This window comes from Vibrio sp. V12_P9A6T4 (assembly GCF_963874835.1).
Classification (GTDB): domain Bacteria; phylum Pseudomonadota; class Gammaproteobacteria; order Enterobacterales; family Vibrionaceae; genus Vibrio; species Vibrio anguillarum.
Genome location: NZ_CAWNJO010000037.1, coordinates 1 through 57,671, shown reverse-complemented (window position 1 = coordinate 57,671; position 57,671 = coordinate 1). Strand labels below are relative to the sequence as shown.

56 protein-coding genes, 1 tRNA gene and 1 riboswitch (1 of these 58 running past the window's edge) are annotated in these 57,671 nt (G+C 46.2%); of the genes, 24 read left to right on the top strand and 33 right to left on the bottom strand.

The genetic code is table 11. The annotated features are described in order from the left end of the window. From AACQ42_RS04130 to msrA, 6 genes are all read right to left on the bottom strand, one after another. Positions 1 to 298, bottom strand: the start of a protein-coding gene (locus AACQ42_RS04130; RefSeq protein ID WP_019282537.1) for an ABC transporter permease. It extends 962 nt beyond the left edge of the window; only the first 298 of its 1,260 coding nucleotides appear in the window; the start codon lies at positions 296 to 298; the stop codon falls past the left edge of the window. Beyond that, complete coding sequence (locus AACQ42_RS04125) at positions 295 to 1,011, bottom strand: ABC transporter ATP-binding protein (protein WP_064625924.1); 717 nt, start codon at positions 1,009 to 1,011, stop codon at positions 295 to 297. Before AACQ42_RS04125 ends, AACQ42_RS04130 begins: the two co-directional genes overlap by 4 nt. A 69-nt stretch (positions 1,012 to 1,080) precedes the next feature. After that, positions 1,081 to 1,746, bottom strand: a complete 666-nt coding sequence (gene zrgA, locus AACQ42_RS04120; RefSeq protein ID WP_176429630.1) for a zinc uptake protein ZrgA — start codon at positions 1,744 to 1,746, stop codon at positions 1,081 to 1,083. 81 nt (positions 1,747 to 1,827) lie between these two features. Beyond that, entirely contained in the window at positions 1,828 to 2,121 is a 294-nt protein-coding gene (locus AACQ42_RS04115) for a DUF2607 family protein (protein ID WP_094133339.1), read from the bottom strand. A 140-nt stretch (positions 2,122 to 2,261) separates the two neighbouring features. Next, positions 2,262 to 2,813, bottom strand: a complete 552-nt coding sequence (locus AACQ42_RS04110; protein ID WP_094133338.1) for a YtfJ family protein — start codon at positions 2,811 to 2,813, stop codon at positions 2,262 to 2,264. A 114-nt stretch (positions 2,814 to 2,927) separates the two neighbouring features. Continuing rightward, positions 2,928 to 3,566 carry a peptide-methionine (S)-S-oxide reductase MsrA gene (gene msrA / locus AACQ42_RS04105; protein ID WP_088729165.1) on the bottom strand — a complete coding sequence of 213 codons (639 nt, stop codon included), beginning with the start codon at positions 3,564 to 3,566 and terminating at the stop codon, positions 2,928 to 2,930. Between the two features lie 167 nt (positions 3,567 to 3,733). Here msrA and tamA point away from each other — a divergent pair, with 167 nt between their 5' ends. Genes tamA through AACQ42_RS04090 form a run of 3 tightly spaced genes read left to right on the top strand, consistent with a single transcriptional unit; the run spans position 3,734 to position 9,598 of the window. Continuing rightward, the gene (gene tamA / locus AACQ42_RS04100; RefSeq protein WP_094164843.1) at positions 3,734 to 5,446 is read left to right on the top strand and encodes an autotransporter assembly complex protein TamA; all 1,713 of its coding nucleotides are present in this window, start codon (positions 3,734 to 3,736) and stop codon (positions 5,444 to 5,446) included. Further along, positions 5,443 to 9,240, top strand: coding sequence for an autotransporter assembly complex protein TamB (gene tamB / locus AACQ42_RS04095; protein WP_094164842.1), 3,798 nt, complete (start codon positions 5,443 to 5,445; stop codon positions 9,238 to 9,240). Before tamA ends, tamB begins: the two co-directional genes overlap by 4 nt. A gap of 10 nt (positions 9,241 to 9,250) precedes the next feature. Beyond that, positions 9,251 to 9,598 carry a gamma-glutamylcyclotransferase family protein gene (locus AACQ42_RS04090; RefSeq protein ID WP_029190032.1) on the top strand — a complete coding sequence of 116 codons (348 nt, stop codon included), beginning with the start codon at positions 9,251 to 9,253 and terminating at the stop codon, positions 9,596 to 9,598. A 233-nt stretch (positions 9,599 to 9,831) separates the two neighbouring features. Here the strand turns inward: AACQ42_RS04090 and ppa are convergent, their stop codons facing one another. Both ppa and fbp read right to left on the bottom strand, forming a co-directional pair. Then, positions 9,832 to 10,359: an inorganic diphosphatase gene (ppa, locus tag AACQ42_RS04085; protein ID WP_010318803.1), complete on the bottom strand. Its 528-nt coding sequence runs from the start codon at positions 10,357 to 10,359 to the stop codon at positions 9,832 to 9,834. 177 nt (positions 10,360 to 10,536) lie between these two features. Beyond that, positions 10,537 to 11,547 (bottom strand): class 1 fructose-bisphosphatase, encoded by a 1,011-nt coding sequence (gene fbp, locus AACQ42_RS04080; RefSeq protein ID WP_094164841.1) that lies wholly within the window; start codon positions 11,545 to 11,547, stop codon positions 10,537 to 10,539. Positions 11,548 to 11,819: 272 nt separating this feature from the next. On the opposite strand from fbp, the gene mpl reads away from it, so the two are divergent. The 5 genes from mpl (at position 11,820) to thiQ (ending at position 17,352) form a co-directional block, all read left to right on the top strand. Next, on the top strand, positions 11,820 to 13,178 hold the full coding sequence (mpl, locus tag AACQ42_RS04075) for a UDP-N-acetylmuramate:L-alanyl-gamma-D-glutamyl-meso-diaminopimelate ligase (RefSeq protein WP_064625920.1): 1,359 nt from the start codon (positions 11,820 to 11,822) through the stop codon (positions 13,176 to 13,178). Between the two features lie 29 nt (positions 13,179 to 13,207). Beyond that, positions 13,208 to 13,837, top strand: coding sequence for a flavin prenyltransferase UbiX (locus AACQ42_RS04070; protein WP_017047027.1), 630 nt, complete (start codon positions 13,208 to 13,210; stop codon positions 13,835 to 13,837). Between the two features lie 29 nt (positions 13,838 to 13,866). Further along, positions 13,867 to 13,986: riboswitch (TPP riboswitch) on the top strand. A 66-nt stretch (positions 13,987 to 14,052) separates the two neighbouring features. Continuing rightward, entirely contained in the window at positions 14,053 to 15,045 is a 993-nt protein-coding gene (gene thiB / locus AACQ42_RS04065) for a thiamine ABC transporter substrate binding subunit (RefSeq protein WP_094164840.1), read from the top strand. A 13-nt stretch (positions 15,046 to 15,058) separates the two neighbouring features. Then, entirely contained in the window at positions 15,059 to 16,654 is a 1,596-nt protein-coding gene (thiP, locus tag AACQ42_RS04060; RefSeq protein ID WP_094164839.1) for a thiamine/thiamine pyrophosphate ABC transporter permease ThiP, read from the top strand. After that, entirely contained in the window at positions 16,648 to 17,352 is a 705-nt protein-coding gene (thiQ, locus tag AACQ42_RS04055; RefSeq protein ID WP_013855963.1) for a thiamine ABC transporter ATP-binding protein, read from the top strand. Before thiP ends, thiQ begins: the two co-directional genes overlap by 7 nt. Before the next feature lie 55 nt (positions 17,353 to 17,407). Here the strand turns inward: thiQ and yjgA are convergent, their stop codons facing one another. Then, entirely contained in the window at positions 17,408 to 17,935 is a 528-nt protein-coding gene (yjgA, locus tag AACQ42_RS04050; RefSeq protein ID WP_010318810.1) for a ribosome biogenesis factor YjgA, read from the bottom strand. 108 nt (positions 17,936 to 18,043) lie between these two features. Between yjgA and pmbA the strand changes: the two genes are divergently transcribed. Beyond that, the gene (pmbA, locus tag AACQ42_RS04045) at positions 18,044 to 19,387 is read left to right on the top strand and encodes a metalloprotease PmbA (protein WP_094164838.1); all 1,344 of its coding nucleotides are present in this window, start codon (positions 18,044 to 18,046) and stop codon (positions 19,385 to 19,387) included. An 81-nt stretch (positions 19,388 to 19,468) separates the two neighbouring features. Here pmbA and mgtE read toward each other — a convergent pair whose 3' ends face one another. From mgtE to AACQ42_RS03985, 12 genes are all read right to left on the bottom strand, one after another. Continuing rightward, on the bottom strand, positions 19,469 to 20,824 hold the full coding sequence (gene mgtE / locus AACQ42_RS04040) for a magnesium transporter (protein WP_013855966.1): 1,356 nt from the start codon (positions 20,822 to 20,824) through the stop codon (positions 19,469 to 19,471). A gap of 151 nt (positions 20,825 to 20,975) precedes the next feature. Continuing rightward, positions 20,976 to 21,254 (bottom strand): HPr family phosphocarrier protein, encoded by a 279-nt coding sequence (locus AACQ42_RS04035; protein WP_013855967.1) that lies wholly within the window; start codon positions 21,252 to 21,254, stop codon positions 20,976 to 20,978. 10 nt (positions 21,255 to 21,264) lie between these two features. Continuing rightward, on the bottom strand, positions 21,265 to 22,122 hold the full coding sequence (gene rapZ / locus AACQ42_RS04030) for an RNase adapter RapZ (RefSeq protein ID WP_094164837.1): 858 nt from the start codon (positions 22,120 to 22,122) through the stop codon (positions 21,265 to 21,267). Positions 22,123 to 22,138: 16 nt separating this feature from the next. Beyond that, positions 22,139 to 22,585 carry a PTS IIA-like nitrogen regulatory protein PtsN gene (gene ptsN / locus AACQ42_RS04025; protein ID WP_013855968.1) on the bottom strand — a complete coding sequence of 149 codons (447 nt, stop codon included), beginning with the start codon at positions 22,583 to 22,585 and terminating at the stop codon, positions 22,139 to 22,141. Positions 22,586 to 22,587: 2 nt separating this feature from the next. Further along, entirely contained in the window at positions 22,588 to 22,875 is a 288-nt protein-coding gene (gene hpf / locus AACQ42_RS04020) for a ribosome hibernation promoting factor (protein ID WP_013855969.1), read from the bottom strand. 25 nt (positions 22,876 to 22,900) lie between these two features. Next, positions 22,901 to 24,361, bottom strand: coding sequence for an RNA polymerase factor sigma-54 (locus tag AACQ42_RS04015; protein ID WP_064625916.1), 1,461 nt, complete (start codon positions 24,359 to 24,361; stop codon positions 22,901 to 22,903). A gap of 51 nt (positions 24,362 to 24,412) precedes the next feature. Further along, a complete protein-coding gene (gene lptB, locus AACQ42_RS04010) occupies positions 24,413 to 25,138 on the bottom strand; it encodes an LPS export ABC transporter ATP-binding protein (protein ID WP_013855971.1) in 726 nt (241 codons plus the stop codon). A 2-nt stretch (positions 25,139 to 25,140) separates the two neighbouring features. Next, positions 25,141 to 25,641 (bottom strand): lipopolysaccharide transport periplasmic protein LptA, encoded by a 501-nt coding sequence (gene lptA / locus AACQ42_RS04005; protein WP_017046455.1) that lies wholly within the window; start codon positions 25,639 to 25,641, stop codon positions 25,141 to 25,143. After that, positions 25,622 to 26,185: an LPS export ABC transporter periplasmic protein LptC gene (lptC, locus tag AACQ42_RS04000; RefSeq protein ID WP_017046456.1), complete on the bottom strand. Its 564-nt coding sequence runs from the start codon at positions 26,183 to 26,185 to the stop codon at positions 25,622 to 25,624. Before lptC ends, lptA begins: the two co-directional genes overlap by 20 nt. Beyond that, positions 26,182 to 26,739 (bottom strand): 3-deoxy-manno-octulosonate-8-phosphatase KdsC, encoded by a 558-nt coding sequence (gene kdsC / locus AACQ42_RS03995; protein ID WP_094124238.1) that lies wholly within the window; start codon positions 26,737 to 26,739, stop codon positions 26,182 to 26,184. The genes lptC and kdsC overlap by 4 nt, the downstream gene beginning before the upstream one ends. Next, the gene (gene kdsD / locus AACQ42_RS03990; RefSeq protein WP_094164836.1) at positions 26,736 to 27,710 is read right to left on the bottom strand and encodes an arabinose-5-phosphate isomerase KdsD; all 975 of its coding nucleotides are present in this window, start codon (positions 27,708 to 27,710) and stop codon (positions 26,736 to 26,738) included. Before kdsD ends, kdsC begins: the two co-directional genes overlap by 4 nt. Before the next feature lie 19 nt (positions 27,711 to 27,729). Further along, positions 27,730 to 28,695 (bottom strand): calcium/sodium antiporter, encoded by a 966-nt coding sequence (locus AACQ42_RS03985; RefSeq protein WP_094164835.1) that lies wholly within the window; start codon positions 28,693 to 28,695, stop codon positions 27,730 to 27,732. Between the two features lie 271 nt (positions 28,696 to 28,966). Here AACQ42_RS03985 and mlaF point away from each other — a divergent pair, with 271 nt between their 5' ends. The 8 genes from mlaF (at position 28,967) to AACQ42_RS03945 (ending at position 34,374) form a co-directional block, all read left to right on the top strand. Continuing rightward, the gene (mlaF, locus tag AACQ42_RS03980) at positions 28,967 to 29,764 is read left to right on the top strand and encodes a phospholipid ABC transporter ATP-binding protein MlaF (RefSeq protein WP_026029128.1); all 798 of its coding nucleotides are present in this window, start codon (positions 28,967 to 28,969) and stop codon (positions 29,762 to 29,764) included. After that, positions 29,761 to 30,552: a lipid asymmetry maintenance ABC transporter permease subunit MlaE gene (gene mlaE, locus AACQ42_RS03975; protein ID WP_010318825.1), complete on the top strand. Its 792-nt coding sequence runs from the start codon at positions 29,761 to 29,763 to the stop codon at positions 30,550 to 30,552. The genes mlaF and mlaE overlap by 4 nt, the downstream gene beginning before the upstream one ends. Before the next feature lie 2 nt (positions 30,553 to 30,554). Beyond that, positions 30,555 to 31,046 carry an outer membrane lipid asymmetry maintenance protein MlaD gene (gene mlaD, locus AACQ42_RS03970; protein WP_010318826.1) on the top strand — a complete coding sequence of 164 codons (492 nt, stop codon included), beginning with the start codon at positions 30,555 to 30,557 and terminating at the stop codon, positions 31,044 to 31,046. 5 nt (positions 31,047 to 31,051) lie between these two features. Continuing rightward, a complete protein-coding gene (gene mlaC, locus AACQ42_RS03965; protein WP_017049797.1) occupies positions 31,052 to 31,690 on the top strand; it encodes a phospholipid-binding protein MlaC in 639 nt (212 codons plus the stop codon). Further along, positions 31,687 to 31,995 (top strand): STAS domain-containing protein, encoded by a 309-nt coding sequence (locus AACQ42_RS03960; protein ID WP_010318828.1) that lies wholly within the window; start codon positions 31,687 to 31,689, stop codon positions 31,993 to 31,995. Before mlaC ends, AACQ42_RS03960 begins: the two co-directional genes overlap by 4 nt. 13 nt (positions 31,996 to 32,008) lie before the next feature. Beyond that, positions 32,009 to 32,263 carry a BolA family iron metabolism protein IbaG gene (gene ibaG / locus AACQ42_RS03955; protein ID WP_013855981.1) on the top strand — a complete coding sequence of 85 codons (255 nt, stop codon included), beginning with the start codon at positions 32,009 to 32,011 and terminating at the stop codon, positions 32,261 to 32,263. A 9-nt stretch (positions 32,264 to 32,272) separates the two neighbouring features. Then, entirely contained in the window at positions 32,273 to 33,538 is a 1,266-nt protein-coding gene (murA, locus tag AACQ42_RS03950; protein WP_026029130.1) for a UDP-N-acetylglucosamine 1-carboxyvinyltransferase, read from the top strand. 89 nt (positions 33,539 to 33,627) lie between these two features. Continuing rightward, the gene (locus tag AACQ42_RS03945; protein WP_013855983.1) at positions 33,628 to 34,374 is read left to right on the top strand and encodes a 1-acylglycerol-3-phosphate O-acyltransferase; all 747 of its coding nucleotides are present in this window, start codon (positions 33,628 to 33,630) and stop codon (positions 34,372 to 34,374) included. A gap of 8 nt (positions 34,375 to 34,382) precedes the next feature. On the opposite strand, the gene AACQ42_RS03940 is transcribed toward AACQ42_RS03945, so the two are convergent. The 7 genes from AACQ42_RS03940 to AACQ42_RS03910 all read right to left on the bottom strand — a co-directional run bounded on the left by AACQ42_RS03940 (position 34,383) and on the right by AACQ42_RS03910 (position 40,945). Then, a complete protein-coding gene (locus AACQ42_RS03940) occupies positions 34,383 to 35,330 on the bottom strand; it encodes a sensor histidine kinase (protein WP_094164834.1) in 948 nt (315 codons plus the stop codon). Then, positions 35,323 to 35,874 (bottom strand): heme NO-binding domain-containing protein, encoded by a 552-nt coding sequence (locus tag AACQ42_RS03935; protein ID WP_013855985.1) that lies wholly within the window; start codon positions 35,872 to 35,874, stop codon positions 35,323 to 35,325. The genes AACQ42_RS03940 and AACQ42_RS03935 overlap by 8 nt, the downstream gene beginning before the upstream one ends. Before the next feature lie 190 nt (positions 35,875 to 36,064). Beyond that, positions 36,065 to 36,454, bottom strand: a complete 390-nt coding sequence (locus AACQ42_RS03930) for a RidA family protein (RefSeq protein WP_013855986.1) — start codon at positions 36,452 to 36,454, stop codon at positions 36,065 to 36,067. Positions 36,455 to 36,574: 120 nt separating this feature from the next. Next, on the bottom strand, positions 36,575 to 37,042 hold the full coding sequence (gene pyrI, locus AACQ42_RS03925; RefSeq protein ID WP_010318833.1) for an aspartate carbamoyltransferase regulatory subunit: 468 nt from the start codon (positions 37,040 to 37,042) through the stop codon (positions 36,575 to 36,577). 16 nt (positions 37,043 to 37,058) lie between these two features. Beyond that, positions 37,059 to 37,988: an aspartate carbamoyltransferase gene (pyrB, locus tag AACQ42_RS03920; RefSeq protein WP_017049800.1), complete on the bottom strand. Its 930-nt coding sequence runs from the start codon at positions 37,986 to 37,988 to the stop codon at positions 37,059 to 37,061. 459 nt (positions 37,989 to 38,447) lie between these two features. After that, a complete protein-coding gene (gene argF / locus AACQ42_RS03915) occupies positions 38,448 to 39,452 on the bottom strand; it encodes an ornithine carbamoyltransferase (RefSeq protein WP_017049801.1) in 1,005 nt (334 codons plus the stop codon). Positions 39,453 to 39,568: 116 nt separating this feature from the next. Then, positions 39,569 to 40,945, bottom strand: a complete 1,377-nt coding sequence (locus AACQ42_RS03910) for a PhoH family protein (protein WP_088729158.1) — start codon at positions 40,943 to 40,945, stop codon at positions 39,569 to 39,571. A gap of 434 nt (positions 40,946 to 41,379) precedes the next feature. Between AACQ42_RS03910 and rapA the strand changes: the two genes are divergently transcribed. After that, positions 41,380 to 44,289, top strand: a complete 2,910-nt coding sequence (gene rapA, locus AACQ42_RS03905; RefSeq protein WP_094164833.1) for an RNA polymerase-associated protein RapA — start codon at positions 41,380 to 41,382, stop codon at positions 44,287 to 44,289. Between the two features lie 77 nt (positions 44,290 to 44,366). On the opposite strand, the gene AACQ42_RS03900 is transcribed toward rapA, so the two are convergent. After that, complete coding sequence (locus AACQ42_RS03900; protein WP_094164832.1) at positions 44,367 to 45,638, bottom strand: NRAMP family divalent metal transporter; 1,272 nt, start codon at positions 45,636 to 45,638, stop codon at positions 44,367 to 44,369. Between the two features lie 248 nt (positions 45,639 to 45,886). Between AACQ42_RS03900 and AACQ42_RS03895 the strand changes: the two genes are divergently transcribed. Together AACQ42_RS03895 and AACQ42_RS03890 are read left to right on the top strand one after the other, a co-directional pair. Further along, positions 45,887 to 46,624 carry an RluA family pseudouridine synthase gene (locus AACQ42_RS03895; RefSeq protein ID WP_064625906.1) on the top strand — a complete coding sequence of 246 codons (738 nt, stop codon included), beginning with the start codon at positions 45,887 to 45,889 and terminating at the stop codon, positions 46,622 to 46,624. A gap of 29 nt (positions 46,625 to 46,653) precedes the next feature. Continuing rightward, on the top strand, positions 46,654 to 47,616 hold the full coding sequence (locus AACQ42_RS03890) for a D-2-hydroxyacid dehydrogenase (RefSeq protein ID WP_094164831.1): 963 nt from the start codon (positions 46,654 to 46,656) through the stop codon (positions 47,614 to 47,616). A gap of 66 nt (positions 47,617 to 47,682) precedes the next feature. Here AACQ42_RS03890 and AACQ42_RS03885 read toward each other — a convergent pair whose 3' ends face one another. From AACQ42_RS03885 to pepA, 3 genes are all read right to left on the bottom strand, one after another. After that, positions 47,683 to 50,544 (bottom strand): valine--tRNA ligase, encoded by a 2,862-nt coding sequence (locus AACQ42_RS03885; protein ID WP_094164830.1) that lies wholly within the window; start codon positions 50,542 to 50,544, stop codon positions 47,683 to 47,685. A 94-nt stretch (positions 50,545 to 50,638) separates the two neighbouring features. Further along, positions 50,639 to 51,088, bottom strand: coding sequence for a DNA polymerase III subunit chi (locus AACQ42_RS03880; protein ID WP_013855996.1), 450 nt, complete (start codon positions 51,086 to 51,088; stop codon positions 50,639 to 50,641). A 67-nt stretch (positions 51,089 to 51,155) separates the two neighbouring features. Next, on the bottom strand, positions 51,156 to 52,664 hold the full coding sequence (pepA, locus tag AACQ42_RS03875; protein WP_010318842.1) for a leucyl aminopeptidase: 1,509 nt from the start codon (positions 52,662 to 52,664) through the stop codon (positions 51,156 to 51,158). A 189-nt stretch (positions 52,665 to 52,853) separates the two neighbouring features. On the opposite strand from pepA, the gene lptF reads away from it, so the two are divergent. Together lptF and lptG are read left to right on the top strand one after the other, a co-directional pair. After that, complete coding sequence (lptF, locus tag AACQ42_RS03870) at positions 52,854 to 53,954, top strand: LPS export ABC transporter permease LptF (protein ID WP_013855997.1); 1,101 nt, start codon at positions 52,854 to 52,856, stop codon at positions 53,952 to 53,954. A 3-nt stretch (positions 53,955 to 53,957) separates the two neighbouring features. After that, positions 53,958 to 55,028, top strand: coding sequence for an LPS export ABC transporter permease LptG (gene lptG, locus AACQ42_RS03865; RefSeq protein WP_013855998.1), 1,071 nt, complete (start codon positions 53,958 to 53,960; stop codon positions 55,026 to 55,028). Between the two features lie 62 nt (positions 55,029 to 55,090). On the opposite strand, the gene AACQ42_RS03860 is transcribed toward lptG, so the two are convergent. Beyond that, entirely contained in the window at positions 55,091 to 55,612 is a 522-nt protein-coding gene (locus AACQ42_RS03860; RefSeq protein WP_081265531.1) for an RDD family protein, read from the bottom strand. A gap of 153 nt (positions 55,613 to 55,765) precedes the next feature. Between AACQ42_RS03860 and AACQ42_RS03855 the strand changes: the two genes are divergently transcribed. Further along, a tRNA-Leu gene (locus AACQ42_RS03855) sits at positions 55,766 to 55,850 on the top strand. A gap of 248 nt (positions 55,851 to 56,098) precedes the next feature. Further along, complete coding sequence (locus tag AACQ42_RS03850) at positions 56,099 to 57,349, top strand: HD-GYP domain-containing protein (RefSeq protein ID WP_017045406.1); 1,251 nt, start codon at positions 56,099 to 56,101, stop codon at positions 57,347 to 57,349. The last annotated feature ends 322 nt before the right edge of the window (positions 57,350 to 57,671 follow it).

Here is a 57,671-nt window from a genome sequence, read left to right as displayed (position 1 = left end):
TCGCCCACTTGACGCTGCGATGCTCACTGAAGGCTTGGTAGCTTTTCCAGTCGATATTATTGGTGGCATTACCAATTCTAAATACCGAATAGAGCAGCAAGTTGACTTGTCCAGAGCGGCCACCGACGATTAGATCCGTCCCTGAAATGGTGTTGGCAAAGCTCTCTTTGGCTTGAGTTCGAATGCGTTCAACCCCCATTAACAGAATGACTGAAATGGCAACCGTCAGAATGGAGAGTAGCGCTGTGGTTTTGCGGTTAAGTACGCTTTTCCACGCCAGATTGGTAATTACATTCATGCTGTCACTCCTGCCTGATTCAATTGAGGGAGGTAAACTGCGCGGTCAAATAAAGCTTCTAAGGTGGGATCGTGGCTCACAAACACCAGTGTTGAACCTGCCCGATTCGTCTCTTCCAATAGCAGTTCGATAAACGCGAGTCGATTGTCGTGATCCAGCGCAGAGGTTGGCTCATCGGCGATGATCAGCTTGGGTTCTCCAATCAGTGCTCTCGCCGCCGCGACACGCTGCTGCTGGCCAATACTCAGTTCGATAACCGGTTTAGTCAGTAGTTCAGGTGCAAGATGTAAGCGAGTGAGTAACTGTTTTGCTTTCTCAATCAGATCGCCTGCAACATTCTGCTTGCGAGTGCTGGAAAAATGGCAAGGTAGCGTAACGTTTTCAATCACTGAGAGATAAGGCAATAAATTAAATTGTTGGAAAATGTAGCCAATGTGATCGGCTCGAAAACGATCCCGTTGACGGGAAGTTAACGTCGACAGGTTGGTGCCTAAAATAGAGACCTCCCCTCGTTGTGCTTGGTTGATCCCAGTCAGTAAGCTCAGTAAGGTCGATTTGCCACAACCACTTGGCCCTTTAATAAAAAGGTGCTCTCCACGTTTTACACAAAGATCTTGGATAGATAAGGCTGGTTGTGAGCTATTCGGCCAACGAAATTCGACCTCTTTCAATTCAATGACAGACGTCAGCGATAGAATATGCAAATCACTCATTGTGAATTCCTTTAACGACAATGAACCTAGAGTAAGTGTGTGCTTACTCTAGGTTGTTGCTTATACGCCTTAAAACGTAATGCGAGTGCTGTTTGTTTTCAACTCAGAGGCAGATTGTGCTTTGTCTGTCAGTACATTGGCAGAGATTGTTTGGGTATTTGGGAACAAGTTAAACCATTGCGTGTCGAGGTACTGCAATTGCGGCATGTTATCGCAGTGATATTGGTACTGAATCGTGAATTCACCGTGACCACTATGCTCGCCTTCATCATGCACATCTTTTTTATGGTCATGGTGTGCGTGTTGAGCATCTTTATCTTGATGTTTATCATCATGTTTTTCATGATGGTCGTGGTCGTGGTCGTGGTCGTGGTCGTGGTCGTGGTCGTGGTCGTGGTCGTGGTGCTCACCATTTAACGTATGCGCGATACGACTTTCTTCTAAATGACACTTGGCCGGAGCGGGCAGTTGGAAAATGCCATCGGCGTGGCTGAACTGTTCAAGGACTTTATTTAAGCGCTGTTGTTGTTCATCATTTTGTGGTGCATGTTCAAAGCCGACTACATCAGCGCCGGGGGCGGTGATTTCAATCAGTAAATCTTGCCCATCTTGAGCAATATTGAACTCGACGTGGCCATGTACATGAGCCTCATGTTGGCGAAACTCTTCATTTGCAAGTGCTGGCGTGCTTAAAATTAGGCCGATAGAGAGAGCGAGTTTACGTTGGATAAACATTGGGTGATTCCTTTTAAACATCAAAATAGCCCTTAGCGCGTTGGCTTTGGGTAACAAATCATAAATAACTAGATAAGACGTCTAAAAGTGAGGAGGCGAGCGAGCAAGATAAGCGTAATGAACTGAGGGGCGACGTTGAGTTTTCTCTACTGATGATCGAATTTCGCAGCCACTAACGGCAGGAAGGATAGGCAGCGCACTGCTTAGACCATTTTGAAAGCCAGAAAAAAGTTGGCAATGATGCTGCGCGTGATGCGCAGGATTAGTATCGAGGTAATGATCTACATAAGCGACATTCAACCATAGCATCAGCAGCATGGCACATAATGCAATGCTTTGAGCTCGGTAATGGGGGCAACGTAGACGGGTAAACATCAAACCAATACAGTAGTAAAATGATAATTGTTATAATATAACAATATTGTGAGAATAAAGCGTACTCTTATTTTTATAAAAGCACCTTTCACCACGATATGTTTAGCAAAGGCAGCCGTGTTATCGGCCACCTAAGGTTATTATAAATTCTGTTTGATCAAGCCTAAAACCGTTTGAATTTCCTCATCACTCAATGTACCTTCCTTAACAAACAGTACGTTACCTTGCTTGTCTTGAACGATGATCGCTGATGATTCCTCTTTTAAATCCCACGCTTTGGCTACATTTCCCGCTTCATCTAGCACCATGGAAGACCACGGAAACTCTTTCTTGCTGTCTTGAGCGGAAGATTTGACAAACGATCCTGTGCCCCAAATCGCATCATCTTGGTTGATGATCGAGGTGGTTTGATAACTTTCTGCGGGAAATTGTGCGGCCGTAATGGCGGCCATCAATGGTGCATTTAACGCTTTAGCACTGCTGCGACCAGCAATGGCTTGAATGACGCGCACTTTGCCTAGCAGTTGGCTGGTATCCCAAGTTTGAAAGGCCGTTTTATCATCTTGTAGGATGATTTCACCATATTTTTCCACTGAAACATCAGCAACTTGCTGACCTTGGGTAATGTTGTGTGCCATGGCAAGCGCTGGACAGCAGGCCATTAGAATGGCGATCACTCGTTTACTTTTCATTGTAGGGGTCCCTTTTAGTTGAGCAACAAAGGTATAGCATAGAATCAATAAAACCACGAAAAGAGGCCATTAAGCGGTTAACAAAATGCTAACAAAGCCTCAATTCTACACGCTTTATTCGCTGAGCTGGGGTGGGAAGCAGATGCCTGTTCCTCCTAACCCACAATAACCATTCGGATTTTTAGCTAAATATTGTTGATGATAGCTTTCGGCGTAGTAGTAAGGACCAGCGGGTGCAATTTCGGTGGTAATTAAGGCTCGTTGACTGGCTGACAACGCCTGCTGGTATCGCTGCTTTGAGGCTTGTGCTATTTGCTGTTGCTGCTCTGAATAGGTATAGATGGCGGAGCGATACTGAGTGCCTTTATCGTTACCTTGACGCATGCCTTGGGTCGGATCGTGCTTTTCCCAAAAATGACTTAATAGCTTTTCTAATGGCAAGCGCTGTGGATCAAAGATTACGCGTACCACTTCAGTATGGCCAGTTTCACCACTGCATACTTCTTCGTAAGTTGGGTTTGGGGTAAAGCCGCCGGCATAGCCTACTGAAGTCGACACCACACCATCGAGTTGCCAAAATAAGCGTTCAGCGCCCCAAAAACAGCCCATACCAATCACTATTTGTTGCTGATGCTCATTAGGCTGCTCAGTGATGTTGCTGTGGTTAACGTAATGAATTTCCTCCACTGACATAGGGGTTTCTCGTCCTTTCAGTGCTGTTTGTGCGCTGACCATTGTTTGTTTATTGAGCATGAGCTTTCCTTTTGTGTACCGATTTTTGGCTTTATTTATTGTTGTTGAGCCACTGTTTCACATTCAGCCCGAATAATTGACTGATTTCATACAGACGGAGCTTGCTATTGGCGGTATGATTTCCATCCATTAACGATCTGTTTACTCAACTGTTCCTTTAATTAAGCATGAGACGAAAATCATTACCAGTTCTATTCACGATGCTACTTATTTCCACTTCGGCGTATGCCAAGGTGGCGTTAACCATTAATGGTTTAGAGGGTGAATTAGAAAACAACGTTGAAGCCTATTTATCATCGATTCCAGAGAGCGACTATTCAACGCATCTTCGTTTTCAATCTCGTTTAGAGAAAAGCATGACGGAAGCGCTTGCGGCGCTCGGTTACTATCATCCTCAATTTGAGTTTGTGGTGGCGAGCGATGAGCAAGAGCTGATGGTCAATATCAATCCTGGACCGCTAACAACCATTAAAGAGATGGATGTGGTGATCAGCGGGGAAGCTGAATCTGATGCTGATTTTGCCAATCTCATTAACCGCAATGCCCTTAAAGTGGGCGCGGCGGTTAATCATGGCCAGTACGATGCTTTGAAATCGGGTATCCGTAACTTAGCGTTGCAAAAAGGTTATTTTAACGGGAATTTTGAATTAAGCCGTTTGGAAGTTGCGCCAGAGTTGAATGAAGCTTTCGTACGCCTTCATTTTAACAGTGGTATTCGTTACCATTTTGGTCCTTCGCTCATTACTGGCAGCCAAATTGAAGATCAGCGAGTTCGCTCGCTTCAGCCCTATAAAACCAATGATCCTTACCTTGTTTCCAAGGTAGGGGAATATAACCAAAACTTATCCAATACCGATTGGTTTTCCTCTGTTTTTGTTGAACCCGATCTTAGCCAACTGGAGAACGGTCGCGAACTGCCGATGAAGGTTTCCCTTGCACCGCAAGCTCGAAATCAGCTTGAAACCGGTTTAGGTTACTCAACGGATGTGGGAGTGCGTGGTTCATTCAAGTGGAAGAAACCTTGGGTTAACAGCCTCGGCCACAGTTTTGATAGCAGTTTCTCCCTTTCTGCCCCAGAGCAGACCATTACCGCTGGCTACAAAATACCGCTAGAAGATGTGCGGCGTGAATATTATCGAATTCAGTATGGAATGAAGAATGTCGATAACCGTGATACGAAGAGTTTGGAGTCTAACTTATCGTTTGAACGCCACTGGTTGCGTGATGGTGGTTGGCATCGAACCCTATTCGTTCGTTATTTGATAGAAAACTACGAACAAGGTTTGCAAAGCGATGTCGGCCAGTTTGTATTACCGGGAGCGACCTATTCTCGTTCGCGTGTTCGTGGTGGTTCAATGCCGATGTGGGGCGATAAACAGAGCATCACACTTGAGTATGGCGATCCAAATTTCGTCTCTGAAACGCGTGTGGTGCGGTTGTTGGCGGGCACGGCTTGGATACGCAGCGCTGGGCAAAACCATCGTGGTTTATTGCGTTTAGACGGCGGCGCAAACTTCAGTGAAGAGTTTGACAAACTCTCGCCTTCTCTGCGCTTCTTTGCTGGTGGCGATAACAATTTGCGAGGGTATAGCTATCAATCTATCTCACCTAAAGATGCCAGCGGCGCACTGACTGGGGCCAAATACATCGCCACCAGTTCGTTGGAGTATCAATATCGCTTGGTTGGAAATTGGTGGGGCGCACTGTTTGTCGATTACGGCGATGCCTTTAATGACTCGCCGGATTGGAAAACTGGTGTGGGAGCCGGGATTCGCTGGGCTTCTCCGGTTGGACCGATCCGCTTAGATTTTGCATGGGGGCTTGACGCCAATCCCGGCGATGAATTTCAGCTGCATTTCACCTTGGGGCCTGAACTATGACCAAAGTGATGTTGAAGATAACCAAATGGGCATCGGCGATTTTATTCACCTTGTTGGGTGCGGTATTTATTGCACTCGCAGCCTTGTTGTTTACCAATACAGGGCTTAACGGCCTATTGTGGGGAGCGCAAAAAGCGCTGCCACAACTGCAGGTTGCCAGTGCTCAAGGTGCAATTTTTCCACGTTTCACGCTCAACCAAGTCACCTTTTCCGATGAAGCATTAAAGCTCGATCTCGATGTACAGCGAGTGACATTAGCCATAAGTGCTAGCTGCTTATTGGAGCCTTCAATTTGCTTAAATGAACTTGCGATCAGTGGCTTAAGGCTGGCGCTTCCTGAGCTTCCTCCTTCGACGCAAGGTGAGTCTTCGTCTGCCTCTGATCCCATTACGTCAATCTCTACACCGGTGCCAATTAAGGTTGGCCGTGTGGAGCTCAATGATATTCAGCTGGATATTTTGGGTAATACGCTGGCATGGAAGCAATTTTCTACTCATGCCTCATTTCAAGGTAATCGCTTACGGATTGGCAAAACCAGTTGGAGCGATATTCAACTGAAGCTTGCGAGCAATGAAGATGTCGATTCAGCCTCAAGCGCACAATCCAAATCCACTCAATCCACAACCGTATCATCGGCTGTGGCACCTACGGTGAAAACGCCCATCACCTTGCCAGAAGTGATCATTCCGCTGCAATTGGAAGTGGAGCGTTTTGATATCAACCAGTTTACTCTTCAGCAAGCTGAGCCTTTGGTTGTCAAGCATCTTGGTTTGGTCGCCAATGCTTATCAGAGCAGTGTTTCATTAAAATCACTTGAGCTTGAGCTGCCACAATTGATTGCCAACCTAAAAGCTGATGCGCAGTTGAAGGGAGACTATCCGCTCAATCTTTCTTTAAAAAGTACGCTCAAAATGGCCGAAGCTCAGGGACAAACATTGGCACTAGAGGCTTCGGGTAGCTTGGGTGATTTAACGCTTAACGCGAAACTGGGCGGGCTTGCGCAAGCAAACTTAAACGCGCAATTGGCGCTACTGCAACCTGAGATCCCGTTTGATATTTCGTTGGATGATGTTCAAGCACAGTGGCCATTGATTGGGCAAGGAGACTATTTTGTTCGCGTGCCGAGTTTAAAAACTCAAGGCTCACTCGACGGATATAGCGTGGCGCTCAATGGCCAACTGCAAGGTAAAGATCTGCCCGATGTGACGCTGGATGTGGCTGGCAAAGGCACTTTACAGCAAATCAACTTAGATTCTTTGCTAATCGATACCTTAGGGGGGCAAATTGCTGGCCAAGTGATGGCCAACTGGCAAGCCCCAATTCACTGGCAAGCGGCGCTGAATTTAGAGCAGATTCAACCGGGATTACAGTGGCCGGAAGCCGAAGGCGTGATCAGCGGTAAGCTCGAAACCACGGGTGAGCTGACCGAGCAGGGCGGTTGGAACGTTGCGCTGCCTATTTTGGATATTGAGGGTGTGTTGCGTGGCTACCCACTGAATATTGAAGGTCAATTAAACGCATCAGATATGACAGGGAAAGGCGCTTTTACTGTGTCGACCAGCGGCTTAACGTTAGCCCATGGACCCAACCAGATTACTGCCAAAGGTGAGCTGGATAAAGAGTGGCGTATGGGCTTATCGGTTGATTTTGCGGATCTGGTGAAAAGTGTTCCTGATTTGCACGGCAAAGTGATTGGCGATATTTATCTGCGTGGTGATTTACAGCAGCCACAAATCAAGCTGCGCCTCAATGCAAATGATCTTGCTTGGCAGCAACAAGCGACCTTAAAGCAGGTGACTTTAACTGGTGATGTTACGCCACTTCCTGTGCCACAAGCCGAAGTGAAATTGCAGGCGAGCCAGTTGAGCTACCAGCAGCAGTTAGTTGATAGTGTGGACTTGCGTTTTTCAGGCACGCAGGCGCAGCATCAACTGAGCTTAGACGTCATTTCAAATCTGATTTCAACCAGCTTGGCGATCAGCGGATCTTTTGAAGATAAGCCGACGATGCAGTGGCAAGGTGCGCTGGAACGAGTACAACTGTCCACAGAACAAGGGCCGTGGCTATTAAACCAAGCGACACCTGTTGCGGTTAATATCGAGAAACAACAAGCCACGATTGCCGCGCATTGTTGGCAGCAAGAGGGAGCATCGCTCTGCTTAGATAAAGACGCGACTGTGGGGCAAAGTGGTGCGGCCGAGCTCTCTCTCAACCATTTTGATTTTCAGCAAATCGCAATGTTTTTACCGCAAGAGACTCAACTTAAAGGCCAAGCCGATGTCAGTCTCACAGCTCAATGGGCGCCCAATACTGCGCCTCAAGCGAAAGTGTCACTCAGCTTAAGCCAAGGTGCAGTCACGCAGCACATCGACCAAGCCATTACTTTAGGTTGGGATAGCGTCACTATTGAAAGTACGCTTGAACAGAACAAGCTGTTTGCTCGTTGGCTAGTGGATGTGACCGATAATGGCGATCTGTCGGGGCAAATAACCATTGCAGATCTAATGGCAAAAGAAAAAATGATGGATGGCGCATTAACGCTTTCCACCTTTAATATTGATTTTTTACAGCCGCTGCTTGGGGATTATAGCCAAGCGAAATCGAAGATTAGCAGTCAACTTGCCTTCAGTGGGCCGATGTTGCACCCGAAAGTGATGGGCAGCGTGGTGGTGGATGACATTGTCGTCAAAGGCGATATTTCGCCGCTGGATGTTACCTCGGGCCGAGTGGCGATGGACTTTAATGGTTACCAAGCCTTGCTCAATGCAGCGATTCAAACTGCGGATGGCGAGTTGAGTATCAAGGGGGATGCCGACTGGCAGAAAATGGAGCAGTGGCGTGCCAACCTGCGCGTGTTGGCCGATGAGCTATTGGTGGATCTGCCGCCTATCGTCAAGATTAAAGTTATCCCAGACATGAGCATCACACTAGAACCTCAACTGGCCACTGTGACAGGGAATATTAACCTACCTTGGGGACGTATCGTGGTAGAAGAGTTGCCTCCGAGCGCGATTGGTGTCTCCAAAGATCAAGTGATATTGGACGCGGCTTTACAGCCTGTGAGCGAGCAAAGCGCCATGCCATTTAACGTTGAAACTAATGTAAACATCTCGATTGGTGATGATTTCCGGCTCAGTGCCTTTGGTTTGCAAGGCGGCTTGATTGGCCGCCTCAATGTGGCGCAAAAGGATAAAGGTCCTTTTATTACTGGAGAAGTAAATATCCAAAATGGTTCGTATCGATCCTTTGGACAAGATTTGCTGATCCAAGAAGGCAAAATTTTAATGAATGGACCGGTTGATCAACCTTATGTTTCGATTAAAGCGGTGCGCAACCCGGATAACACACAAGATGGCGTGATTGCAGGGGTAAACGTGACCGGCTCTGCCGATGAACCCGCAGTCTCCATTTTTTCAGAACCCGCGATGCCACAAGCCAATGCACTTTCTTACCTACTTCGTGGTCAGAATATTGATGGCGAGGCGGGTGGCAATGCGATGACCACTGCACTGATTGGTTTGAGCTTGGCACAAAGCGGTAAGGTGGTGGGCGAAATTGGCCAAGCCTTCGGCGTGCAAGATCTACAGTTGGATACGGCCGGTTCCGGTGATGATTCACAAGTGACGGTAAGCGGCTATATTTTACCGGGGCTACAAGTGAAATATGGTGTTGGTATTTTCAGCTCGGTGGGCGAATTTACCGTGCGTTACCGCTTGATGAGGGATTTGTACGTTGAAGCGGTATCCGGCTTAGATAGCGCGGTGGATCTTTTGTATCAGTTTGAATTTAACTAGGGACAGTCATATGCAACATCTGGTTTTTGTCTACGGCACATTACGCCGTGGTGAAAGTAATGCGCATCTGCTTGAGACAAGCGAAATGTTAGGATCGTTCTACACGCCGGCTGACTATGCGCTGTATGATCTAGGTCCATATCCTGGCTTGGCTCAGGGACAGCAATCGATAGTCGGTGAGGTATATCGAGTGGATGAGCAGACACTAGCAAAACTCGATCTTTTAGAAGATATTCCCATCGAATATCGCCGTGAAACGATCGAAACCCCATTTGGCCGTGCGTGGATTTATCTCTATCAAGATCACAGCCGTCTTACTGCTGTGATTGATTCTGGAGACTGGTGCCAACGGGTGTAACAAACGGCGTTGAAAATGGAAATAAAAAGCCACACCGCATATTAGCAGGATGTGGCTTTTTATTTATAACGACACTTATCCCCTTCCTACTTGAAGCTGCAGCGGTGTTGGCTACGTTCGTTCACCCCAATCACATAGTTTGCCTATGCTCATGGGGACTCACTCACTTGCCGCCTACCTGCAACTCCAAGTTGTTTGGGTATATAACTATCGTGACTGTTTAATTATGGTGGCTATTTTTGGGCGCGTTCAAATGAAGTCAGGATTTCAGCTCGCGCGGCAGCGGCATCTTCCCATCCATCGACTTTGACCCATTTGCCCGCTTCAAGCTCTTTATAGCGTTCAAAGAACTGTGTAATTTGCGCTTTCAGTAGTGCTGGCAGGTCATTTACGTCTTGAATGTGGTCGTACTCTTTGGTGAGCTTGGAGTGAGGAACCGCCACCACTTTGGCATCTTCACCAGACTCATCGGTCATCTTCAATACGCCAACTGGGCGGCAACGAATCACCGAGCCTGGCATGAGCGGATAAGGCGTGGGCACCAACACATCGACAGGATCGCCATCGAGCGATAAGGTGTGATTCACATAACCGTAGTTGCATGGGTAGAACATAGGTGAAGACATGAAACGGTCCACAAATACCGCGCCAGATTCTTTGTCGACTTCGTATTTGATTGGGTCGGCGTTGGCTGGAATTTCAATCACCACGTAAATATCATCAGGCAGTGATTTTCCTGCCGGAACGTTGTTTAAGCTCATTTAGCATTTCCTTTTTCGTCGCTGGACTTGAATTGTTTTGGGTTGATTAACAGAACGTAAACGCTTGTGTTGCAACTTTAGCGGTAAATAGGAAACGGTGTAAACCGTAAAAAGAGAGTCTTGCCTCATATTTATCGATAAAAAAAGCGCCTAGAGTTAGGCGCTCATTGAGCTGATTTAATCGCGATAGAGTTCCAAGAACTCTTCCAATTTATGGACCATATTTTTTGAACCGCAGAAGAATGGCACACGTTGATGCAGTTCTGTCGGCTTAATATCCAACACGCGATTGACACCGTCAGAAGCAATACCGCCTGCTTGTTCAATCAAAAACGCCATTGGATTGCATTCGTACAATAGGCGCAGCTTGCCGTTTGGATGGCTTTGCGTGCTTGGGTATAGATAGATCCCACCTTTGAGCAGATTACGGTGAAAATCCGCCACTAGCGAACCAATGTAACGTGACGTGTAAGGGCGATTATCTTCAGGCACATTCTCTTGGCAATATTTAATGTATTTTTTGACGCCGGTTGGGAAGCGGATGTAGTTACCTTCATTGATGGAGTAAATTTTACCATCATCGAAGGTCATCATATTGGGGTGTGAAAGATAGAAGGTGCCGAGTGACGGATCATAAGTAAAACCATTCACGCCGTTGCCGGTGGTATACACCAACATGGTTGAAGAGCCGTAAATAACATAACCAGCCGCAACCTGTTTATTACCGGGTTGTAAGAAGTCTTCTTGTGTTGGTGGCGTGCCGACTGGCGATACGCGGCGATAAATAGAAAAAATCGTGCCGACAGAGACATTGACATCGATGTTGGATGAGCCGTCCAGCGGGTCCATCAAAACCACGTATTTTGCGTTTTTGTTGAGCTCTTTGCTGAACGCAACCGCTTCATCTTCTTCTTCACTGGCGACACCACACACTTGATCGCGCGCTTCAAGCGCCGCTTTAAATTTTTCGTTGGCGTAGACATCGAGTTTTTGTTGTTCTTCGCCTTGAATATTATCCGTACCAACTGCGCCGGTAATATCAGCAAGGCCTGCTTTGTTGATTTCTCTATTAACAATTTTTGCCGCAAGACGAATAGAGGACAACAGAGATGAAAGATCACCGCTTGCGTGGGGGAAGTCATGTTGTTTCTCAACAATAAACTCGCCAAGAGTGCGAATCTCAGACATGTTATTTCCTTAACATAGCTATATAGGGGGGAGTGATTGTTTCACAACGCATCCTCTTGTTGGGATGTCGGCCGAAACGAGTGACCCATTTGATAACGTTTGGGTAACACTGCGATTTTAGGGCTTAGATCTTTTTAATGGTAATGAAGTAACAGATTGAGATCTCAATTTGTTTGTCGACTTTTTAGAAGTTGCAAACATGCTCGCTTTTCTTAAATGGATGGTGATAATGGAGGCAATCACTCACAACGCCATGTGCGAGGCTAGGATTTATGCATATTCACATTCTTGGGATTTGCGGTACGTTTATGGGCGGTGTTGCCGTTTTAGCGCGGCAATTAGGTCATAAAGTTACCGGCAGCGACGCCAACGTTTACCCACCGATGAGTACGTTATTGGAGTCTCAAGGTATCGAGATTATCGAAGGCTTTGACCCTGCTCAACTAGAGCCCAAGCCTGATTTGGTGGTGATTGGCAACGCCATGAGTCGCGGCAATCCGTGTGTTGAATATGTGCTGAACCACAACTTGCGTTACACCTCTGGCCCGCAATGGTTGCAAGAGTTCCTGTTGCATGACCGCTGGGTCCTTGCGGTGGCTGGTACACACGGTAAAACCACCACGTCGAGCATGTTGGCGTGGATCTTAGAAGATTGCGGTTACCAACCGGGCTTTTTGGTGGGAGGCGTACTTGGCAACTTTGGCATTTCTGCGCGTTTGGGCGAAAGCATGTTTTTTGTGGTTGAAGCCGATGAATATGACAGTGCTTTTTTCGATAAGCGTTCTAAGTTTGTCCATTATCATCCACGCACTTTAGTGTTGAACAACTTAGAGTTTGATCATGCGGACATTTTTGACGATCTTGAAGCGATTAAGCGCCAATTTCATCATCTAGTGCGTACTGTTCCGGGCAATGGTCGTATTTTTGCTCCGCAAAAAGAGCGCGCATTAGCGGATGTTCTCGCACGTGGCTGCTGGAGCGAAACCGAGTTTACCGGTGAGCAAGCGCAGTGGAAAGCTGAAAAAATCACGCGTGATGGTTCGCAATTTGATGTGTTCTTTGACAATGAACGCGTGGGGCGCGTAACTTGGGATTTGGTTGGCGATCATAATGTCGATAACGCCTTAATGGCGATTGGCGCGGCGCGTCACGTAGGGGTCACTCCAGATTTAGCCTGTCAAGCTTTGGGCAAATTTATCAATACCAAACGTCGTTTAGAGCTCAAAGGCGAAGTGAATGGTATTACGTTGTATGACGATTTTGCTCATCATCCAACGGCCATTGAACTTACTTTGGGTGGTTTACGTAATAAGGTAGGCGATCAGAAAATTATCGCGGTTTTAGAGCCTCGTTCGGCTACGATGAAGTTGGGCGTACATAAGCAAACTTTAGCGGCGTCATTACAGCAAGCCGATTCAGTTTATCTCTATCAGCCGAACAATCTTGCTTGGTCGGTGCAGGATGTGGCTGACCAATGCTCACAACCAGCGCAAGTGAATGATGATATTGATGCTTTCGTCGCGCAAATTGCGCAGGAAGCCCAGCCGGGCGATCACATTTTGGTGATGAGCAATGGTGGCTTTGAAGGTATTCATAACAAGCTCCTACTTGCATTAAATCAAGCCATGTAATGCCAGCGACACAAACGAAATAGAGAGTTATGACAACAAAACAGAAAGCCATCACTTTAGCCTTTACTGGCGCTTCAGGTGCTCCTTACGGACTTCGTCTGTTGGAGTGTTTATTGGCTGCAGATTACCGAGTGTATCTGCTGATCTCTTCGGCCGCGCGCGTTGTGCTTGCAACCGAGCACGGTTTGAAGTTGCCCAGTGGGACTGAGGCAGCCAAAGCAGCGTTGGTGGAACATTTACACTGCGATGCCTCACAGCTTGTCGTGTGCGGCAAAGAAGAGTGGTTCTCACCAGTGGCTTCGGGCTCTGCCGCGCCAAAACAGATGGTGGTGTGCCCATGTTCGGCAGGCAGCGTTGCGGCGATTGCCCATGGCATGTCCGATAATTTGATCGAACGTGCTGCCGATGTAGTGATGAAAGAGCGTGGCCAACTGGTGTTAGTGGTGCGCGAAACTCCGTTTTCCACCTTACATTTAGAAAACATGCTCAAGTTGTCGCAAATGGGCGTCACCATTATGCCCGCTGCCCCCGGTTTTTATCATCAGCCGCAGTCAATTGAAGACTTGGTCGATTTTATGGTGGCGCGTATTTTGGACCATTTAGGCGTTGAACAAGGGCTTGTGCCGCGTTGGGGATATGACTCACGCCCAACGGTATAGCTTATTGCGTTAATTCCAATTACAATCCACCTCACTCAACGGGGAGCAAATCATTCATCTCAATGAATGCTGCTGAGATCAAGCGTGAGCTTGGGACCCGTAAACCTGAACCAGATAATGCTGGCGTAGGAATTGGGTTAGGATCTCAGAATAGGAATAATGGAATATTCTCATCCTCCTCAAGCCTGTGCCGCTCAACCAAGGAGAGCGACCAGTTGAACACCACTCTTAATACCATTGCACTTGCTACCATCACCTCTTTTTCAGCGCATGCCGCTGACAATATCCTTACCGTTTATACCTATGACTCGTTCGCATCAGAATGGGGCCCGGGACCGGCGATTGAAAAAGCATTCGAAGCACAATGCGCTTGCGATCTTCAGTTTGTGGCACTCGATGATGGGGTATCGATCCTAAACCGTTTGCGTCTTGAAGGTAATAACAGTAAAGCAGACATCGTACTCGGTTTAGATAACAACTTAATGGCCGAGGCCAAACAGACTGGCTTATTGGCAGATCATAATGTCGAGACGGGCCAAGTCACGCTACCCGGTGGTTGGAGTGATGAAACATTTGTTCCTTATGATTACGGCTATTTTGCCTTTGTTTACAATAAAGAGAAATTAGCAAACCCACCAAAAAGCTTAAAAGAGTTGGTAGAAAAGCGCGATGATCTTAAAGTGATTTATCAAGATCCGCGCACTTCAACACCCGGTCAAGGCTTACTGCTGTGGATGAAATCTGTCTATGGTGAGAAAGCCAATTTAGCATGGCAACAGCTCGCCAATAAGACGGTGACAGTCACCAAAGGTTGGTCAGAAGCCTATGCGATGTTTCTAAAAGGTGAGTCCGATCTGGTGCTCTCTTACACCACCTCTCCAGCCTATCATTTGATTGCGGAAAATGACGCCAAGTACGCGACTGCTGATTTTGCCGAAGGACACTACATGCAAGTGGAAGTGGCTGCGAAAGTAAAACACAGTGATAACGGCAAATTGGCCGATGAGTTCATGCGCTTTATTTTAAGTGATCAATTTCAGTCGGTGATGCCAACCGGAAACTGGATGTATCCTGTGACGTCTGTCGCGCTACCGAAAGGTTTTGAAACGCTGGTTGTGCCACCAAAGGCGCTTACCTTTAGCGCACAAGAGGTGTCTGAGATGCGTAAAGCGTGGATCCGTGAGTGGCAAACCGCCTTAACGTTTTAAGGTTCGATAAAGTTTGAATGCTATTCCTAAAATAGGCATTGGGGTCGCGATGCTTGTCGCGACCTTTGTCATCAGTGCGTTGGCGGCGTTGCTGTTACAAGCACCCAGCTTAAATGTGATGCATGTATGGCAAGACCCGTATTATCGCCATGTTACTCAATTTAGTTTTTACCAAGCCAGCTTGTCGATGCTGCTCAGTGTTGGTTTCGCGGTTCCTGTTGCTCACGCACTTTACCGTCGTCGATTTTGCGGACGTGCGCTGCTGATCAAATTGTTTGCAACGACCTTAGTGCTTCCGGTGCTGGTGGGCGTATTTGGTTTGTTGGCCATTTATGGTAATAGCGGTCTGCTCGCCTTGCTGCTCGCGTGGTTTGATAGCAAACTGCCGTTTTCCATTTACGGATTAAACGGTATTTTACTGGCGCATCTGTTTTTTAATCTCCCGTATGCCAGCCGTTTATTGCTGCAAGCGTTAGAGTCGATCCCGGCTGAACAACATAAGTTATGCGCGCATCTTGGCATGAGTCATTGGCACAAATTTCGTTGGGTTGAATGGCCGCGTTTGCGTCAGCAGCTTCCTCATGTCTGTGGTTTGGTGTTCATGCTCTGTTTTACCAGTTTTGCCACTGTGATGGCACTTGGCGGCGGGCCTAAATCTACCACGATTGAGCTGGCGATTTATCAGGCGATCAAATTTGATTTTGATTTACAAGCCGGCGCGCTGCTTGCGCTGTGGCAGATGCTGTTATGCGGGCTGCTGTCTCTATCCATTTCACGTCTAGCGAAGCCGTTAGCCATCACCACAGGGCGTCAAGCGAGTGATTATGTGGTTAGTCGAGACAATCGAAAAGCACAATGCTGGGACGGCGCATGGATCTTCCTTGCCTTGCTGTTAGTACTTCCGCCGCTGGTGATAGTCATCTTGAGTGGTTTAAATTCGCAGCTTTTTCACGTCTTGAGTGATGAGCAATTCTGGCGTGCGCTTTGGGCTTCACTGCAAGTGGCGTTATTGGCAAGCGTGGTTGCTGTTTCGGCTGGGGTTGCCATACTCATCACGACTCGCGCTTTGCGCCTGCAGCAGCACAACCGTAAGGCGGACCAACTAGAGTTGATTGGCGCGATTATTTTGGTCACGCCAGGGCTTGTTATCAGCACCGGGCTTTTTCTGTTACTGCGTATCTGGACCGATGCATTTAGCTTAGCGTATTGGGTGGTTTTTTTCGTCAATGGCTTAATGGCATTGCCGTATGTGTTGAAAACATTGGCGCAACCTATGCTGCATATCGCGCAGCAATATCAATGGTTATGTGCCAGCCTTGGCATTAAAGGGTGGCAGCGTTTGCAAGTGATTGAGCTGCGTGCGTTGCGTAAACCCTTAGCGCATGCCTTTGCGATCAGCTTTTTGCTCTCAATGGGGGATTTAAGTGCGATTGCTCTATTTGGGAGCCAAGAGTTTAGAACCTTACCGCTTTACCTGTTCCAACTGCTAGGCAGTTATCAAATGCAAGCGGCGGCGGTGGTTTCTCTTACGCTGTTGCTACTCAGTGTGGGGTGTTTTGCCCTCATTGAGCGGTTATTTCACTCACATTCAAAGGTAAAGCAATGTTAGAACTCAAGGCTGTGCACTATGAGTATCAACAGGAGTGGTTTGAATTTTCGCTCTCTGTACCGCGAGGGGCGATTCTCTCTTTGATGGGGCCAAGTGGCGCGGGCAAGTCGACTTTACTGAGCTTAGTTGCGGGTTTTATTGCACCGAAAAGCGGCGATATCCAAGTGCAAGGGCAATCCTTACTTGGGCAGGAGCCACACTTGCGTCCTTTTTCGATGCTGTTTCAAGAGCACAATCTTTTTGCCCATCTCACTGTGCGTGAAAATATTAGCCTTGGGTTACATCCGGGGCTGAAATTAACCACTTCGCAAAAGGCGTTAGTTGAGTGCGCCGCGCAGCAAGTGGGTTTGGCTGCGCTACTTGATCGCTTGCCTGAGCAGCTCTCAGGGGGGCAGCGTCAACGAGTTGCTCTGGCGCGCTGTTTTGTACAACCACATCCTATCTGGCTGCTGGATGAGCCCTTTTCCGCCTTGGATCCGCTACTCAGAGAAGAGATGCTACTTTTGGTTAAGCAGTTAGCCGCAGAAAGAGAGATCACTGTAGTGATGGTGACGCACCACATCAGTGATGCCAAAGCGATTGCGAGCCATTTTGCGTTTATGGCTCAAGGACATGTGTTAGTGAGTGATCGCATTGAGGCACTTTCCGCGCAACACGCAGACGCGCAGCTCAGTGATTTTGTGCGTGCAGGGGAATAAAAAAAACCTCACACGTTTAGGTGAGGTTTTTGCGTCTAATCAGCACTATGACAGGTTAAACTGACTTATCGTTATGCTCTCTGAGCACTTGGAAAATCTCTCGTGATGCTCTTGGTGGTTTGCTGTTGGCTTTCTCTTTATTTGCTTGACGCGCTAATTGGCGCAGACGTTGACGATCCATCTCTGGATAGAGTGCCATCGCATCTTCAATCGCGCTGTCACCTTTCTCCACAATACGATCACGCATCTGTTCGAGCTTGTGCAGCATGGCGGTATTTTGTGAGTGCTTGTTACGCAGTTTATCCAATGCCGCTTGAATTGGTTCGGCATCGATGGTACGCATCATTTTTCCAATGTATTGCAGTTGGCGGCGTCTGGCTTCCATGCTAAAACGCTGAGCATCTTTGATGGCATCCATCAAATCTTCAGACATCGGGATTTTTGCTAACTGAGACGGCTTCAGAGCAACCAGCTCTTCACCCAGTTTTTGTAGCTCAGTCATGTCGTTTTTCATTTCGGTTTTGCTAACCCAAATGATCTCCTCTTCTTCTTCCCAAGGAGCTTTTTGATTCTTACGCGCCATTTTCTTCATCTATTGAGTTATGTATGTCAGCTATTTTAGCAAGAATCGTGGGGAGAAAGCGAAATTCTTGTTATCCTAATGACATTGTTTGCTAATAATTGATGAGATATGGACGTAAAACAACAAGTTGCTCAGCAGCGCATCGAACTTGAAGCGGCGGTTGCTAAGGCATTAGAGATGGCTGCGCTCAGTTCTGATGCTGCCGAAGTGGCGATCACCAAAAGTACCGGCCTGAGTGTTTCGACGCGAATGTGTGAAGTTGAAAACGTAGAATTTAACAGTGATGGGGCATTAGGCATCACTGTGTATCGTGGGCAACGTAAAGGCAGTGCGTCGACGTCAGATCTCAGTGAAAAAGCAATTGCGCAGACGGTCGCTGCAGCGCTTGATATTGCGCTTTACACTTCTGAAGATCCTTATGCAGGCCCTGCACCTAAAGAGCTAATGGTGCGAAATATTCCTGATTTAGATCTCTTCCATCCCGATGAACCTAACCCAGACATGGCCGCTAAAATTGCCATTGCTGCAGAAGAGAAAGCGTTAGCTTACAGCAACAAGATCAAACAAAGTGATGGCGCAAGTTATGACAGCCATTACGGTGTGAAAGTGTATGGTAATAGCCATGGTTTGCTCGCGAGTTATGCCTCTAGCCGTCATAGTATTAGCTGCTGCGTGATCGGTGAGGGTAAAAATGGTGAGATGGAGCGTGATTATAGCTATACCGTTGCACGTCACCGCGACGATTTATGGTCGCCAGAGCTGGTCGGGCAACAAGCCGCAGAAAAAACCATCAGCCGTTTAGATGCAAAAAAACTGAAGACGGGCAAAGTTCCGGTGATGTTTGCCGCAGATGTAGCGACAGGTTTGATTGGCCATTTGGTGATGGCGATCAGTGGTGGCAGCTTGTATCGTAAATCTTCCTTTTTACTTGATAAGTTAGGCGAGAAAATTTTACCCGATTGGTTCAATATTGCCGAAAAACCCCATGTATTACGTGCGTTGGCATCAAGCCCATTTGATAGTGAAGGGGTATTTACGCAAGACCGCCCAATCATTACCGATGGTGTGCTCTCTACTTATCTTCTGAGCAGCTATGCCGCTCGTAAAATGAAGATGACTCCAACTGGTCACGCGGGTGGCATCCATAACTGGTATGTTCAATCCACAGGACAAAATTTTGAGCAGATGCTTAAAGCGTTAGGCACAGGCTTGTTAGTCACTGAAGTGATGGGCCAAGGTGTTAATGCAGTGACAGGTGATTATTCGCGTGGCGCCGCTGGTTTCTGGGTTGAAAACGGTGTGATTCAATACCCTGTATCTGAGATTACTATCGCGGGTAATTTGAAAGATATGTTCCAGCAAATGGTGGCGGTAGGGAGTGATGTCGAAACACGCTCGCAAATCCAAACCGGGTCTATTTTACTTGAATCGATGAAAATTGCGGGCGAATAATCGCTTAAGCTGAATATGAAAAAGCTTGGTATAACAACCAAGCTTTTTTTATGGGTGGTTTGGGTATGTATCAAAATAGGGCTACATCAAAATGGTCGCCAAGCCGAGAAAGACAGAAAGCCCAACCACATCGGTGACGGTTGTTAACGCCATTCCGCCAGCAAGAGCCGGGTCGATTTTCATTTTTTTCAGTAAAATTGGGATGGTGACGCCGGCGATCCCGGCAATGAGTAGGTTGGCCATCATTGCTGCGGAAATGATGCCGCCAAGCATCCAATTGCCTTTCCATGCCACCACAATGCCGCCAATAATGGTAGCCCACATGATGCCATTTAAAAAACCGATTGCCGCTTCTTTGAATAGCAATTCACGTTGGTTACTGTCACCGATATGTCCCAATGCTAAACCACGAATGACCAAGGCCACGGTTTGGTTACCTGCGACACCACCCATTGAGGGCACTATGGTCATTAGCACGGCAATGGCGGCCATTTGATCCAGTGTTGCTTCAAACATGTTAGAAACAGAGGCTGCGGCGAGGGCGGCCAAAACATTTGCCCCAAGCCAGATGGTCCGTTTACGTGCGGATTTGACTACTGGAGCAAAGGTATCTTCGTCATCGTTCATACCAGCCATACTCATCATGGAATGTTCGGCATCTTCACGAATGATGTCAACGACGTCATCAATGGTGATCCGACCGACCAAGTGCTGGTTTTCATCCACCACAGGCGCGGACACCCAGTTGCGACGTTCAAACAGGCTGGCAACATCTGAGTCGCTGGTGGTGACCAAAATCGCCTCATCGGCATCATCCATGACTTCACTTACTGGAATATCCGGTTGCGTTGTCAGTAAGGTGGTGAGTGAGAGATGCCCAATCAGCTTACTTTCATCGTCAATCACGTAAAGTGCATCGGTTGCTTCGGGCAGATCGCCGCGCATGCGTAAATAGCGTAAAACCACGTCAATATCAACGTCACCACGAATGGTGATCACGTCGGTATTCATGATCCCGCCGGCTGTTTCCTCTGAATAGGAGAGCGCGGTTTCAACGCGCTGGCGATCAGCGCTGTCCATCTGCGAAAGCACTTCGCGTGACACGTCATCTGGCAAGCTACGCAGTACATAGGCCACGTCATCGGTGTCCATGCCTTCGGTCGCTTCTGCCAGTTTTTCGGGTGCCATTTTGGAAACTAGGGCATCTTTGACGTCTTCGTTGAGTTCATCAAGGATTTCACCGTAGTCTTCTGGGTCGGTGAGTTGCCATAACACCTCCCGGCTTTTACGTGGAGAGGCTTCTAAGAGGTGAGCAATATCTTCTGGCTCCATGTCCTGCAATTGGCGACGGACATGGACAAAACGACCATTTTCTAAAGCTTCGCTGACTTCTTGGAGGGTTAGGTGAGCTTGATCAAATTCAATTTGCTCGGCCATGGTTTCCCCCTACTTAGGATTCTTACAATGTGTTGAATAGTAACTTAATTCTAGGCCTTATTTAATAAGTTCTTATTAAGCACTGAATTTATTTTGACTATCAGGGGCGCGCATGCGCTGTCTGTGGGAGAGTGGAGTGTAAGCCTTGTGCTTACTCGTCTTCATCAAATTTATGTTCAATCAGCGAACTAACCGCTTGCAAAGCAGGCTCTGCTTGTGAGCCTTCAGCATTGATGGTGATGTATTGACCTTGTGCGGATTCGAGCATCAATAAACCCATTACACTATCTGCAGTGGCTTCTTTTCCTTCTTCACTTTGAATGGTGACCACCGCATCAAAAGATTGCGACAGTTCAACCAGCTTAACGGCTGCACGAGCATGAAGGCCCAAGCGATTTTGGATTAAAACCGTTTTACTTAATAGTGGCATACCATCGCTCCTATTGCTGTTTTTCTAATGATGTATGGCGTATCTGTACTTGGTGACCTAATTGAGTAAAGTACTCGCCAAGCTGTTGAGTCAGGTAAACGGAGCGGTGCTTACCACCGGTGCAACCAATCGCAATTGTGAGATAACTGCGGTTGTTTTTTTCGAGCATCGGTAGCCAGTATTCAACAAACTTTTGAATTTGTTGTTTAAGTTCAATTACTTCACTATGGCGTTCAAGAAACGACTTAATTGGTGCATCCAGGCCAGTTAATGGGCGAAGATCGGGTTCCCAATGTGGGTTGGGTAAAAAACGCACATCAAACACGTAGTCTGCATCGCTGGGTAGTCCATATTTGAAGCCAAAAGACTGAAAGACCATCACCAGATCTTTGCGCTCACGTCCTTCAATTCGCATGCGTACGGTTTCGCTCAACTCATGCAACGATTGATTACTGCTATCGAGCACTAAATCGGCTTGCTCTTTGAGCGGCGCAAGCAGCGACTTTTCCAATTCAATCGCTTGCGCAAGTGAAGGTTTATCGGCGTTTAATGAGAGAGGATGGATACGACGCGTTTCGCTGTAGCGCTTGAGTAGTGTCTCTTTACTGGCATCGAGAAACAGCACACTAACATCGTTATTCTGTTTTAGCTGCTCTAAAATATCCGCAACCAAACTAGGCTCTTGGGGCAAGTTACGGATATCAATACTCACCGCGACATTTTGTTTGCTGCCTTGGACTGATTGAATAAACGCATCCAACAAGTTGACGGGAAGGTTATCGACACAATAGTAGCCGAGATCCTCCAGTACTCGTAAAGCAACGCTTTTCCCTGCGCCTGATTGACCACTCACAACGATTAAACGCATAGTTTCGGCTCGGTGGTTATTGGTTAGTCATGATGTCGTACAGCTCTTGATCGCTTTGTGCACTTCGAAGCTGTTTTAAAACTTGTTTGTCATTGAGGCGCTCGGCCATACAAGCGAGCGTTTTTAAATGCTCTTTGCACTGCTCTTCAGGAACGAGCAACGCAAACAGTAGATCGACAGGTCGATTATCAATGGCATCAAACTCAATCGGTTCTTCACACTGCAGCAAAACGGCAATGGCACGATCACTGTTGGTCATTCTTGCATGAGGAATGGCGATGCCATTACCAATACCAGTACTGCCCATTTTTTCTCGGCTGAGCATGCATTCAAACAGCTCGGTGGAATTTTGACCTGAATACTCAGCAGCGATTTCGCTAATGATTTCTAGGGCTCTTTTTTTACTGGTGCATTGGACCGCACTTTTCGTGCAGTCCAATGAGAGTACTTCGCTTAATTGCATGATTAATGACTACTTAGCTTTTCTTTATGCTTGTTGAGTTGTCTTACGAGTTTATCCACTAAACTGTCAATGGCAGCATACATATTTTCATTGTCGGCCACGGCGTGGATATCACCTTGATTTATGTGGAGCGTAGCTTCAGCGATCTGTTGTACTTTTTCAACACGTAAAACAACCTGTACGTTATTGATATGGTCAAAAAATCGCTCAAGTTTTTGAAACTTCGAGTTTACATAGTCTTGCATTGAATCGGTCAGATCAATGTGATGGGCATTAATGTTGATTTGCATAGACTTTCCTTCTCTGTTTTGTGCCTTACAGTAGGCGTTTGCGCTGACTCGATGGAGCAATGCCCAACGATTCACGGTATTTAGCTATCGTCCGTCTAGCTACCTGAATCCCTTGGTCAGCCAGTAGATCTGCAATTTTACTGTCACTTAATGGTTTGGCTGTATTTTCAGCGGAAACCAGTTTTTTAATCAGTGCTCGTATTGCAGTCGATGAACACTCTCCCCCGCTGTCGGTACTGACATGGCTGGAGAAGAAGTATTTCAATTCGAAAATACCACGCGGAGTATGCATGTACTTCTGCGTTGTCACCCTTGATATGGTGGATTCATGCATTTCTACCGCTAAAGCAACGTCATTGAGTACCATTGGCTTCATCGCCTCTTCACCATACTCAAAGAAATCACGTTGATGTTCAACAATACACTTGGCAACTTTGAGCAGTGTCTCGTTTCTACTTTCTAAACTCTTAATAAGCCATTTTGCTTCTTGCAAATTGCTGCGAATGTAGTTGCTATCGGCACTGTTACCTTTGCCTAATGCTGCATATTGTTGATTTATTTTAAGTTTTGGTACGCTGTCGGGGTTTATTGTGACCACCCATTTGCCGTGATCTTTGTAAACAGACACGTCAGGCACAACGTATTCGGCATGCTCGGTTGAAATGTTATTTCCCGGTCTTGGGTCAAGTTGTTGAATGAGCTGCAATACCTCTCGCAGATCTTCTTCTTTTAACTTGGTTTCTTTGATGATCAACTTGTAGTCACGGTTGCCGAGCAGATCAATGTGTTGGATCAGCAGCTGTTTAGCTTCTTCTAACCAAGGGGTACTGGCAGGGTAGGTCGCTAATTGTAAAAGCAGGCAGTCTTGAAGGTTGACTGAAGCCACACCGAGGGGATCAAACTGCTGAACACGTTTACGAACGGCTTCAATTTCATCAAGCTCAATATTTTCATCGGCAAAGCTTTCTAAAATATCATCCAAAGAAACGGTGAGATAACCGTAGTCATCGATGGCGTCAATCAAGGCAAGAGCAATGCTGCGGTCGGTGTCGCTAAACGGTGTGAGATCTAATTGCCACAGTAGATAATCTTGCAGGGTTTGCGTTGTTTCACCTTGGTACACGGGCATGTCATCATCAAGGGCGATCCCTGTGCTGCCTGTGTTCGCGCTGTAGACATCATCCCATGTGGTGTCGATCTCAAGCTCGCTGCTGATTTCGGATTTTTCAATTAAGTCAGAGCTGTCTTGTGGCTCAATATCTAACACCTCAGCACTGGCTTCTTTCTCCTCATTGATGCTATGAACATCGGCGGTGGCATTCTCTTCATAGGCCTCTTCAACATCCAATAATGGATTAGACTCTAGAGCCTCTTGGATCTCTTGCTGGAGTTCCAATGTGGAGAGTTGCAACAAACGAATGGCTTGTTGTAACTGCGGTGTCATCGCTAATTGTTGGCCGAGCTTCAGTTGTAATGAGGGTTTCATTCAGTGCCAGTTACCTTATTATTTTTAGAATTGATGTCACTCTCTACTTAATCATAGACGGAATTGTTCACCGAGATAAACTTGTTTTACCTCTTCATTATTGAGCACGTCATGTGGTGTACCTTCTGCGATCAAACGACCCTGGCTTACAATATAGGCTTTTTCACAGACGTCCAATGTTTCTCGAACGTTGTGGTCTGTGATTAAAACGCCTAAGCCACGATCTCGCAGGTGTTGGATGATCTTTTTAATGTCGATAACGGAAATAGGGTCGACCCCTGCAAAGGGTTCATCAAGCAAAATAAATTGTGGGTTTGCGGCAAGAGCGCGGGCAATTTCAACTCGGCGACGTTCACCACCCGATAGCGCCATCCCCGCACTATGGCGGATATGTTGAATGTGAAATTCTTCTAGTAGATCTTCGAGTTTATCTTGGCGCTCTTCACGTGTCATTGATTCACGGGTTTCAAGTACCGCCATGATGTTATCTTCGACCGATAATTTTCGGAAAATAGACGCTTCTTGAGGTAAGTAGCCGATCCCTAAGCGTGAGCGACTGTGCATAGGTAAAATGCTGATGTCGTGATCATCAATGCTGATCTTACCTTCATCACGAGCGACAAGGCCGACGATCATGTAAAACGATGTGGTTTTTCCTGCGCCGTTAGGACCGAGTAAGCCAACAATCTGCCCCGATTCTACTTGCAAGCTGACGTCAGAGACGACTTTGCGCTTTTTATAGCTTTTCGCTAAATGTTCTGCTTTAAGTATGGCCATAATTATTCTTGTGTCGTAGTGGCTTGCGGCTGAAGCACGGTCGATACTCGCTCGTTAGAGTTACCATCAGCCATCAGTTTCTGTGACGAAATTTTGTAACGAATTTTCGTACCACGGATGATGCTATCGTCTTGTGACAACATGGCTTGATCGATCATCGTCAACTGATCATCGGCCAATTTGTAATAGAGCTCTTTCGCCTCACCATACAAGGTTTTGCCATCGTCGGTTAATTGCGAAAAAGTGGCGAGGTTGCCATATCCTTCAATTTCTTGAATGGAGCCATCTTTCGCATCACGGGTTACAATCACTTTGTCGGCGTTGATATTGATACTGCCTTGTTTGAGATTGACATTACCAAGGAGTGTCATTTGGTTGCTTTTCATGTCGAGCAGTTGGCTGTCTGCATTCAGATAAATCTGCTGAGCACTGTCGGTAGACAACGCGGATACGTGACCAGAAATCGCTAAACAAGCAATAAGACTAAGGTGTGAGAGTTTCATATCTACCTTGTACATGGTTATAAAGAATAGCGGTATTGTCGGCAAAGTTGCCTTTCATCGCTTGTCCTTGTGTTTCGAATTGTGGCCCAACCAAATCGACCTGATTATCGGCCCAAAAATCGCGATTATTGAGTTGAATGCTCATCTTAATGGTTGAAAGCGTATCAAAACTAGAATCTGCTAATAGGTTTTTTGCCAGTACGTCGTCATACAGTGTCAGAACTTGCTCTTCATCGAGTACGCCGCGTTTAGCGGTAATCTCCCACTCTTGCAAAATACCATCACGGAAGACTTTGAGTATCGGGTACTCGAAAATGGTGTCGCCACTTTTTGCGTAATGATCCAGATGCGTCGATTGAATGATGTAGCTGCGGATACCTTGCTCGTTATAGGTGGTGTTGTCGAGATTTTTTCCACTAAACGACGGTAACTCCAAGTTCGGAGCAACTTGTATATCGGTATTTTGTTCTTTATCGAACAAGTAATAGGCTGACCACGATGCGATAAAAATCAGTATCACATAGAGGACACGAGATAAACTCATACACTTAAGCCTTTGTGCACATCTAACTCACCGCGAGCTTGCAAAATCAAATCACACACTTCGCGTACAGCGCCATGCCCACCTTTTATATGGGTCACGTAGTTTGCGCGTTTAACTAATAGCGGGTGACCATCCGCGACACAGACTTTCAGCGCGACTTTTTCCATTACTGGCCAATCAATCAAGTCATCACCGATATACCCCGTGTGTTCTGGGGCAATATTGAGTTGGCGACAAATGTCGTTATAGGCTTTGACCTTGTCATCCTGACCTTGATAAACCAGTGTAATGCCTAATACGGCCATACGGTTTTCGACAATTTTTGACTGCCTACCTGTGATGATCGCCACTTCAATGCCAGCATTCATCAATGATTTTATGCCGTAGCCATCTCGAGTGTGGAAGGTTTTTAGCTCTTCGCCTTGATTGCCCATATAAACTAAGCCATCAGAGAAGACGCCATCCACATCGCAGATCAGCAGTTTTATCTGCTTAGCTATGTCGAGAATAGGCAGTGAGACCGGGCCGTAGAGTGTATCAATCATGGTCATCACATCACTCCTGCTTTGAGCAAATCGTGCATGTTTAATGCACCGACCAATGTGCCATTTTCGCACAGCATCAAGCCATTGATTCGTTTATCTTGCATTAGGTTTAACCCTTCGACCGCGAGCATGTTAGGGGTTGCTACCGTTGGGTTTTGCGTCATCACCTCGCTGATTGCTGCGCTGTGAATATCGATTCGTTTGTCTAAGATGCGGCGTAAATCGCCATCAGTAAAGATGCCAATAAGCTGCATGTTGCTGTCAACTACCGCGGTCATCCCCAAGCCTTTTTGACTGATCTCAAGTAAGGCATCGCGGATCAATGCATTTGGTTGCACGGTTGGTAGTGCATCGCCAATGTGCATGATATCAGAGAGCTTGAGCAACAATTTTCGACCTAAAGCCCCACCGGGATGAGACAGCGCAAAATCTTCAGCGGTAAAGCCGCGTGCTTGCAAGAGTGCGACGGCTAACGCATCGCCCATCACTAGCGTTGCGGTGGTGCTGGAGGTTGGCGCAAGGCCAAGCGGGCATGCCTCTTGTGGGACTGTGATTTGCAAATGAAGATCGGCCAACTTTGCCATATTCGATGACGGGTTGCCTGTCATGCTGATGATGCGAATATTGAGCCGTTTTAGCACAGTAAACAGTGATAAAATTTCCGAGGATTCGCCAGAGTTTGAAATAGCAATTACGATGTCGCCACGCTCGATCATACCAAGGTCACCGTGCGCTGCTTCTCCTGGATGTACGAAAAATGCCGAAGTGCCAGTACTGGCTAAGGTCGCGGCAATTTTTTTACCGATATGGCCTGATTTACCCATACCCATCACCACCACTTTGCCGTGATCATTGGCAATGATCATTTCACACGCTTGGCAAAATGAGTCGTCAAAGTATTGCTCTAGCTGCTGTAAAGCCGCCATTTCGGTGGCGAGAACTTGCTGTGCAACACTGCGATAATCAAACTGATTCGACATTCGATACTCCGAGTTTGGGTTAAGCGCTCATATTCATAAGTAGATAAGCTTGGTATCCGATAAAAGCGAGGAAGAGCACGCCTCCCTCAATGCGGTTAATACTACGCGATTTCCCTAAAGCCATGGCAACCAGTAGCAGAGATACGCCAAGCATTACCCAAAAATCGCGTCCCATCGCATGCTCACTGAGTATCGATGGATTAAGAATGCCGGGTAAGCCCATCACGGCAAGAATATTGAATACGTTCGAGCCAATAATGTTGCCCACAGCCATATCATCTTCGCCTTTCAACACACTTGTGAGTGAGGCGGCCAATTCTGGCAAGCTGGTCCCAACAGCGATGATCGTCAGGCCAATTACCAAGTCGCTCATGCCAAAAAACTTAGCGATAATGACGGCGTTATCGACTAACACGCTGGCAGCAATCGGCAGAATGATAAGCCCAATCACTACCCAAATAGCCGCTTTTGCGTTGCTCACGCCCTGCGGTATTTCAGATTCCTGCTCGGTAAGCAGTGCGTCACCATGTTTTTGCTCGTTACGGCTAATGCGGAGCATCGCGATGATAAACACGGCGAAAAGTGCAAACAGCAACACTCCTTCATAGAATCCTAAGTGGTTATCCCACAATAACGCACCAGCAAGTAGTGTGACCGCAATCATCAGCGGCAGTTCACGGCGGAGTACCGCAGAACTGACGGAAAGCGGTTTGATGAGTGCTGTAATACCCAAGATCAAAGCAATGTTAGCGATGTTAGAACCGAGCACGTTACCGACGGCAGTATCGGTTTTCCCATCCAAAGCGGCCGTTGCCGATACCATCATCTCTGGTGCTGATGATCCCATCGCTAAAATAGTCATGCCGATCACTAATGGCGAGATGCCGAAGTTGCGAGCAAGCGCGGCAGAACCAAAGACTAACTTGTCAGCGCTCCAGACTAAAAACACCAAACCTACAATGAGAAACGCTACCGCTTCGATCATGATGATACCTAATTAATGAAATGAGTGAAAAAATGATGTAATTAACCGCTAATTTTGACGTGTTGGTTGCGAAAAGGGAAGCTGAAGATCCAATTAATTACGTTCAATTCATGGTTTAGTTAGCTATCCATCAATAAATGACCGGAAGATTGTTTTGGCGAAAGATGATGCTTTACTTTAGGATGTAATTGAACAGTGCTTTTAATTTTAGAACGTTATGCTTATGATTGCCCATCATTTTGGGGCGGACAACAATAGTGAAACACTCATGATGCCAATCAACGATCTTGTCACAATCAAGAATTTAACCTTCTCCCGTTCAGGACGGAAGATTTTCGATGACGTGAGTCTCAGCGTTCCGCAAGGAAAAATTACCGCCATTATGGGGCCATCGGGTATTGGTAAAACCACTTTGCTACGTCTTATTGGCGGACAACTGTTTCCTGAACAAGGTGAGATTTGGTTCGACAAACAAAACATCCCGATGCTCAGTCGCAAAAAGCTGTATCAAGCTCGTAAAAAAATGAGCATGTTGTTTCAGTCGGGTGCGTTATTTACCGATTTAAATGTGTTCGACAATGTGGCTTTCCCTTTACGTGAACACACTCAATTAGATGAATCGCTGATTAAGACATTAGTTTTACTAAAATTAGAAGCGGTTGGTCTGCGCGGTGCCGCCTTGCTCATGCCGAGCGAATTATCCGGTGGTATGGCAAGAAGGGCTGCATTAGCGCGCGCGATTGCGCTGGATCCGGAACTGATCATGTATGATGAGCCGTTTGTGGGGCAAGACCCGATCACCATGGGCGTGCTGGTGGAATTGATCCGCAATTTGAATCAAGCTTTAGGGGTGACCTCGATAGTGGTCTCTCATGATGTTCCTGAAGTGATGAGCATTGCCGATTGGGTTTATTTGCTGGCTGACGGCAAAGTGATTGCCAAAGGAACGCCAAACGATCTTTATCAAAATAGCGATCCTCGCGTACAACAATTTTTACAAGGCGAGGCTGATGGCCCAGTACCATTTCGCTTTCCAGCGCAAAGCCTAGAAAAGGATTTATTCTCATGATGTCTAGATTGACTGACTGGATTGAAGGGCTCGGTCGCCGTACGCTCGAATTTTGCCAAGCCTTTGGCAAAGCTAGCTTGATGCTGTTTGGCGCATTAGTGAGCCGCCCACGGCCTATTCAGAATTTTCCATTGTTAGTGAAGCAGCTCTACAGTGTTGGCGTTCAGTCGCTGGCGATTATTGTCGTTTCTGGCTTGTTCATTGGCATGGTGTTGAGCCTGCAAGGCTATGTGATTTTGGTCGATTACGGCGCGGAAGGTAGCCTTGGGCAGATGGTTGCGCTCTCTTTATTGCGTGAACTTGGGCCCGTGGTGACTGCGCTGCTGTTTGCTGGGCGTGCTGGTTCTGCACTTACCGCTGAGATCGGCCTGATGAAAGCCACCGAGCAGCTTTCCAGTTTAGAGATGATGGCGGTTGATCCGCTCAAACGTATTATCGCTCCTCGCTTTTGGGCTGGGCTAATATCAATGCCGTTGCTAGCGATGATTTTTATGGCGGTCGGCATTTGGGGAGGCCAGCTTGTTGGCGTGGATTGGAAAGGGATTGATCACGGCAGTTTTTGGTCTGCGATGCAGTCATCGGTAGAGCTAGGACAAGATATTGGCAACAGTATGATCAAGTGCGTGATGTTTGCCATCACAGTGACTTGGATTGCACTGTTTAACGGTTACGATGCTATTCCAACCTCGGAAGGTATTAGCCGTGCCACCACAAGAACCGTAGTGCATTCATCTTTAGCTGTATTAGGGCTAGACTTTGTACTCACCGCATTGATGTTTGGGAATTAATCATGCAGCAAACACGAAAAATAGAACTTTGGGTCGGTAGCTTTGTCCTTGCTGGAATTTGCGCAATTCTGGTGATGATTTTTCAGGTCGCTGACGTAAAAGGGTTGGGTTCCAACCATACTTACCAACTGAAAGCTGAATTTGACAATATCGGTAGTTTAAAAGTGCGCTCGCCAGTCAAAGTGGGTGGTGTAGTCGTTGGGCGAGTGGCCGAGATTAAACTCGATAGAGAGAGCTTGCTGCCTGTGGTTACTATGGCTATTAACAGTCAATATGATCAATTTCCAGAAACGTCGAGTGTGCAAATTCTAACTTCTGGATTGATTGGTGAGCAGTACATTGGGCTTGTGCCCGGGTTTGTCTTTGAAGATGAACAGATGTTAAAAGAGGGCGACTTAATTGAAGACACAAAATCCGCCCTCGTATTAGAAGATTTGATTGGCCAAGTGCTGTATAGCGTCGGTGGTGGCTCACAAGAAAAAGGTAAGGAGTGACAACAGTGTTTAAACGGACGTTGATTTTTGTATTTACCCTCTTTGCCGCTATGTTTGTGCAAGCGGCCAATGTGGATAAAACCCAGCCCTATACCATGATGAAGCAGGTGTCTGAAACGGCATTTACTCGTTTGAAAGCCGAACAAGAAGCGATTCACCACCATCCTGAATATTTGAAAGAAATCGTGGAACAAGAACTGATGCCTTACGTCAATGAGCAGTATGCGGCACTGAAGTTATTGGGCCCAAACTTAAAAGGGGCCAAACGTGAAGATGTCGCCACATTCATCACCGCATTTCGTGCTTATCTTGTCAGTGCATACGCGCAAGTATTGACTCAATACAGTAACCAAATTATTGAGTTCGAGCCTGAACAGGCGGTGTCGGATGATAAACGCATTACCAGCGTGAAGGTGGATATTATTGATACGCCACGACCGAACATCAAACTTGAGTTTAAATTGCGCAAAGAGAAAAGTGGTGAATGGCAAGTCTTTGATATGATTGCAGAAGGAGTGAGTTTGCTCTCCAGTAAGCAATCTGAATGGAGCGGTAAAATTCGCCAAGATGGCATCTTAGCGGTTGCCAATGAACTGCAACAATTGGCGGATCAGCCGATCCGTTTTGAAGGTAAAGCGCAATGATTCATCCGCAGTGGCATCAAACTGATATGCCGATTGCGGCTTTGTCGGGTGCATTAGACAGAGAGCATGTGCCTGATTTATGGGCGTTTATCCAAAAATGGAACCCGGTGAGTACACAGTTTGAGATTGAACTGAAAAACGTTGAACGCATAGACTCTGCCGGAATGGTGATGTTAATCCACCTAATAGAGCATGCAAAAAAACGAAACTGTCATATAATGCTCAGTTTCGTGCCAGAGCAACTGCGCACACTATTCCAATTGAGCAACATTGATCGTTTAATGGCTCAACATATAAAGAATTAAGCAGGGGAACATTGTGGATAGCGCAAAAGTACAACAGTTATTAGAACAAGCACTAAACCTTGAAGAGATCCACGTCAAAGGTGAAGGTAGCCACTATGAAGTTATCGCTGTTGATGCTTGTTTTGCAGGGATGAGTCGCGTTAAAAAACAACAACTTATTTATGCTCCACTGATGGAGTACATTCAAAGAAACGACATTCATGCCCTTTCTATTAAAGCGTTCACACCAACAGAGTGGGCTCGTGATAAAAAGTTGATGTCGCTGTAAGGTTTATTGATGGAAAAGTTTCGAGTTATTGGGTCAACACAACCTCTTCAAGGTGAAGTGACCATTTCAGGTGCCAAAAACGCTGCACTGCCTATTTTATTTGCGTCTATTTTGGCCTCTGAGCCAGTAGAAGTGGCCAATGTGCCACACCTTCGCGATATTGATACCACAATGGAACTGCTCAAACGTTTAGGCGCTAAAGTCGAACGTAATGGCTCAGTTCATGTCGATCCTAGTCAAATTGATGAATATTGCGCGCCGTATGATTTAGTCAAAACCATGCGTGCTTCTATTTGGGCTCTCGGTCCATTAGTGGCTCGTTTTGGTTATGGCCAAGTTTCGCTACCTGGAGGCTGTGCCATTGGCGCTCGTCCTGTCGATCTGCATATTCACGGTTTAGAGCAGCTTGGTGCCACCATCACCTTAGAAGATGGCTACGTGAAAGCCAGTGTCGAAGGTCGTCTACAAGGTGCACACATCGTCATGGATAAAGTGAGCGTGGGTGCCACCATTACCATTATGTGCGCCGCAACCCTTGCCGAAGGCACAACCGTACTCGACAACGCTGCGCGTGAGCCTGAAATTGTCGATACCGCACTGTTTTTGAATAAGCTGGGTGCAAAAGTATCCGGTGCAGGCACCGATACCATTACCATTGAAGGTGTTGAACGTTTGGGTGGTGGTAAACACGCTGTTGTGGCTGACCGCATTGAAACGGGCACGTTTTTAGTCGCGGCGGCTGTTTCTCGCGGAAAAATTGTTTGCCACAACACTCACTCGCATTTGTTAGAGGCCGTGTTAGCAAAACTGGAAGAAGCGGGCGCTGAGATTGAAACGGGTGAGGGCTGGATAAGCCTTGATATGACCGGAAAAGAGCTTAAGGCGGTTTCGATTCGCACTGCGCCTCATCCTGGCTTTCCAACCGATATGCAAGCACAATTTACCCTACTCAATATGATGGCAAAAGGTGGTGGCAAGATCACTGAAACCATCTTTGAAAACCGTTTTATGCACGTTCCTGAACTGATGCGTATGGGAGCAAAAGCGGAGATTGAAGGGAATACCGTGATTTGTGGTGATGTGGAATCGTTGAGTGGCGCGCAGGTGATGGCGACCGATCTACGTGCCTCAGCCAGCCTAGTGATTGCCGGTTGTATCGCAAAAGGTGAAACCATCGTCGATCGCATCTACCATATCGATCGCGGTTACGAAAGAATTGAAGATAAACTGTCGGCTCTTGGCGCTAATATTGAGCGCATTCAAGTCAGCAGTTAAACTCTCGCTCATGCAATGGAGCCGAAATCTCTGGGTTTCGGCTTTTTTATCCTTGCTCATTTTTTATCTTTGTTCCATGGAGAACTGAAATGATTGCTCTTTTGCGTCTATTGGCAGTCGCACTGTTTGCCATTGTGATGTTTGTTTTTGGATGTGGCTACTGTTTACTTAGCCCACGTAATCCCAAACATGTATTTACGTTTGGGCGTTTATTCGCCCGCATGTCAAAATTGATGGGTATTAAATTAGAACTGCGTATCCCAGAAGATGCTTATCAACGCGGCCAGCACATCTACATTGCGAATCATCAAAATAACTGGGATCTGTGTACTGTTGCTGCGGCGGTAACGCCGAAAGTCGTGACAGTAGGGAAAAAAAGTTTAGTTTGGACACCTGTGTTTGGTCAGTTGTATTGGTTAGCAGGGAATATTTTAATTGATAGATCCAATCGCAACAAAGCCAAAGGCACCATTGATCAAGTTGTCGATAGCATAAAAACCAGTGATGTGTCTGTGTGGATGTTTCCAGAAGGTACTCGCTCGCGTGGCCGTGGCATGTTGCCCTTTAAAATGGGTGCATTTCATGCGGCAATTGGCGCAGGTGTACCGATTATCCCCATCGTTTGCAGCTCAACTAATGATATTAAGCTTAACCGTTGGGACAATGGTCATGTGATTGTTGAGATGCTGCCACCGATCAGTATTGAAGGATATGGAAAAGAAAATTTACGGGAATTAGCGACATTATGCCGTGAGCAGATGATGGCCAAATTAGCGCAGCTGGATGAAGAGGTCGCGATGCTTGATGGTAAGAAAGTCACATCACGCAGTCAGTAACCGCTTTACTAAATGGTGGGAAAAAGAAGTATGAAGGTGGTGCCTTGTCCCACTTCAGATTCGACCTGCATTTTCCCACCATGCTTTTCAACAATACTGTATGAAATTGATAAACCCAAACCCGTCCCTACGCCGACAGGTTTGGTGGTGAAGAAAGGATCAAACACCTTGTTGATGATGTCTTGATTCATGCCATGCCCATTATCTGCCACTGTCACCCTCACCCAGCGTTTCCCTTTTTCGACCACAGAATCTGTGCTAATCGTTAACTTTCCTTGTGCTTCGCAAGCGTGAGAGGCGTTAATAAATAGGTTCATAAACACTTGTTGTAGCTCTGCTGATATCCCATTGATTTTCGGCAAAGCCTCATCCAATCGCTGCTCGACCTCCATCGTATATTTAAATTGGTTCCAGACCATGTGTAGTGTTGATTCAATACACGAATTTAACTCACACTCGACAAATCGGCCATCACTGGAGTGAGAAACGCTTTGTAGGCTAGTGACAATGTCTTTTACGCGCAGCAATCCACCCGAAGTCTCTTGAAGCATGTCAGTTAAATCACTTTCGACAAAACCAATATCATGTCGTTGATAATAATCTTGATAATTGCGGTAGAAATCCGTGTTAGCAATTTCGGCTTTGTGCTGGGCTACCAAAGCGACAATTCCTATATAGGCGTGAGAGTAATCACGCAGCGTATTTAAATTACTCAGACAAAAACCGATTGGGTTATTGATCTCGTGAGCAACGCCAGCCGCCAGCAGACCGACGGAGGCCATTTTTTCTGATTGTACAAGCTGTGCTTGCGCGCTATGAAGTTGATCTAGAGTCTCTTGCAGCTCTAAAATTTTATCGTAGAGCTCGCGGCTTTTTTCTTGCAGTAACCGCTCTGCCAGCAAACGAGCCTGACGCTCACGCTCATAAATGCGTTGGTATTGCTCTATATCACTCATGTTTACCCTTAAAGGTGACAACAATTTCACAAAATGAAGCGCCATGATGCATGCATTGGGGCTGCTCGATTTCGACTTCTTCACCAAATTGTTCTGAAGCGCCGATGATGAGTCCTTCCGCCGCAGCGCACAATTTTCTTTTCGAGGTGTAATACATGGTTAATCGATCGCCCTCGCTTTTACATTGAAATTGCGGCAAATAGGCATCGGGGTAGAGCCGCTTCACTTCTTTATGGATCACTTGATCGACCGAAATCAAAAACTCTAATAAGTTGTTTTTATTTGGGTAATTTTCAGGAAGGCTGTTGTACAGGCGAGAAAATAGGTATTGCCCATAAAGCCGGACTAAATCATCGGTGGGGATGTTTTTCTGCTCGCTCAAATAAGCCACCATTGCAAGCAGTTCGTCATCGGAGTATTGCTCTCCAGCGGTGTAGATGCCTTGAGAGCTAGGTTTTAAATCCTCGAGCATTTGATCCCAAAACAGTGCGCCAAATTTTTCGATGACTAAATCAGAAAGAACGGTATAGATAATCCCTTGCATCTCACTACCTCGAACGGTTCAAAAGTACGATAAGTGTTGGTGACTAACCCTAAAGTAGCAAGTGTGAGGTGTAAAAATTGATTTTTTTGGATTAAAAAAAACCTCGAACGGGGTTCGAGGTTTGAAAAAGCACATTCACGTCAGAGTGGCATGCTGGTGGTGCTTACACTGTGCTGATTATGAGCAATGCTTACTTACGTACCGCAATCGCTTCAATTTCAATACCCACATCTTTGGGTAAGCGAGCGACTTCTACGCATGAACGCGCAGGGTAGTTTGCCACGTTATGTTCATCAAAAAACTTACCGTAGACTTCATTCACCGTGCCAAAATCATTCAGATCTTTAACAAATACAGTCATTTTTACGATGTCAGAAACCGTTAAGCCAGAAGACTCCACCACGGCTTTTACGTTGTCGAGAGATTGACGAGCCTGCACTGCGATATCTGCTGACACTTCGCCGGTGACTGGGTTGACTGGAATTTGCCCTGAAGTTAGCACCATATTGCCAAGATCGACACCTTGTACATAAGGGCCAATTGCGGCAGGAGCGGATTCGGTATGAAGTACTTTAGTCATGATTGTGTTCCATCTGTTTTTATGTGAAGGGTAGGCGTCAGTTTGCCTTTAAAGAAACGGCAGGTAAAGTGCAAAATGCCCCACTAAAGTGAGGCATCGATAGACTTAAATGGGGTTATATTATGACTCGCGTTCGGTCACAATCTCACGTGAGTAAACTTTCTCACAATACTTACATTTCAAACGAATATCGTTTTTCTTTTCGAAAACCTTAAAGCTGCTTTCGACCGGTTCATTGTGGGAAATACAGTTGCTGTTTGGGCAGGCAAAAACATCATTGATCTGCTCAGGCAGTGTCAACGCTAGCTTTTTCACCACTTGGTAGTTTTCGATTTGGTTGACAGTCGCATGCGGTGCATAAAGTGCTAATTTATTGGCTTGGGCTTCATTAATGAACACATTTTCAATCTTCAGCAGATCTTTTGCGCCCAGCGCGGAAGAGGGTAAATTTAAGCCAATCGTGACACGTTGATGAGAATTGTGCATATCGAATAACTTTAATACTTTAATACCGATTTGCGCAGGAATGTGGTCGATAACCGTGCCGTTTTTAATGGCTTCAACCTGTAATTGAGTCTCTTTAGTCATGGTTGGGGCTCCTTTATTACAGGGTTTCGTTTAACACAAGCGCCAACAAAGCTTCACGGGCGTAGACCCCGTTTTCTGCTTGTTGGAAGAAGTAAGCGTGCTTCGTTTTGTCCACATCGACGGTGATTTCATCCACGCGCGGAAGCGGATGCAGCACTTTTAAGTTATCGCGCGCACCTTCAAGCATGGCGGCTGTCAAAATGTACGCCGATTTAATGTGCGCGTACTCTGATTCATCAAAGCGCTCTTTTTGGACGCGCGTCATATACAGAATATCTAACTGTGGAATAACGCTTTCCATATCGGTGTGCAGGCTGTACTCAATGCCTGCATCATCTAACTCTTCGCAAATATAGTCAGGCATTGCTAGCGCATCCGGCGCAACAAAGAAAAAGCGAATGTGGTTAAATTTAGCCAAAGCTTGGGTTAAAGAATGGACGGTACGGCCATATTTCAAGTCGCCAACAAAGGCGATATTAATGCTATCTAAGCGGCCTTGTGTTTCGGCAATGGTGAACAAATCAAGCAGTGTTTGGGTTGGGTGCTGGTTGGCACCGTCGCCAGCGTTAATCACAGGAACGCCGTTTGAAAATTCAGAGGCTAAACGTGCTGCGCCTTCTTGGGGGTGGCGCATCACAAACGCATCCACATAAGAGGAGATCACTTGTACTGAATCGGCCAGTGTTTCGCCTTTTTTCGCCAGTGACGTGTTGCCACCATTATCAAAGCCAATCACGTTGCCGCCGATGCGTTGAATAGCGGTTTCAAAAGACAAACGAGTACGAGTCGACGGCTCAAAAAAGCAGCTTGCTACCACTTTGTGCTTAATCAGCTCTGGTTTTGGTTCCGCTTTGAGTTGGCCTGCGGTTTTCACAATCAATTCCAGCTCGTCACGAGAGAGCTCCGGAATCGAAATAATGTGCTTTTGATAAAGCGAATTCACCATGGTCGTCTTCCCTATAATTTTCTAGTAGCCATAAAAAAGCCCCCCAATAGGGAGGCTTTAAAAATCAAGAGAGGGGAAAAATAACGCGCCCAGTAAGTCAGCACGCTGACCTACATTGAATCGAATTGCGTTGTAGATGTGAATAACAACGTCCGTTTTCATAGCTACCCCTCAGACAAATTGCTGGGAATTATACGCTTTCGTTGTGTGAGCGCAAGCGATTACCTAACAATCCTCTTCATCATTGGCACTGTCGCTGCGTTAGCTGCTTTCACTCACCCGAATCACTTACTCATGTAAGTTCATCGGGCTTCGTTCTCTTGCCGCCTTGCGACAGCACCAATGATTTTGAGGATTAAAAGTCGCTTTGGCACTGTCGCGGCGTTAGCTGCTTTCACTCACCCGAATCACTTACTCATGTAAGCTCATCGGGCTTCGATCCATTGTTGCCTTGTTTTTTTAAGCGCCGAGAGTCGCGACCATCACAGCTTTGATGGTGTGCATGCGGTTTTCAGCTTCATCAAACACAATCGAATATTCAGACTCAAACACCTCTTCGGTGACTTCCAAACCTTTCATACCATATTTTTCCGCCACCTCTTTACCTACAGTGGTTTCGTCGTTATGAAACGCAGGCAAGCAGTGCATAAATTTTACCTGTGGATTACCAGTTTGCTTAATCACATTCATATTGATTTGGTAAGGTGTCATTAAGGCCACGCGTTCATCCCATGCATCGGCTGATTCGCCCATGGAAACCCAAACGTCGGTATAGAGAAAATCGCATCCTTGCACGCCTTCTTGTATATTTTCAGTGAGCGTGATTTTGGCTCCCGTCTGTTTGGCAATTTCTTGGCAAGTGATGACGAGTGATGCTTCTGGCCAAAACTGTTTGGGTGCGACGAGGCGAATATCCATGCCCATTTTTGCTGCGCCCACCATCAGTGAATTGCCCATGTTATTGCGTGCATCGCCTAGATAAGCCAGTGACACTTGGTGCAACTGCTTACCACGGCCATGCTCAATCATGGTTAAAAAGTCAGCTAAAATCTGTGTTGGGTGGAACTCGTTGGTGAGCCCGTTCCATACAGGAACGCCAGCATGTGCGCCAAGCTCTTCGACAATTTCTTGTCCAAAACCGCGATATTGGATGCCATCGTACATTCTTCCGAGTACGCGCGCGGTGTCTTTCATCGACTCTTTATGACCAATTTGCGACCCTGATGGCCCGATGTAAGAGACTTGAGCGCCTTGATCAAACGCGGCCACTTCAAATGCACATCGCGTCCGTGTTGAGGCTTTCTCAAAAATCAGCGCAATATTTTTACCCGCTAATCTTTTCTGTTCTGATCCGGCGTATTTCGCTTTTTTGAGATCAGCAGAGAGATCGAGCAGAAATTGGATCTCTTTCGGCGTGAAATCGAGCAGTTTGAGAAAGTTGCGGTTGCGTAAATTGAAAGCCATATCCCAGTCCTAAACGGTGAATGATGAATGGCCTTAGTAAAACATATAAATGCTAAATTTGTGAATAATTATTTTAAAATAAAGACGAGATATTAATAATATCTCGTCTAATGTGACTATAAATTCTCTTCAGCGAATTCGGCCAAGCGGCTGCGAACAACGCCGTTTAAGTGAATGTTGGCGCTGCCTTCAAAGTTTTTAAAGCGCTCAACCATGTAGGTCAAACCCGAGGTCACCGGGGTTAAGTAGTGGGAATCAATCTGCGCTAAGTTACCAGAACAGACAATTTTAGTGCCCTCACCACAGCGCGTGATGATAGTTTTGATTTGAGAAGCGGTTAAATTTTGACACTCATCGAGTAGCACAAAGGCATTTTGGATTGAGCGCCCACGCATAAAGTTGATCGATTTAAACTGGATATTGGCTTTATCGCAGATGTATTTGAGTGAACCTTCGGTGCAGTGATCGTTTTTGTGCAAGGCTTCCAATGTATCCGTAACCGCCGCCAGCCACGGCATCATTTTCTCTTCCTCTGTTCCGGGTAAGAAGCCGATCGATTCTCCGATATCTGGCGTGTTACGGGTGACGATAATCTTATCGAACATCTTCTTCTCAATGGTTTGTTCAAGAGCGGCGGCCATAGCGAGCAGCGTTTTCCCGCTACCAGCGGCTCCGGTTAAAATCACCAAATCAATGCTTGGATCAAGCAAGGCATCAAGAGCCATCGCTTGGTAGATATTTTTCGGAGTGATGTCCCACGCTTTGCGGTGCATCATTCTCTCGCGGCCAATATCAAGCAGCGTAATTTTTTCTGCGTTGATTTCATGCACGCGCGCCGCAAAATCGCTCTCTTCATCAATGACATATTGATTAATAAAGGTCGGATCAAACGGCGCTTTATCTAACGTATGGAAGGCTTTTCCGCCGACGGTTCTACTCTCAACTTCATCGACGTTGTTCCAAAAATTTCCTTCACGAACTTGGAAGCCTTTGGTCAGGTACTGCACATCATCAATCAATTGGTCAGTGCGGTAATCTTCAACATAGCGCACGCCTGCACCTTTAGCGCGCAATCGCATGTTGATGTCTTTGGTGATGAGAACCACAGAACGTGGCGCTCGTTTCGCTTGCAGGTAAAGTACAGCGTTGAGGATACGGTTGTCGCCAGCTTTGTCAGCAAAGGCTTTGACGGTTTCTTGCAACTCAAAGTCGGCAAGGATCGAGATAGTTCCCGTCTTGCTGGCCTCTTTAGAAAATGGAATACCTTCGGTAATTTCGTCTGGGGTGGCATCGTGGAATAAGTGCTCTAAAGCACGAATAGCGACCCGCGCATCTCGTGCAACATCGCGTTTGCTGTCTTTGATCCGGTCAAGTTCTTCAAGAACGGTCATCGGAATGACCACATCATGCTCTTGGAAGGAGTAAATGGCTAAAGGTTCATGAAGCAGGATGTTGGTATCAAGTACAAACAGTTTCCGATCGGTATCGCCCATAAGCGTCTCCTTGCTGCTGTGCAGCGTGCTTAACAAAAGGTGCTAGCAAGTAGAGGTTATCGATCAATGGATGCCGGTAGTGACTCGATTGCTCGATGACTTACTGCAAGCCTGTGTTGATACTCATTGTTTGTTTGGTCTGCATGCTTCGTGCCAGAGTCATCCTTTTGACTGGCAAAGCAAGCATCGTTACAACAAGTATAGCAACCTTGTTTACTACAAATGCCACCGATTTCTTACAGTTTGATGTCAACCAAAAGTTGAAGAAAAAAATCTTGGTTATCCTTCGCTTTACACGTGACCTGTATCACGCCATCAAGTAAGATTAGCGACCTTTTTCTGCACCACACTCCAACAACAATCATAATTAGGAGTTGCCTTCACGTGGTAGCAGATCGATACAATCCATTCCAAATAAATAAGGTAGTCGATTCATGAGTTTTGCTTTGGGGCAACGCTGGATAAGCGATACAGAAAGTGATCTTGGTTTAGGTACTGTGGTAGCGCTTGATGCGCGTACTGTGACCTTGATGTTTGCTGCATCAGAAGAAAACCGCGTTTATGCACGCAGTGACGCCCCGGTAACACGAGTGACGTTCAATAGCGGCGATGTGGTTGAAAGCCAAGAAGGCTGGTCGCTACGCGTTGAGCAAGTTGTTGAAGAACAAGGACTACTCACTTATCTCGGTACGCGCGAAGACAACGATGAAAGCGGCGTGGCGCTACGTGAAATTTTCTTAAGTCACCAAATCCGTTTCAACAAACCGCAAGATAAATTGTTCGCAGGTCAAATTGATCGCATGGATAATTTTGTGTTGCGTTATCGCGCCCTCACTAACCAATATCAACAACACAAAAGCCCAATGCGTGGTTTATGTGGCATGCGCGCGGGCCTGATTCCTCATCAGCTTTATATCGCACATGAGGTTGGCCGTCGCCATGCGCCCCGCGTGTTATTAGCCGATGAAGTGGGGTTAGGTAAAACCATTGAAGCGGGGATGATCATTCATCAACAAGTGCTTTCTGGCCGTGCGGAACGTATTTTGATTGTGGTGCCGGAAACCTTGCAGCACCAATGGCTGGTGGAGATGATGCGCCGCTTTAATCTTCATTTCTCCATTTTTGATGAGGAGCGCTGTGTTGAAGCGTTTGCTGAAGCACACAACCCTTTTGATACTCAGCAATATGTGCTTTGTTCGCTCGATTTTCTGCGTAAAAGTCGTCAACGTTTTGAACAAGCACTTGAGGCGGAGTGGGATCTATTGGTGGTGGATGAAGCGCACCATCTAGAATGGAGCCAAGATAAACCAAGCCGCGAATACCAAGTGGTTGAAGGATTGGCGCAAAATACCCCAGCGGTACTGCTGCTAACGGCAACGCCGGAGCAATTGGGCCGTGAAAGCCACTTTGCGCGTTTGCGTTTGCTCGATCCCGATCGTTTTTACGATTACGAGGCGTTCGTTGAAGAAGAAGAGCAATATGCGCCCGTAGCCGATTCAGTCAGTGCCCTGTTTTCGGGTGAGAAGTTGCAAAACGAAGCCAAAAACCAAATCACTGAGCTACTTTCAGAGCAAGATGTTGAGCCGCTGTTTCGCATTATTGAAAGCGATGCCGATGAAGAGAGCAAAGCCTCTGCTCGCCAAGAGCTGATTGATAATCTGATGGATCGCCATGGTACAGGCCGCGTGCTGTTTAGAAACACCCGCGCTGCGATTAAAGGATTCCCTGTGCGTAATGTGCACTTGATGCCGATGGAAATCCCCGCGCAATACACGACCTCGATGCGAGTGGCTGGCATGATCGGCGGTAAGCTCAGTGCTCAGGCTCGCGCGATGAAAATGCTCTATCCCGAAGAGATTTTCCAAGAGTTTGAAGGCGATGATGCAAGCTGGTGGCAGTTTGATTCTCGCGTGAATTGGCTGCTTGAAAAAGTGAAAGAGAAACGCAGCGAAAAGATTTTAGTGATCGCTTCTCGCGCTAGCACCGCGTTACAACTGGAGCAAGCACTGCGTGAGCGTGAAGGCATTCGCGCCACCGTTTTTCATGAAGGTATGTCGATTTTAGAACGTGATAAAGCCGCCGCTTATTTCGCACAAGAAGAGGGTGGCGCGCAAGTGCTTATCTGTAGTGAAATCGGCTCTGAAGGGCGTAACTTCCAATTTGCTAACCAGTTGGTGATGTTTGATCTGCCGTTTAACCCAGATCTTTTAGAGCAACGCATTGGCCGTTTGGATCGTATTGGTCAACACCGTGATATCGATATCCATGTGCCGTACCTTAAAGGCACATCGCAAGCGATTTTGGCGCGTTGGTTTGATGAAGGCTTGAATGCATTTGCTGAAACCTGCCCAACAGGCCGCGCTGTGTATGATAAATATGCCGATGATCTGATTGACATGCTGGCTTCGGGAAATATCGATACGCTGGATGAGATCATTGAACAGTCGGCAACGCTCAACAAAACGTTGAAGGCTCAGCTTGAACAAGGGCGTGACCGACTGCTTGAAATACACTCAAACGGTGGTGAAAAAGCATTGAAAATCGTCGAAAGTATAGCATCAACGGATGGCGATACTAACTTGGTTACTTTCGCTTTGAGCTTATTTGATGCGATCGGTTTAAACCAAGATGATCGGGGTGAAAACGCGCTGGTGGTCACACCATCAGAGCACATGATGGTGCCAAGCTACCCCGGTTTGCCGTATGAAGGAGCGACCATCACTTTTGATCGTGATACGGCATTATCGCGTGAAGATATGAATTTCATCAGTTGGGAACACCCGATGATTCAAGGCGGGATCGACCTACTGATGAGCGAAGGCGTGGGAACATCGGCGGTTTCTCTGCTGAAAAATAAAGCACTGCCTGTTGGGACTTTGCTGCTTGAGTTGATCTATGTGGTGGATGCACAAGCGCCAAAACGCAGTGGTATCAGCCGCTTCCTTCCTCAAACACCAATCCGTTTGATGATGGATGCGCGTGGTAATGATCTCTCTGCTCAAGTTGAGTTTGAAAGCTTCAACCGCCAATTAAGCCCAGTGAATCGTCATTTGGCCAGCAAGCTCGTTACGTCAGTACAAAATGATGTGCATAGCTTAATTGCTGCCAGTGAAAGCCAAGTTGTGATCCGTGTTGAAGCGATTCGTGAACAAGCGCAAAAAGAGATGCAGTCGAGCTTAAACGGTGAACTGGAGCGCTTATTGGCGCTTAAAGCAGTCAACCCGAACATTCGTGATGAAGAGATCAGCGCGATTGAAGAGCAGATTAACGAGTTAAGTGGTTACATCGGTAAAGCGCAATTCCAACTGGATTCGTTGCGTTTAATCGTTGTGACGCATAACTGATCCCTTTACTTGGCCCTTGTGGCGTTACATTAAAAATAACAAAGGCCTTTTCGATAAGGCCTTTGTTTTGTCTGCTGTTACATAATCCACTTCCACCAAATAAATAGCGCTAAAAAGCCAAACAGATAAACAAGCCCTACGATAGACAATGCTTTGAGTTTTTTCCCTACTGCGAGTTCAGCCGGTAAAGGTGTTTTAGTCACCAGAATATAGTTGAGCAGCGCAAAAATTGGCGTGGTCATAAATGCCATGATCATCGCAAAATTCAGCATTGGCATCAGTGCTGAAGCCCAAAAGGCAATGATGGCCAGCGCTAAAGCCGATACCACGATAACCCAAGCTTGGTAGCAACGTGGGCTTTGGTCCTCTTTGTTTTGCAAAAGACGTTGTGATTCTGCAATCACTCGTGAATAGCCATCAATGACGGTGATGGTGCTGCCAAAAATACAGAAAAAGGCGATAACTGCAATCAAATAACGTGACCACTCACCTATGGTTGAAGCGTACAATCCGACCAATTGATGCGAAAAGCCGACGCCAGATTTCGAGAGCTCAACGCCTGTTCCGTGTAGTACTAAGGCACCAAGCGCCAAAAATACAATCGCCAAGATTGCAGTACCGATATAGCCCACATTGAAATCAAATAGTGCGGATTGCGGCGTCACTTGCTGCTCTTGGCATTGACGTTTGAGCCACACCGAAGTGATGCTCGAAATCTCAATGGGTGCGGGCATCCAGCCCATAGTCACCACCAAAAAACCGATCGCGGCGAGTGTCCAAGGTGAAGGCGAAATGGTTTCTACCACTATCTGCGCTGGGGTTGCGACGGCAATCACCACGGCGAGTAAGGTGGCGATTGTCAGTACTGCCATAATCATTTTAGAAAGTGAGTCGAGCGCGCGAAAGTGGCCTGCAAAAAGGATCAGCAAACAAGTGGTCAGCACAATCACGGAAAGAACAATATTGCCCAGCTCAAAAGGGACAAAATAGGCCAGTAAACTGGCGCTAAACAGCAGTAACGCGGCGGTGTTTATAATGGCCGATACCACGCTTAAGAGGGCAAAAACCCATAAGTAAGCGCGCCCGAGATGAGCATAGCCTTGTACTAAACTTTTGCCTGTCCCCATGGTGTATTGAATGCCAGCCTTAAAAAAGGGGTATTTTAATAAGTTGACTAGCAAAATGAGGCCTGCGAGTTGCCAGCCATAAATTGCACCTGCTTGAGTTGATGCGACGAGATGAGAGCCGCCGACGGCTGCTGCTGCCATCATAATGCCCGGCCCGAGTGAACGAAGCAGTTGTGGCAGGGTTAAACGTTTGGCCGATTGATAAGGGACGCTGTGTTCCATTCTTGTTCCTTAGACTTGATGTTGTGTTATTTATAATTCTTGCTTTTGAAGCTGACTTTAATGTCAAGCTCATCAATCAATATCACACCCAGTCAATCTGTCAATTTTAAGTTACATTTCAAGTGATATTTCTAAGCAAGGCTAACTTACTGACGATTTCGTGATTTAACGAAACTAAGATGACTCTTCTCTATTGGCTTGGCGGAGAGGTTGTTATAATGCGCCGATTTTTTTAGGAGAAACCTTCGATGGCTATGCTTGAATACACGCCGCCCACAGATCCTTGGATTGATATTGTCTATGAAGATGATCAGATTCTCGCGGTGAATAAACCTTCAGGTCTGCTGTCGGTTCCAGGACGCTTGCCTGAGCATCACGACAGTATGTGGAGTCGTTTGGCTGAGCAATATCCAGAGATCCAAGTTGTGCATCGTTTGGATATGTCGACTTCTGGCTTGATGGTGCTGGCAAAAAATAAATACGCGGAAGGGGCATTGAAAAAGCAGTTTCAATACCGTTTAACGCATAAAATTTATTACGCTCGCGTGTGGGGCGTAATGGAGCTTGACGAGGGGGTGGTTGAGTTACCTCTGATTTGCGATTGGCCAAATCGGCCTAAACAGAAAGTCTGCTTTGAAGATGGAAAACCATCAAAAACTTTATATCAAGTAGCGAAAAGAGAAGAAAAAACGACAATTGTACGTCTTCTTCCTGTAACTGGCCGTTCGCACCAATTACGTGTTCACATGCAAGCTTTGGGTTATCCGATTGTGGGTGATGAGTTTTATGCCCCGCAAGAAGCGCAAGATTTTTCCGATCGCTTAGCATTGCATGCCGCAGAGCTCAGTTTTTATCATCCAAAGAGTCATTGGCTGCGCAATATTTTTGTCGGCTGTGATTTTTATCCCGAAGCACAAGAGCAAATTTTGCAACACTTTGATCCTGAGCGAAAATTACCAGATTACAAAACGTTGCCCCGACCTTAGTGTGATGTGGGTGGCGACAAGGAGCTAATATGTCACTACCCACGGTTGTCTTTCTCGATAGGGCCACAATCCCTGCTTATATTCGATTGCCAAGCTTACCTTTTGTTCATCATTGGCTTGAGTTTGACTTTACTTCTGCCGAACAAGCGCTCGATCGCCTATCTCAAGCCGATATCGTAATCACCAATAAAGTGGTGCTGGATAGGGCGCTACTCTCACAATGTCCGAAATTGCGCTTGATTGCTGTGTCGGCCACAGGCGTCAATAATGTCGATATCGATTACTGTCGTGAAGCAGGCATCGCACTGGTGAATGTTCAAGGCTACGCCACCCGTTCTGTTCCGGAACATGTCGTTGGGATGATTTATGCCTTAAGGCGTAACTTGTTTGCTTATCATCAAGATATTGCCAATGGCGAGTGGCAGCGCAATCAACAATTTTGCTTTTTTACTCATCCGATAGGGGATGTTGCAGGTTCAACGCTTGGTATTGTGGGGAGTGGCGCGCTCGGACAGGCAACTGCAACGTTGGCACGAGCGATAGGCATGCAGGTGATATTTTCTGAACGAAAGGGGGCCAAGTTATGCCGACAAGGTTTTATGCCCTTTGAACAAATGTTAGCGGAGGCGGATGTTGTGAGTTTACATTGCCCATTGAGCGAGCAAACCCGAAACCTGATAGGTGAGAACGAATTAAAGATAATGAAGCCTAATGCATTGTTGATTAACGCAGGCCGTGGTGGTTTGGTTGATGAGCAAGCACTTGTGACAGCATTGAAATCTGGGCAAATTGCTGGCGCTGGAGTGGATGTATTCAGTCGAGAACCAGCGGACAAAACAAATCCCTTACTAGCCAATATGGATTTGCCAAATTTGTTGCTCACACCACACGTGGCATGGGGTAGTGACTCAGCTATTTCACAATTGGCAACGATTTTGATGGATAACATTGCCGCGTTTGAGCGTGGAGAGCACAAAAATCGCGTCTGCTGATGGCGTGAATAAATAAAAAAGGTCGGTATTTTCACACCGACCTTTTTAATGGTAACGCAATCGCGATTATAGCGCGGCTATGGTCGCTTTCTGTTCTTCCAGTTTAACCAAGGTATCTTGATAGCCATTCAGCTTTTGACGCTCGATAGCGACAACGGCTTCGGGTGCTTTAGCGACGAACCCTTGGTTATTGAGTTTGCCTTCAATGCGTTTGATTTCGCCTTGAGTTTTAGCAATCTCTTTTGCTAAGCGCTCTAGCTCCGCATCTTTATCAATCAAACCAGCCATTGGGATCATCAGCTCAGATTGACCAACCAGCGCCGTTGCACAAGCAGGAGTCTCTTCACCCTCTTCAAGAACGCGTAGAGCCTCCAGTTTAGCCAGTGACAACAGCACCGCTTTGTTCGCTTCTAAACGTGCTACTTCTTGCTTGTTGGCGGCTTTTAGCATCACGTTAAGAGGTTTACCTGGGTTGATATCGTACTCGGCACGCAGGTTGCGAATGCTAGTAATAAAGGCTTTCACCCATTCGATATCATCCAGCGCTGCTTGGTTGAAGTTCGTTTCATCGTACTGAGGCAGCGCTTGCAGCATGATGGTGTCACCTTCAACGCCGTCCACTAATGGCTTAATGCTTTGCCAAATAGTTTCAGTGATATACGGGATCACTGGGTGCGCGAGGCGTAATGTTTTCTCTAATACCGTAATTAATGTACGGCGCGTTGCACGTTGCTGCGCTTCACTGCCTTTCCACAATACGGGTTTAGTCAGCTCTAAGTACCAGTCGCAGAATTGGTTCCAGATGAATTCGTAAAGGGTATTTGCCGCCATATCTAAACGGAAGTTGTTGATATGGTTGTTGAACTCTTTAGCCGTCAATTCAAATTGAGACTCGATCCATTTATCGGCTAACGAATACTCAAGCTCGCTACCTGCGTTAAAGCCACAATCGAGATCTTCGGTATTCATCAACACGTAACGGCTCGCGTTCCAGAGTTTGTTACAGAAGTTGCGGTAACCTTCTAGGCGTTTCATGTCCCAGTTGATATCACGACCGGTTGAAGCCATCGCTGCTAGCGTGAAACGCAGTGCGTCGGTTCCATAAGGTTCGATACCATTTTCAAAGGTTTTACGTGTATTTTTCTCGATCTTGGCTGCAAGCTGTGGCTGCATCATGTTGCCACAACGTTTTTCAACCAGAGATTCAAGATCAATACCATCGATCATGTCGATAGGATCAAGCACGTTGCCTTTAGATTTTGACATTTTGTCGCCGTTTTCATCACGGATAAGGCCTGTGACATAAACAGTTTTAAATGGCACTTGTGGTTTACCATTCTCATCTTTACAGAAGTGCATGGTCATCATGATCATGCGTGCAACCCAGAAGAAGATGATGTCAAAACCAGTAACAAGAACGTCAGACGGGTGGAATGTTTTTAGTGCCTCAGTATTTTCTGGCCAGCCTTGTGTACCAAAAGTCCAAAGAGCAGAGGAGAACCAAGTGTCCAATACATCATCATCTTGGCGCAGTACCACCACTGGTGCTAGGTTGTTTTGTTCGCGCACTTCTTCTTCGTTACGGCCGACATAAACGTTGCCGTCGTTGTCATACCAAGCAGGAATACGATGACCCCACCAAAGTTGGCGTGAGATACACCAATCTTGCACGTCACGCATCCATGAGAAGTACATGTTTTCGTACTGCTTAGGCACAAATTGAATCTCGCCATCTTCAACGGCTTTGGTTGCGACTTCCGCTAGTGGCGCTGTGCGTACGTACCATTGGTCGGTCAGCATCGGTTCGATAACCACACCACCACGGTCACCGTAAGGAATGGTGAGGTCGTGATCTTTGATTTCTTCAAGCAGGCCGAGAGCTTCAAATTCAGCTACGATGGCTTTACGTGCCGCAAAGCGCTCCATGCCTTGGTATTTAGCAGGAAGATCGCTGCTGTAAGCGTCACTTGGTTCACCATTGGTGTTGAACACTTCGGCGGCGTCACGAATGTTGGCATCAAAGGTGAAAATGTTGATCATCGGCAGTTGGTGGCGCTTACCGACTTCATAGTCATTGAAATCGTGAGCAGGGGTGATCTTCACACAGCCTGTGCCTTTTTCCATGTCTGCGTGCTCATCGCCCACGATAGAAATGCGACGATTGACGATTGGCAGCATGATCTCTTTGCCGATCAGAGCTTGGTAGCGTGGATCTTCAGGGTTAACCGCTACGCCAGTGTCACCCAGCATGGTTTCAGGACGAGTGGTCGCAACAACGATGTAGTCTTTACCATCTGCTGTTTTTACGCCGTCAGCCAGTGGATAACGGAAGTGCCACATGTGACCTTTGACGTCTTTGTTTTCTACTTCTAGATCAGAAATTGCAGTGTGCAGTTTTGGATCCCAGTTCACAAGACGTTTACCACGGTAGAGTAAATCTTCTTGGTAAAGGCGAACAAACACTTCTTGAACGGCATTGGATAGGCCTGCATCCATAGTGAAGCGTTCACGATCCCAGTCTACCGATGCGCCAAGGCGGCGAAGCTGTTTAGTGATGGTGCCACCTGATTCGCCTTTCCATTCCCAAATTTTGTCGATGAAGGCATCACGACCGTAATCGTGTTTGGTTTTGCCTTCTTCTGCGGCAATTTTACGTTCAACCACCATTTGGGTAGCAATACCAGCGTGGTCTGTACCCACTTGCCATAAGGTATTTTTGCCTTTCATGCGTTCGCAGCGGATCAAAGTATCCATAATGGTGTCTTGGAATGCGTGACCCATATGAAGGCTACCAGTGACGTTCGGCGGTGGGATCATGATGCTGTACGCTTCTTTTGATGTATCACCGTGAGGCTTAAAGTAGCCGTTCTCTTCCCAAGTCTGATACAGAGCTTGTTCGATTGCTGTTGGGTTATATGTCTTTTCCATAGTGCTCTTAAATGGATACTGTGAATGGTTAATCTTAGTCAAACTTCATAAGTGAAGGATCTTGTTAAAGATCGCCTTAACTATAAGGTTTGACCTATGGATGTTGGATCTCGATTGTTTGCAATTGGTAGCCAGCTTGACGGTAGATTTTATACCTTTCGCGTGCTCGTTGCTTTGCTTTTTCTTCGCAGGGGACGAAGTCTACCACCTCAGCAAAGGCGTTCGCAAAGGTTGTATGATTATCCGCCACATTTATTACCAGTTGACGATTCCAATTGGGTTTGACGTTGGGGTAGCCAATCTCGATATGAGTAGAGTATTTCGGGCCTTCACCCACCAGATTGTGCGCGACAAACTGTTCTGCAGGCACTTGCCATAAATGTTCGGCAAACTGTTCAGCGTGAGTTTTATCATCACAATGCAGATAAATTTTTGCCCCTTGTTTGGCGAAGTGATGAGCCAGAAATAGGATATATTGCTCAAAGCCTGCCTGCGTTGCTTGAGGGCTTTCTTCGTTCACAATGTAAAAGGTGGCTCGCTGCATGTTGTCACCTACTATCTAATCGCTCATCAACAAAAAAGGGCCTTGCGGCCCTTTTCACATTTTGAGGTTATTCCTCAGACTCTTGGCCGCTGCGGTTCAATAAGAACTGGACGAGCAATGAGACGGGACGACCTGTTGATCCTTTTGCTGCTCCTGACTTCCATGCCGTGCCAGCAATATCCAAATGCGCCCAGTTATATTTCTTAGCAAATTTAGATAAGAAGCAGCCAGCGGTAATCGTACCACCAGGGCGACCACCGATGTTTGCCATATCAGCAAATGGACTCTTTAGCTGCTCATGGTACTCGTCGGCCATTGGTAGACGCCATGCGCGATCGCTTGCTTGTTCTGAAGCATTAACCAATTCATGCGCTAATGGGTTGTGGTTTGAAACCACGCCACTGATGTGGTGACCTAATGCAATCACACAAGCGCCAGTTAGTGTTGCCACATCTACCACGCAATCGGGTTCAAAACGCTCAACGTAAGTGAGTGCATCACATAGAACTAAGCGACCTTCGGCATCGGTATTGAGTACTTCAACCGTTTGGCCAGACATAGTCGTGAGAATGTCACCAGGGCGATAGGCATTGCTGCCTGGCATGTTTTCACAACCGGCTAAGATACCCACGACATTTAATGGCAATTTCAATTTAGCCAATGCTTTCATTGCGCCAAAGACTGACGCCGCACCGCACATGTCATACTTCATTTCATCCATGCCTTCGCCTGGTTTTAATGAAATACCGCCGGAATCAAACGTTAGGCCTTTACCCACCAACACAATTGGTTTTGCATCTGGATCTGGGTTGCCTTTGTACTCAATGACCGACATCATCGACTCATTTTTTGAGCCACGACCGACGGCGAGATAAGAGGTCATGCCCAACTTTTCCATCTCTTCTTCACCAATGATTTTGGTGGTGACGCTCTCGTAGTCGTCCGCTAAGCGGCGCGCTTGAGATGCAAGATAAGCTGGGTTGGCAATGTTGGGTGGCATATTGCCAAGATCTTTCGACGCTTTCACACCGGATGCAATCGCAAGGCCGTGTGTAATCGCGCGCTCACCTAAGTTAAGCTCACGGCGAGTCGGTACGTTAAAGACAAGTTTGCGCAGTGGGCGGCGAGTCTCCGGTTTCACGCTCTTGAATTGATCAAAGGTGTATAGACCATCTTTCGTTGCTTCAACCGCTTGGCGTACTTTCCAATAAGTATCGCGGCCTTTAACGTGTAGTTCAGTCAGAAAACATACGGCTTCCATTGAACCCGTTTCGTTCAGTGTGCTGATGGTTTTTTGAATGATTTCTTTGTACTGACGTTCGCCTAATTCGCGCTCTTTACCACAACCTACCAGTAAAACGCGTTCAGACAGAACACCAGGGACTTGATGCAGCAGTAGCATCTGGCCGGGTTTACCCTCGAGATCACCACGGCGAAGTAGTGAACTAATATAGCCGTCGCTGATTTTATCAAGCTGCTCTGCTACTGGAGAAAGGCGGCGTGGTTCGAACACTCCAACAACGATACATGCGCTACGTTGTTTCTCTGGACTGCCACTTTTTACACTGAACTCCATGCGTACTCCTACATCCTGAAGACAAATAGAACTAAATGTTAGATAATGCGCTCTTAGTGGTTGAATCCGAGTTTGGATCTACTTTTAATTGAACGCCCAACAGTTAGTGAAAATTTTAAAAATAAAAGGTTCAACGGGAAATTATAGTGATTCAATCAAAAAAACAAGTTTTGTATAGGTAATTTCAGCGTGATTATTGTTAGATATTTGATCCGCGAGACACTCAAGAGCCAATTTGCGATCTTTTTCGTACTGTTTCTCGTGTTTCTTAGCCAACGATTTATTCGCGTTTTGGCTGAAGCTTCCGATGGTGACATTCCAGCACGAATGATCTTATCTATTGTAAGTTTAAATATGCCCGCAATGGGGTTATTAATGCTGCCTTTGAGTTTGTATATCGGCATCTTACTGACTTTTGGGCGTTTGTACGCAGAAAGCGAAATTACGGTGATGAATGCCACTGGCATCGGCAATAAATTTTTGATCCGTGCTGCACTCTATTTGGCTTTGATCACTTCAGGTGCTGCAGCATTTAACGCATTCTGGTTGGCACCTTGGAGCCAAGATAAAGAAGCACAATTAATGGAGCAGCTCGCAGCAGAAAATAGTGTTGATTTGCTACAGAAAGGACAATTTCAACGCACACCAGATGGTTCCTCGGTGGTTTTCATCGAAAATATTGAAAACAAAAAACTGCATAATGTGTTTGTTGCGCAGCTTGCACCAAAGGATTCGATACTCCCAAGTGTGATGTTCTCTAATTCTGGTGATGTTAAAGAGCTCAGTGATGGCCGTCAGATGATCACCATGTATGACGGGATTCGCTATGAAGGCGTGCCAACACGCGTTGATTATATGATCACAAAATTTGACGAATACGAAGGTTTAATTGGGCAGCGTGAAGTTAAACCCAAAGGACGCGATTGGGAGGCGTTACCGACATCCAATCTGCTTTCCAACCCGGATCGAAGAGCGAAAGCTGAGTTGCAATGGCGAATTTCTCTGGTGATTTGTATTCCGTTACTCACCATGCTGGTGGTCCCTTTGTCGGCGGTTAACCCTCGGCAAGGACGCTTTGCGAAAATGGGACCTGCAATCTTAATTTATTTGGCCTATTTTATGGCCATCAGCGCAACCAAGTCCGCCATTGAAGATGGCTCACTTGCTACGGTGATCGGTATGTGGCCAATCAATGCTGCGTTACTTTTGGCGGCGATTTCAGTGAATATCATGGACAGTGTGCCAGTGCGGCGCTTCAAAGATAAACTAAGACTAAAGAAGGCAGCATAACGCGTGTTTAAGATTTTAGATTTATACGTCGGCCGTACTATTGTTGCGACAACCTCGCTAGTGCTGGCGACCTTTGTTGGTTTGTCCGGCATTATCAAATATGTTGAGCAATTGAGAAAAGTCGGGGAAGGAAGCTACGATTTACTGCAAGCTTTACTGTTTGTGGTGTTGAGCATTCCTCGTGATATCGAGATGTTTTTTCCTATGGCCGCCTTACTCGGTGCGTTGATTGGGTTAGGTATGTTGGCATCAAGTTCTGAGCTCGTTGTCATGCAAGCTGCGGGGTTTTCTAAGCTTAATATCGGTATGTCGGTATTAAAAACCGCAGTGCCATTAATGATCATTGTCACCTTGCTTGGCCAATGGGGAGCACCCCAAGCGCAGAAGATGGCGCGAGATCTGCGCGCTTTTTCTCTCTCTGGCGGTAGTATTGTTTCAGTGCGTAGCGGTGTGTGGGCTCGCGATGTGAATGATTTTATCTTTATTGGTAAAATTGATGACAACAAACTCTATGGCTTAAATATGTGGCGCTTTGATAACAATAAGAGTTTGCAAAACATCCTTTTTGCCGAAGAGGTGGATTACGATAAAGACAATCAATGGGTAATGAAAAATGTTCAAATCACCGACATGCGCGATGATGTATTGATAACAAAGCAAACATTACCCGAATATCGTTGGACGACTTCATTAGCTCCAGACAAACTAGCAGTGGTCACGGTCAAGCCTGAAGAGTTGTCACTGAGTGGCTTGTATGATTATGTCAGCTATTTAAAAACGTCGGAGCAAGATGCTTCACGGTACGATCTGGCGTTGTGGCGTAAAATTACTCAACCTTTTTCTATTGCTGTGATGATGCTAATGGCACTATCGTTTATTTTTGGGCCATTGCGCAGCGTTACTATGGGCGCAAGGATTTTGTCAGGCGTGATTGCAGGCTTTACATTTTATATTTCCAGTGAGTTTTTCGGCCCACTGAGTCTTGTTTATGGTATCCCACCAGTGTTTGGTGCCGTCGCACCCAGTTTGGTGTTTCTCAGCGTTGCCGTAATGTTGTTAAGACGAAAACTCTAAAAATGACAGGTAAGAACTATCAACAAAAAGGAAGGGCAAACCTTCCTTTTTGTTATTCCGGCTCAATTAACTTTAGGAAGTACCACTACTTTAGTTTTGGCCCAAATATCTTGGAACCCTCTTTTTTGTTGATCAAAGGGTACGGTGAGGTTTGCCAAGCCAAAGCCTGAGGTGAACAAACGTATTAAAGCTTGCGTGGCGCTGATTGAATTTCCATCTTGTTCGTTAATTATCAAAAGTCGCCAAGCACGCATCCCTAATGTCTGGCCTGCTCTTGTCCAGAAAAAGACGAAGAAGTAGACCCAGACAGCGGCAAGGTAAAATGTGTAAACATAGCTCCAAATGGGATGACGAGTGAGAAGGTCGCTGACATCTGCATACGAGCCATAGCCCATCACATTTAACGCAACGAGAGCTTCTAATATAGCAACGACAACACCAGCAGCCATCATCTCAAGAGCAATGATGATTAATGCATCGTAAATGAGCGCACCAAATCGGCGTAGTAATCCGGCAGGCGGTAGAGAAATAGAGTTACTCATCATATCTAAACATCTTTTGTATTCGCGAAATTGCAGCAGCATATAGCCTCGAAGAGGATCTGAAAAGAGAAGAGACGCACAGCTTGAAGGTTTGTGGTGAAAATATCGGCAAACGATTTGTATTTCAATATTTTGTTATTGCGCCAATAACTTTCTTACGTATAATGCCAACCATCAAAGGGCAATGCCCAAGATGCCGGTGTGGTGAAATTGGTAGACACGACGGATTCAAAATCCGTTTCCTTCGGGAGTGGCGGTTCAAGTCCGCCCACCGGTACCATAATTTAAACAACAAAGCCTCGACGAAAGTCGGGGCTTTGTTGTTTTTGTCCTCGAAATAATAGTCCACTATCTTAGATAAATGGGACTCTTTTGATAGCCTTCACATACTTCTATACTGAACAGCGCACATTTCTCGCTTCTAGCCATACACATTTATATCAACACTACTAATATGTAGTTGATGAACTTTTGAGTGGCTTCTTTTAAACTCATTAACTACTTAGTACTTAAGGTGTTATATAAATTGTGGCAAGCATAAAAATCACAGTAGATAGATTGCAGCCTGGCCTGCACATTAAGTTGCCCGTAAAGTGGAACGAACACCCCTTTCTTTTTAATAGCTTTAAGATTAAATCCCAAGAACAGATTCAATTGATAAAACACTTGGGGATTCAACATGTTTATATCAATCCTGCGCAAAGCGATACTCAACCCTTACCTGTCAATACGCAGCCGGAAGCCATAGAAGAATCTTCAGAGATGGAGAGTGAGGCTGAAAAATTGTGGGAAGAGAAGCAGAAACGGATTGAAAAGTTGAACGCATATCGTAGGCGAGTTCTAAACTGTGAAAAAGAGTTTGAGCGTTCTCTATCCCGTATGCGTGCGGTAATGAACAAGATACGCAATCGGCCAGAGGATGCGATAGATGAAGCTTCAATTTTGGTTGAAGATATCGTCGATAAGCTACTGAGTGAAGATAGCGTTACGCTGCATTTAATGAATGGCAAAAGTGAGTTTGAAGACATCTACTTTCATTCACTCAACGTTTCGGTCATTGCAATGATGATAGGAAAAGCGAAAGGGTATGATGCTCAAAAAATCAAAGAACTTGCTTTTGCTGCGCTGTTTCATGATATAGGCAAAATTAAGGTTCCCACCGCGATTGTTAGAAAGAAAACAACACTGACAGAGCCCGAACAAAATTATCTCAAATTACATACTAAGTATGGTTTGGATATTGCGAGTCATATCGATAGCTTTCCAGAAAGTGCAAAGAGAGTAATAGAACAGCATCATGAACTTAATGATGGCAGTGGGTATCCGCTTGGTTTAAAGGAAGCGGCTATTGATGAGCTTTCACAGGTCATTACGGTCGCGAATGTATTTGATAATTTGTGTCATCCCAATATCGTTGCAGAGCAGAAGATTCCTTATATTGCACTTTCCTATATGTATAAGCATTGTAATCACTTATATAGTAACGAAAACTTAAACGTATTGGTTAAATTTATGGGTGTTTTCCCTCCAGGAACCGTTGTTCAGCTTTCTAACAATATGGTTGGGTTAGTCATCTCCGTAAACGCTAGCCACTTACTATATCCTAATGTATTGATTTACGACCCTTCGGTTCCGCGAACTCAAGCGCCCATTATTGATTTAGCTGATCGAGATTTGAAAATTGTTAACGCCATTCTTCCGCATAAACTTCCGGATAAAATCCGAGACTATCTTAACCCACGCTCTAGAATCTCTTATTTCTTCGATAGTGATGAGTAATATGCTTCTTTGTATTGCCTCAGTGCGAGCTTTCATTGACGAAGAAAAGCACGCAATATGAAGTGTGTCACCTTAATGCTCTGGTGATAACAAGGAGATTTAGAGAGGGAAATAGGTCGCTAATTAATCGATATTTAACGCTTTGGCGTCTTTTTGTTCACTTGAGCTATCAGAAGGTACTTTTTTCTAAAAACCGCTTGCACTCATCTTCGTTCTCCCTATAATGCCGCCTCACTGACACGGCACAGCCAGTAAGGGTTCAAGCCCAACCAGCAGCCAATCAGTAGGTCAAATCAGTAAGACGAAATAATTTAATAAAGTG

Bases quoted from the DNA above. Each gene is read 5' to 3' on its own strand.
- AACQ42_RS03880 (WP_013855996.1), bottom strand. From the start codon at position 51,088: ATGCAGCGAGCCACCTTTTACATTGTGAACGAAGAAAGCCCTCAAGCA.
- lptC (WP_017046456.1), bottom strand. From the start codon at position 26,185: ATGAGTTTATCTCGTGTCCTCTATGTGATACTGATTTTTATCGCATCG.
- msrA (WP_088729165.1), bottom strand. From the start codon at position 3,566: ATGCTCAATAAACAAACAATGGTCAGCGCACAAACAGCACTGAAAGGA.
- tamB (WP_094164842.1), top strand. From the start codon at position 5,443: ATGACCAAAGTGATGTTGAAGATAACCAAATGGGCATCGGCGATTTTA.
- murA (WP_026029130.1), top strand. From the start codon at position 32,273: ATGGAAAAGTTTCGAGTTATTGGGTCAACACAACCTCTTCAAGGTGAA.
- mlaF (WP_026029128.1), top strand. From the start codon at position 28,967: ATGCCAATCAACGATCTTGTCACAATCAAGAATTTAACCTTCTCCCGT.
- AACQ42_RS03860 (WP_081265531.1), bottom strand. From the start codon at position 55,612: ATGCTGCTGCAATTTCGCGAATACAAAAGATGTTTAGATATGATGAGT.
- hpf (WP_013855969.1), bottom strand. From the start codon at position 22,875: ATGCAAATCAACATTAATGCCCATCACATTGATCTGACCGATTCAATG.
- tamA (WP_094164843.1), top strand. From the start codon at position 3,734: ATGAGACGAAAATCATTACCAGTTCTATTCACGATGCTACTTATTTCC.
- yjgA (WP_010318810.1), bottom strand. From the start codon at position 17,935: ATGGCGCGTAAGAATCAAAAAGCTCCTTGGGAAGAAGAAGAGGAGATC.
- AACQ42_RS04015 (WP_064625916.1), bottom strand. From the start codon at position 24,361: ATGAAACCCTCATTACAACTGAAGCTCGGCCAACAATTAGCGATGACA.
- argF (WP_017049801.1), bottom strand. From the start codon at position 39,452: ATGGCTTTCAATTTACGCAACCGCAACTTTCTCAAACTGCTCGATTTC.
- thiQ (WP_013855963.1), top strand. From the start codon at position 16,648: ATGTTAGAACTCAAGGCTGTGCACTATGAGTATCAACAGGAGTGGTTT.
- mpl (WP_064625920.1), top strand. From the start codon at position 11,820: ATGCATATTCACATTCTTGGGATTTGCGGTACGTTTATGGGCGGTGTT.
- pyrI (WP_010318833.1), bottom strand. From the start codon at position 37,042: ATGACTAAAGAGACTCAATTACAGGTTGAAGCCATTAAAAACGGCACG.
- AACQ42_RS03985 (WP_094164835.1), bottom strand. From the start codon at position 28,695: ATGATCGAAGCGGTAGCGTTTCTCATTGTAGGTTTGGTGTTTTTAGTC.
- AACQ42_RS03945 (WP_013855983.1), top strand. From the start codon at position 33,628: ATGATTGCTCTTTTGCGTCTATTGGCAGTCGCACTGTTTGCCATTGTG.
- AACQ42_RS04115 (WP_094133339.1), bottom strand. From the start codon at position 2,121: ATGTTTACCCGTCTACGTTGCCCCCATTACCGAGCTCAAAGCATTGCA.
- AACQ42_RS04125 (WP_064625924.1), bottom strand. From the start codon at position 1,011: ATGAGTGATTTGCATATTCTATCGCTGACGTCTGTCATTGAATTGAAA.
- rapZ (WP_094164837.1), bottom strand. From the start codon at position 22,122: ATGCGTTTAATCGTTGTGAGTGGTCAATCAGGCGCAGGGAAAAGCGTT.
- kdsD (WP_094164836.1), bottom strand. From the start codon at position 27,710: ATGTCGAATCAGTTTGATTATCGCAGTGTTGCACAGCAAGTTCTCGCC.
- ptsN (WP_013855968.1), bottom strand. From the start codon at position 22,585: ATGCAATTAAGCGAAGTACTCTCATTGGACTGCACGAAAAGTGCGGTC.
- AACQ42_RS04070 (WP_017047027.1), top strand. From the start codon at position 13,208: ATGACAACAAAACAGAAAGCCATCACTTTAGCCTTTACTGGCGCTTCA.
- rapA (WP_094164833.1), top strand. From the start codon at position 41,380: ATGAGTTTTGCTTTGGGGCAACGCTGGATAAGCGATACAGAAAGTGAT.
- AACQ42_RS03940 (WP_094164834.1), bottom strand. From the start codon at position 35,330: ATGAGTGATATAGAGCAATACCAACGCATTTATGAGCGTGAGCGTCAG.
- ppa (WP_010318803.1), bottom strand. From the start codon at position 10,359: ATGAGCTTAAACAACGTTCCGGCAGGAAAATCACTGCCTGATGATATT.
- lptB (WP_013855971.1), bottom strand. From the start codon at position 25,138: ATGGCCATACTTAAAGCAGAACATTTAGCGAAAAGCTATAAAAAGCGC.
- AACQ42_RS03890 (WP_094164831.1), top strand. From the start codon at position 46,654: ATGTCACTACCCACGGTTGTCTTTCTCGATAGGGCCACAATCCCTGCT.
- pmbA (WP_094164838.1), top strand. From the start codon at position 18,044: ATGGACGTAAAACAACAAGTTGCTCAGCAGCGCATCGAACTTGAAGCG.
- pyrB (WP_017049800.1), bottom strand. From the start codon at position 37,988: ATGGTGAATTCGCTTTATCAAAAGCACATTATTTCGATTCCGGAGCTC.
- AACQ42_RS03930 (WP_013855986.1), bottom strand. From the start codon at position 36,454: ATGACTAAAGTACTTCATACCGAATCCGCTCCTGCCGCAATTGGCCCT.
- mgtE (WP_013855966.1), bottom strand. From the start codon at position 20,824: ATGGCCGAGCAAATTGAATTTGATCAAGCTCACCTAACCCTCCAAGAA.
- AACQ42_RS04035 (WP_013855967.1), bottom strand. From the start codon at position 21,254: ATGCCACTATTAAGTAAAACGGTTTTAATCCAAAATCGCTTGGGCCTT.
- AACQ42_RS03885 (WP_094164830.1), bottom strand. From the start codon at position 50,544: ATGGAAAAGACATATAACCCAACAGCAATCGAACAAGCTCTGTATCAG.
- mlaE (WP_010318825.1), top strand. From the start codon at position 29,761: ATGATGTCTAGATTGACTGACTGGATTGAAGGGCTCGGTCGCCGTACG.
- mlaD (WP_010318826.1), top strand. From the start codon at position 30,555: ATGCAGCAAACACGAAAAATAGAACTTTGGGTCGGTAGCTTTGTCCTT.
- AACQ42_RS04110 (WP_094133338.1), bottom strand. From the start codon at position 2,813: ATGAAAAGTAAACGAGTGATCGCCATTCTAATGGCCTGCTGTCCAGCG.
- zrgA (WP_176429630.1), bottom strand. From the start codon at position 1,746: ATGTTTATCCAACGTAAACTCGCTCTCTCTATCGGCCTAATTTTAAGC.
- AACQ42_RS03935 (WP_013855985.1), bottom strand. From the start codon at position 35,874: ATGCAAGGGATTATCTATACCGTTCTTTCTGATTTAGTCATCGAAAAA.
- pepA (WP_010318842.1), bottom strand. From the start codon at position 52,664: ATGGAGTTCAGTGTAAAAAGTGGCAGTCCAGAGAAACAACGTAGCGCA.
- AACQ42_RS03960 (WP_010318828.1), top strand. From the start codon at position 31,687: ATGATTCATCCGCAGTGGCATCAAACTGATATGCCGATTGCGGCTTTG.
- AACQ42_RS04090 (WP_029190032.1), top strand. From the start codon at position 9,251: ATGCAACATCTGGTTTTTGTCTACGGCACATTACGCCGTGGTGAAAGT.
- AACQ42_RS03900 (WP_094164832.1), bottom strand. From the start codon at position 45,638: ATGGAACACAGCGTCCCTTATCAATCGGCCAAACGTTTAACCCTGCCA.
- AACQ42_RS03910 (WP_088729158.1), bottom strand. From the start codon at position 40,945: ATGGGCGATACCGATCGGAAACTGTTTGTACTTGATACCAACATCCTG.
- fbp (WP_094164841.1), bottom strand. From the start codon at position 11,547: ATGTCTGAGATTCGCACTCTTGGCGAGTTTATTGTTGAGAAACAACAT.
- lptA (WP_017046455.1), bottom strand. From the start codon at position 25,641: ATGAAACTCTCACACCTTAGTCTTATTGCTTGTTTAGCGATTTCTGGT.
- AACQ42_RS03895 (WP_064625906.1), top strand. From the start codon at position 45,887: ATGGCTATGCTTGAATACACGCCGCCCACAGATCCTTGGATTGATATT.